Genomic DNA, 57,671 nt, shown 5'->3' on the forward strand with positions numbered 1-57,671 from the left:
CCTCCTTAGCTCAGTTGGTTAGAGCATCTGACTGTTAATCAGAGGGTCCTTGGTTCGAGCCCAAGAGGGGGAGCAAACTTTTTTTAGCAAACATATTTACCTTTAAGGTGATTCCTCCTTAGCTCAGTTGGTTAGAGCATCTGACTGTTAATCAGAGGGTCCTTGGTTCGAGCCCAAGAGGGGGAGCAAAAGGAAAAGCCATTCTTCGGAATGGCTTTTTTATTTCTATACTTTGCAAACTCTAAATAGTTTCCCATTTATTCAAATCCGTTTTTTAAAGCAAAAACAGCTAATCCTACGCGAGTTTTTAATTCTAATTTTTCAAATAAAGAATCTCGGTAACTTTCGACAGTTCGTGGGCTGCAAAACATTTTTTCTGCTATTTCCTTATAATTCATTTCGGTAATGGTGTATTTTAAAAATTCTTTTTCTCTAGCGGTAAGCTTGATGGTATCGTGTTCTTCATTTTTGTTATTTAGGCTGGCAAAAACAATTCTGGAAGCCCAATCCTGATAATAAAAGCCTTCTTTTGCGACTTGTTTTAGTGCTTTTTCCAGCTCGTACGGACTTGTGTTTTTGAGTAAATAACCATTAATGCCAATTTGAATCATTTTAATAACGCTTTGGTTATCATTTTGCATACTCAATATCATGATTAGAATATCTGGATATAATTTTTTCAGCCATTTTGCAGTTTCAAAACCATCCATAATGGGCATACTTATATCAAGTAAAACGATATCCGGGATTGGTTTTTTTAATTGAAACTTATCTTGTAGGTCTTTCCCATTTTCGCATTCATATAAAACCTGGAATTCTTCAAAATTTTCTATAATTCCTTTTAATGCCTGTGCAATTAATACATGATCGTCTACTATTACAATTGTCTTTTTCATCGTTTTATAAAGAGAAAGTTATAAAAAGTTGTGTTCCTGTTTTTTGTGTACTTTTTAAATCAAAATTTCCACCCAGCATTTCGGTTCTTTTTTTCATATTCGAAATCCCAATTCCATTCGCATTTATTTTTGAAATATCAAAACCAATTCCGTCATCTGTAAGACTTAACATTATTTTGTTTTCAAGCTCTTTTAATTCGATAGTCATCAATTTGCATTGTGAATGTTTAATGCTGTTTTGAATAAACTCTTGTGTGATCCTTACTAAAATCGTTTTTAATTGATAAGGTAAAACCATCTTTTTATTTGCACAATTGAAATCGATTTTAAAAACTTTAAGTTCATTAATTTTTAAATATTCAGCATTTAGTAGTTTATATATTGAATTGGTTTCGATACTATTATCGGTTAATGATTTTGATAATTCTCTTAATTCTTCAAGTGATTGGTTAATGATGCTGTTAATATTTTCAATATTGTCTTTTATGTTTTTTGATTTGCTTTCAAAGGCCAGTTGTTGCATGTACAAACTTGCCAGCGTTAATTTTTGACCAATGTTATCATGGATTTCTCTGCCGATATGTTGCATAGTTTGTTCCTGAATCTCAACCTGAGCTGTGAGCAATTCTTTTTGATGTGCTGATTTTTGGTGCAAAATCATAACAGAGTGTTCCCTCTTTTTTAATTTATATTCACGAATAAAAATGACAATTCCTGCAATAAATAAAATAAAAAAAAGATTAAAAAGTATGATTGTAATTATAACTTCACTTTTCCCCATATAAAAGAAGCAATAAAGAGCAAGTACATTAAACAATTAGAAATCAGAAAGTAAAGATAGTATATGTTCCAAATAAATGGTTCTTTTATTATCAAATTATAAAGCCCAAAGAAGGGTAACGTGCCTACATAAAACATCATTACCCCAATGTTTATATAAAACATTTTATTTTTTTTATATTCTAAAATGTCGTCGTTTTGTATTTGTTTTTTAAATTCTAAGAAAACCAATATCATTAATAAAAATGTCCCAATAGTATAGTTAAAGGAATATACTACTCTTAATTTTTCAAAGTACAATTCAATAGGAATGAATGAAAGAATATAAATACATAAAAAACTTAAAAAAATCCCTCCGTTTTTTAAAGACTTTAAAGCATACAGCCAGTAGAAAAAGATAAATTGTATAGGAATTATGACGTACGCATAAAAGTATTGCTTGTCAATATATAAAATATGAACAATAGCCGAAATGAAAAAATCGCTTATGGCAATAATGCATAAATAAACGGCAAACCACTTCCAGTGAGTTTTTTTTACCCTTCTGAAAAATAACAATGCTATAGCAGCTGATATAAGTTCAAGATAAAGTAAAACGTTTGTTAATATTGGAAAACTCTTGTACATTGCTAAAATGCTTCGGATATTGGGTCGGCAGGAGGAATTAAGTTTCCGTGATTTCTGGCCATAGCATCGCTTCTCGATGCAGCTGATAATGCCATTGGTTGATATTCTTGTGATTGATAAGGAGCAATCTCATTTTTCTGATTACTAGTCCTTCTTTCTATTGTAGAAACATAACCGTTAAATGTAGTTTCATCCAGAGGGTTAAAATCTACATCTCCATTTAAATCTTTGTTGAATATTGTAGGAATCATAACCAAAGTATGTCTGGTTGCAAATTGCTTTTTTAGAGGATCTGTAGCCATAAATGCAATGTCTTCATTATATGGTTTTGTAAACTCAGATAGTTCAGGATATGCAGCGTAATATATTCTTAAGCCTAACTTATTATTTTTTTTAGGGCTATTCCTTGCTACGTTTCGTTCTATATGATATATAAATTTTTTTATAGTATCTAGGTCAAACCAAATAGAATGGGCATCAGGGTCATTAATGTCTCTGTTTTTATTTATTGCAGAATATTGATTGTTTCTATATTGGCTAATCATGCCTCTGATCAAATGTGTCGTTATTGTACTGGGTTTTTCATTGTGAAAATCATTGCATATAGAGGTTTGTTTGACTACTGGTTCCTTAGGTTTATACCAATTAAAGAATATAGAAAATATAAGCGCTACGGATAATACAGTAATGATTAATCTTTGTTTTGAGTGCGTTGTCATAATGAAATAGTTTTAGTTTATAAAGTAAGAAATTATTTAGCAAATAAAGCTAATCAAAATTATTTTAAGTTCAGTTTTTTCACTATTCCTGCATCCGTTAAATAACGGTATTGTTTTTAGTTAAATCTACAGAGTAATATTAGTTTATCGCCCATGTATTGATTCTGAGATAGTTTGGAGATTTGTAATGTTAGTTTAATGCATTATATAACAAATTTCAACAGGGTAACCGAAAACTGTATAGAGTAGGTAATTTAAAAATATAATAAAATGGAAAATCAATTAAAAAAAAACCGTCCATCTTTCAAAGCGGTTGTAGATGCTTTTAATGAAAACAAAGTAATTAGTAGTGAAATCACCTTAAAAGATCTGGCATCAGTTTCTGAAAAACTAACCAGCTCATTAGGTGTTGATGATTTGGCTTCCTGGACTTTTATTAGTCCGGATTATGTATATACGGGTGGTGCTGAAATGATTCAGCCTGAAGTAATCATTAGAAACGGTAAAGTTTAATTTACTATTTATCTATCAAAATAGCCTAATTATCAAATAAGTAATTAGGCTATTTTTAATTTATATCTATTATGAATATTTTACAAAACATTAGTAACGGAATAAAATCAAATCTGGAAATCTTTTCATTTGAAGATGGAATTACAGAAGATAGATATAAAAAATTTGCAGAATTAAGCATTTTTTTTAGCTATTGCTCTTCTGACCATTTTGGAGAAGATAATAATGATATTATTAAAAATTTTCTTTTAGAAAAAATTAAAAAAATCCCAGCAGATGATATTTTTAAAAATCCATATATGGTTTTCCATATCGCAATGCCATATGTGTTCTTGAGGAAATTCGAAAAAATCGATCTATTTGAGTCATCATTAAAAATAATGTTTAAAAATAATATGTTTTCTTTTGAAGTACCGCCACATAGACAAATGGAATGGAGCTTTATTAAAAATAAAATGGGATTACAAAATAAATTTAAATTATGTAATCCTTCAATTTTAACCCAAAATATTTATGTAAGTTCTGTAAACAGAGAAATAGCTTATGCTATCAGTCATAGTTTATTTTATATAACTGATTTTGGTGTTTGTCCTCCTCCTGATAATTTATTAAACATAGAAAAATTAAAGTTTCAATTAGAATGTATGATTGTTAAATTCTATAAGGAAAATGATTTAGATGTAGTGTTGGAATTAAGTGTTAATTACTTTTCATTGATAACTCTAACGGAGCTTAATTTTAAAATTCTTAATATTGTTGATGATTGTATTACTAAAAATTCATTTTTAGAAAATAAATATTTTGAAAAAGTTTTTATTAAAAAATACCATAGTTTATTCGTTATTGGAATACTTTTTTCCCAACTAAATAATCATTTAAACAACTCCAGTTTATCAATTGATGTGAGAAAAAAACTGGAAGAAACTCTTGCTTCTACTGTTTTTTCAGGTAATAAAATTCAAAAAGAAAAGGTTAAAAAATTAGATTTAGGTAACTCAAAAGAATTTTTAGCTTGGGAGGCTCTCTTGCAACTAAAGAATAAGGAAATGAATAAAGAGGTATATACAGAGTATGTTGATTGTTTTGGAGTTAATTATTTTTTAGAATTAGAAATAATCTCAAACTTGAAATTATTAAAAAACAGAAATGAAAATAGTTTGCTTTGGGATAGGGAACTTGAATATTTTAAATTAGATAAAAAATCAAAGAAACTTTTAATAAAAGAGTATCAAAACAAAATTGAATTGGAAATAAAGTTTCATGAAAATATGTGTAAGGATGAGTTTATTGAGAATCCAATTACAATAAAAACAAATAGTTATGCAGAGATTATGGTAGGAAATTAATATGCCAATTATAGTCTTGAAGAAATGCTAATTGGTGCGCTTTTTACCCAAAATGATAATTGTCGAACCGCTAAAGTGAATGAAGTGGCTGAGGTTTTGACTAGGAATAGCAAGATTTCGGAAGGTTTTTAAAAAAGAAAAAGCTGTCATTTTTGACAGCTTTTTCGTTAATGTACCCGGAGCCGGAGTCGAACCGGCACGGTTTCCCACAGGTGTTTGAGACCAGCGCGTCTACCAATTCCGCCATCCGGGCTTAGCAGACGAAAAAACAACTAATAAATTAGTTATTTTAACGCAATAGAATAAGTAATTATGAAGTCATAATTGTGCTTATTCCTTTAACACGGTGCAAATGTAAAAAATAAAATTAAAAGTGCTACTAAAAATACTTAAATTTTTCCTTTCAGTGTCCAATAAATTTTCTAAATTTGCACCTCGTTAAAACGAAGCGCACACAACTAACTACACCCGAGGCATTTATATATGTTTTGCTTTACCTAAAATGATAAAGCTTAATTATACTGAGCGCAGCGGAGCAAAAACAACAATTATAATGTCGCACCTAGAACCAGAAGCTAAAATTTTTGCTTGTTCACAAAGTGTTTATCTTGCAGAGAAAATTGCAAAAGAGTACGGAATACCGTTAGGAAAAGTAACGATGTCAACGTATAGCGATGGAGAATTTCAGCCATCTTACGAGGAGTCGATAAGAGGTTTACGAGTATTTATCGTATGTTCAACTTTTCCAAGTGCAGATAATCTGATGGAATTGTTGTTAATGATCGATGCTGCAAAACGTGCATCGGCAAGACATATTACAGCTGTAATGCCTTACTTTGGTTGGGCAAGACAGGACAGAAAAGACAAACCAAGAGTTCCAATTGGAGCTAAGTTAGTTGCTAATTTACTAACAGCTGCAGGAGCAACAAGAATCATGACAATGGATCTGCATGCAGATCAAATTCAAGGATTCTTTGAAAAACCAGTAGATCATTTATTTGCCTCTACCATCTTTTTACCTTATGTAGAAAGTTTAAAATTAGAAAATCTAACCATTGCATCTCCTGATATGGGAGGTTCAAAGAGAGCATATGCTTACTCTAAGTTTTTAGAATCAGATGTAGTAATCTGTTACAAACAAAGAAAAGCAGCCAACGTTATCGACACGATGGAGCTTATTGGTGAAGTAAAAGGTCGTAACGTGGTTTTAGTTGATGACATGATCGATACGGGAGGTACTTTAGCAAAAGCGGCCGACCTTATGATCGAAAAAGGAGCACTAAGTGTAAGAGCAATTTGTACGCATGCTATATTATCTGGCGGTGCGTATGAGAAAATAGAAAACTCAAAATTAACTGAGTTAATCGTAACAGATTCAATTCCGTTAAAGAAAGAATCTAAGAAGATAAAAGTGGTAAGCTGTGCGCCTTTATTCGCAGAGGTTATGCAGATGGTTCACCACAATAATTCCATTAGTGGAAAATTTATAATGTAATTTGGCAATGGGTTTTAGGCAGTAAGCTTTAAGCATTTCCTAAATACATAAAATAAAAAGCTTAAAGCCTAGTGTCTAAAGCTTACAGCAAATAGAATATTATTAATAACTATATTTTTTTACAATGAAATCGATTACAATTAAAGGATCAGAAAGAGAAAGCGTGGGCAAAGTGTCAACTAAAGCCTTACGTAATGCTGGAGCGGTTCCTTGCGTGTTATACGGAGGAAATCAGGCAGTACACTTTTCAGCAGACGCTGCAGCGTTCAAAAACTTGGTTTACACTCCAAATGCACACACAGTTGTGATTGAGCTTGGAAAAGGAAAATCATTCAATGCAATTTTGCAGGACATTCAGGTGCATCCGGTATCTGATAAAATTTTACACATTGACTTCTTTCAATTATTTGATGACAAAGAAATCACTATGGAAGTTCCTGTAAAAATTACAGGTACATCTAAAGGTGTTCTTGCAGGTGGTGTTTTACGTTTAAACACTCGTAAATTAAAAGTAAAAGCTTTACCTAAAAATCTTCCTGATTTTGTTGAAGCTGACATTACTCCACTTGAAATGGGTAACAAGTTGTACGTTACTAAAGTTGGTACACCTGACTATAAAGTAATGCACCCAGACAATACGGTTGTTGCTCAGGTAAGAATCTCTCGTGCTGCTATGAAAGCTGCTCAAGAAGCTGCAAAAGCTGCAAAAGCTCCTGCAAAAGGAAAGAAAAAATAATATTTTTCAAATTCATACAAAGCATCAATCGAAAGGTTGGTGCTTTTTTTATGCCTTTTATTTTTTTTGGAGCAGAATATTGAAGCTTTTCAAGACCAGACGTTCCTGCCATCCGCTAAATCTTTTCTCTCAGGGCTAACCAGGCGTTTAGTTTTTCATAAGTTCTGACACTATATTTTAAGATAAAAGAAGAATGAAAATCTGCTTAATCAGCGAGAAACTTTCATAGTGAACGTTTTGTAAAACGCAGTATCCTCTGCGATTAAAACAAATTATCTAATTGCTGCATTTTCTAATTACCAAATTAGCTTTACTTTTGCATCATGATAATGTGGATTACAAAACTGTTTTCATCAACACAAAAAGAAGAGAACACAGACAATATGAAACCGGAGGTTCACGAACACCCAAAAAACAATATAAAAAGAGTGAGTAAAAAATATTTAATCGTAGGGCTTGGTAATATTGGAGCCGAATACGTAAACACAAGACATAACATCGGATTTAAGGCCTTGGATTTTTTAGCAAAAAAAGAAGGTCTTTCTTTCGAAACTGTAAAGCTGGGGACGTTGGCAGAATATAAATTTAAAGGAAGGACATTTTTTCTGCTGAAGCCAAACACGTATATGAATTTAAGCGGTAAAGCAGTAAAATACTGGATGGATAAAGAAAATATTCCTCTAGAAAATATTCTGGTTATTACAGATGATTTAAACTTGTCCTTCGGAACCATCCGAATCAAACCAAAAGGGAGTGATGGAGGACATAATGGGTTGAAGAATATTAATTTAGTTTTAAACACACAACAATATACACGTTTTAGATTCGGCATCAGTGATCAGTTCAAAAAAGGACAACAAATTGACTACGTTTTAGGAGAATGGGATGAAGAAGAAAAGGTGAAATTACCGGAGCGTTTAGAAGCGGCATCTGAAATTATCAAATCTTTCGGAACGGCAGGATTAGAAAATACAATGACTGCTTTTAACGGAAAATAAAGATTTACAGCTATTTAAGGATTAAAAAATCAAATTATCAATTAATTTAATCAAATTATAACGAAATAGTATTTTCTATTCCAAAGTTAAATGTTTAAATTTGAATAAATTATTATAAACCATAAAATCATAATATCATGGCTTTTGAATTACCACAATTACCTTATGCATATGATGCATTAGAACCACATATTGATGCACGTACAATGGAAATCCATCATACTAAACATCATAATGCCTACACAACAAATCTTAATGCAGCCATTGCAGGAACAGACTTAGAAGGAAAAACTATCGAAAATATCTTAATTAATTTAGATAAAAAAAACGCTGCAGTTCGTAATAATGGTGGCGGTTTTTATAATCATAATTTATTCTGGACTGTAATGTCTCCAAACGGCGGTGGATTACCAACAGGTGATTTATTGACAGCTATTGAAGCTTCTTTTGGAACTTTCGAAGAGTTTAAAGCTAAGTTTGCAAAAGCTGGAGCAACTCAGTTTGGTTCAGGATGGGCTTGGTTATGTGTTCTTCCGGGAGGAAAATTAGATGTTTGTGGAACGCCAAATCAGGATAACCCATTAATGCCGGAAGTTGGTTGTGGCGGAACTCCAATTTTAGGAATGGACGTTTGGGAGCATGCTTATTATTTGAACTACCAAAACAGAAGACCGGATTATATTGAAGCTTTTTTCAGTGTAATTAACTGGACAGAAGTGGCAAGAAGATTTGCTTTAGATAAATAGTCTGGATAAAATAGAATAAACAATATAGAGAATAGACGGATGACTTAAAGTTGTTCGTCTATTTTTTTTTGTCTTTAGTCTATTTCTGTATATATTCTTTGCTCTAAAAATAAAATAAAAAAGGCAGAATTACTTCTGCCTTTTTTGCCCCAAATTTACCATATACTTAACCTACTTAATTTATGGTAAATCAAATGTATGATAGTCTATTATTTATTTCAAATATTCCTGATTAACGGCAATAATATCCGATTAAGTGATTGGTTTAGAAAATCTTGAGTTTATTCCAATAAAAAAGGTGAAATTTCTTTCACCTTTTTTGCCCCAAATCTACCATAAACTTAACCTACTAATGTTATGGTTCTTCAAAGATATACTAGCATTGCATTCTCCCCAAAAATATAGGATGAAATGCAGTAAAATCCGATGAAATGCACTTTTTAACTTTTTTTTTAGTATGCTCTTGCGTTTTTTCCTTCATAAAAGTTTATAAACGCTCTATTTACGACACGATTTCCGCCTGGTGTTGGATAGTCTCCGGTGAAATACCAATCACCGATATTTTTCGGACAGGCAATATGTAAATCTTCTACTTTTTGGAAGATAATTTTTACTTCAGCATTAATTTCTGGTGAGCTTAACATCTCGGCAATTCTGTCTGAAATTTCTTCAGGAGTAAATGGATCATAAATTGCTGTTACATAATTTACAACATCGGTATCAAGATAATTTTCCTGTGCTTTACATTTAGTATATACTTCGTCTACAATATGATATAAATTTCTCTCTTTCAATAAATCCAAAGCAGCTCTAAAAGCAACTAAACCTTCTAGCCTTGCCATATCAATTCCGTAACAATCTGGATAACGAATTTGTGGTGCCGAAGAAACAATTACGATACGTTTTGGTTTCAAACGATCCATCATTTTTATAATACTCATTTTTAGAGTAGTACCACGAACAATACTATCGTCAATAATAACCAAATTATCAGTTGGTTTTATTACTCCGTAAGTAACATCATACACGTGAGCGACTAAATCGTCACGACTGCTGTCTTCTGTAATGAAAGTTCTTAGTTTGGCATCTTTTATAGCAACTTTCTCCGTACGGATTTTTACCGCCAGTAATTCCTGAAGCGTTTCGGCTGTAAGAGTATTTCTGTTTTCTAGGATATAATTGTTCTTTCTCTGATTTAAGAAATCCTGAGCCGCTTCAACTAAACCATAAAAAGAAGTTTCAGCTGTATTAGGGATATAAGAGAAAACAGTATTGTCAGTATCACTGTCAATTGATTCAAGAACAGCAGGCAAAATTAATTTTCCTAAGTTTTTACGTTCCTGATAAATTTCAGCATCACTTCCTCTTGAGAAATAGATTCTTTCAAAAGAACAGGCTTTTTTTACAGTTGGTTCAAGAATTTGTTGCATCGAAACTTTTCCGCTTTTCTTGATAATTAAGGCATTTCCTGGTTCGATTTCCTGAACACTTTCAAAAGGAACATTAAATACAGTTTGGATAACAGGTCTTTCTGAAGCCACAACTACAAATTCGTCATCCTGATAGAAATACGCTGGGCGAATACCAGCCGGATCTCTAAATACAAATGCATCTCCATGTCCTAGTAAACCTGCCATTGCGTAACCTCCATCTAAATTTTTTGCTGAACGGGTCAGTATTTTTGCAAGATCTAAACGTTCTGCAATTACCGGAGATGCTTCTCTTTTTGAGTAGCCTTCTGCCTTACAGTCCTGATACAATTGCATCACTTCCTTGTCCAAAAAGTGACCAATTTTTTCCATTACAGTAACGGTATCAGCCATTTCTTTAGGATGTTGTCCTAATTCAACTAAGTTTTCGAAAAGTTCTTTAACATTCGTCATATTAAAGTTACCTGCCAAAATTAAATTACGGTGCATCCAGTTACTCTGGCGTAAAAAAGGATGTACGCTTTCGATACTGTTTTTTCCGAAAGTTCCGTAACGTACGTGCCCTAAAAATAATTCTCCTATATAAGGAATATTTGCTTTTAGTTCTTTTATGTTGTCAGCCAATTCAGGATTTGCTTTTAGTTCTTCACTAATGCGCTCATTGATTTGCTTAAAAACATCCTGAATAGGCTGCGAGTGGTTTGAACGAACTCTGCTGATATAACGTTCACCAGGTTCTACATCTAATTTAATACTGGCAAAACCGGCACCATCCTGACCGCGGTTATGCTGTTTTTCCATCATCAGATACATTTTTTGTATCCCGTAAAAAGCAGTTCCGTATTTTTCTTTGTAATATTCAAGCGGTTTAAGAAGTCTAACTAAGGCTATACCACATTCGTGTTTTAAAGCGTCGCTCATTGTTTTTGTATTTGTGTTGTTGTAAGTTGTGTGTATTAACGTAATAAAAAAGCCCCGTTGATATCGAGGCTTTTGCGCATTATATTTCTATGTCAAACTGAGTTAACGACTTAAATTGCTGTAATCGAATCGCTACTTCTGCTTTGCTTACTGTTTCCATCCTTTCGGTTCCAAATTTCTCTACACAAAATGAAGCTAAATTCGAACCGTAAATAATTGCATTTTTCATGTTGCCAAACGAAATGTTTTCGCTTTGCGCAATGAATCCTGAAAAACCACCTGCAAAAGTATCTCCTGCTCCTGTTGGATCAAAAACTTCTTCTAGTGGTAATGCCGGAGCAAAGAATACTTCTCTGTTGTGGAATAAAAGTGCGCCGTGTTCTCCTTTTTTGATTACCACATATTTTGGTCCCATATCCTGGATTTTAGCTGCTGCTTTTACTAATGAATATTCTCCTGAAAGCTGTCTTGCTTCTTCATCATTTATTGTAATCACGTCTACACGTTTAATTACGTCTAATAATTCTGGTAAAGCACAATCCATCCAAAAGTTCATAGTGTCTAAAACTACTAATTTTGGTTTTTTTTCCATTTGATCCAAAACACTACTTTGTACTAAAGGATGTAAGTTTCCTAACATCACAACATCAGCATTTTTATAGTTTTGAGGAACTTTTGGTTGAAAATCAGCCAAAACGTTTAGTTCGGTTGCAAGAGTGTCTCTGGAATTTAAATCGTTGTGGTATAAACCGCTCCAGAAAAAGGTTTTTCCTCCTTTTACAATTTCGATACCAGAGATATCAATATTTTTTGAAGTTAAAAGATCTAAATGTTTTTGTGGAAAATCGTCGCCAACTACAGAAACAATGGCCGATTGTAAGTTAAAAAATGACGCTGATAAACCAATGTACGTTGCAGCACCACCTAATATTTTATCTGTTTTTCCGAAAGGAGTTTCGATAGCGTCGAAAGCAACCGTTCCAACAATCAATAATTTATTCATTTTATGAATTTCGAATTAAGGTGCAAAGATACTTCATAAGTTACAATATTGCAACGGTTTGTAATCTCAAAATTTTCATAAAAAAGCAATAATGATTTCGGAGTTAAAACTATTGTAAATGAGAGTATTATATTTGAATCTTTTAAAGGATTAAAATATGTTTTCTGGATTTAAAAAGCAAGATTTATTTCAGGAAAAAGCTTTGAATATTTTCGACTGAATAATTCAATAAAAGAGAATTTACAACTCATACTTCTTATCAAAATAATTCTTCAATAATCCAATCTGAATCAAAATCATAAAAGGAACTATTAAAATCGCGTACAATATATTTTTTGAAAAGTGAATTCCTAAAAATAAGGCAGAAACTTTATCAGAATATATGTTGACGATTTCTAAATTAGAAATATCATTATTTGAATAAACACAATATGCGGTCAATGCAAGTAAGCAAATACCAATAAAAAGCCATGTTGACTTTGAGATTAAGGGTTTGTAAGCTTTAATTTTGCTTTTTTCGGCAATTAAAACCTGAGACATTATTTTTGAAGTGAAGTCAATTGATGGTGATTGCAATGAATCATCAGCCATCATTTTATCAATCAGATTTTCTATTTCTTTATCATTTTCTTTCATAACATTCTATTATTTCTGGTTCTAATTGCTTTTTCAAAATTACGGCTAATTTTTGCCGGCTTCTAAATAATTTTACCTTGACATTATTAGCATTAATATTCATGATTTTCCCAATTTCTTCTAAACTCTGATCTTCAAAATAAAATAAAGTTAACAGGAAATTCTCTTCTTTTGGTAATAAATTCAAACAATTCTGAATCGTCTGTTTCCGTTCTATGTCTTCTAATGCGCTCAAAGCATTGTCCATCGTTTTGATTAAATGTGCCGAAAATTCATCTATTGAAATATTATTGTCTTTGTTTTTGTTTTTCTTCAAACAATCTAAACACGTATTATAAGCGACTCTGTAAATCCAGGTTGAAAATTTAGAATCACCTTTAAATTTATTTAAAGAGTTATAAGCTTTAATAAAAGTGTCCTGAGCAACTTCTTCAGCTTCTTCCCGGTTTTTGACCATTTTGAGCGCCAAAGTAAAAATCATATTCTTATAACGATCCACCAGCACGGCAAACGCATTTGTCTCGCCCTGCAGAATTTTATCGATATAATGTTGATCATTTAATGTACTCATATTATATAGGACGACGATTTGTTTATTTAGGTTACAGGAATTTCGAAATAAATTGCAAGTTCCAATTTCGTTCGAGAATTTTATTGATGTTGATTTTTGTAAAATTTTTAAACTTTAAGAAAAGTATTTCTTCGTAAAAGTATTTTTAGTTTCAAAATTAACTGATAATCAGTATTTTTTGGAATTTTGAGTTTGAAATTGAAAATTTTCACCAAAAGATGTAACCTGAATTCGAAAAGTGTCGTCCTATGAAGTATCAATCAATTAAAAACAAAATATTATGTTAGCAGGAATTTTAATACCACTTAGTTTTTTCTTAATGATCTTCGGGATTGTTTATCTTATTTATTCAACGAGAAACAGAGAGCGTTTGGCACTTATAGAAAAAGGAGTCGATGCCAGTATTTTTTTGAAGGGCAAGGAAAAAAGCATACCAATTTGGAAAATCTTAATTGTTAATCTGGCTTTTTTATTAATAGGCTCAGGAATAGGGATTTTTCTAGCCTTATTGATTACAACCTATACCGCTCTGGAAAATGGTGCAGTTTATCCTTCAATCATTTTTATAATGGCCGGAATTGGCTTATTGACCGGATTTAGAATGGCTAAAGATTTAGAAAAAGAATAAAGATTTTAAGTTAGTACCTTTAATCTTTAATAACGTATCGAGAACAATTGTTTTGGATACGTTATTTTTATTCCATTTTTGAGCCAACAGTTTCGTAATATTCATCAACCGAAAGTTTAGGCTGCATTGAGGCCATAACCGCCAATTGATCGCAGCGTTCATTTTGGGGATGATTGTTGTGACCCTTAATCCATTTAAAATCGACTTGATGTTTGCGGTAAATTAGTAAAAATCGTTTCCATAAATCAGGGTTTTTTCGTCCGGCAAATTTCTTTTTTTCCCAGCCTAAAATCCATTTTTTCTCAACAGAATCGACAACATATTTAGAATCTGAAATAACCAAGACCTTCATATTTGGGTTTTTTAATTTCTCCAAACCAACAATTACGGCCAAAAGTTCCATTCTGTTGTTAGTCGTTAAGCGAAAACCTTCGTAGAACTCTTTTTTATGCGGCGTTCCAACCAATTCCATAACCACACCATAACCACCGTTTCCTGGATTTCCTTTTGCTGCACCGTCTGTATATATGTGTACTTCGTGTTGGGTCATTATTTATTTTTGTTTGCCATATAAGTGATATAAGTTCATTTCAATATTTATGTCATTTCTTTGTCAAATACTTAATGTTCGACTTATATATTCTTATATGTATATGACTTATATGATTTAATTTTTTTTGGAATTTGGCATTTACTTTTTGGAATTTGAATCTTCGAGTACTGCCTGAATAATTTCCGGAAAATATTTTTGTTCCAGCTCATGAATCTTTTCGGCTACGGTTTCCGGGGTATCTTCTTGTGTTAAAGCTACGTTCTTTTGAAAAATGATACCACCTTCATCATAATGTTCATTTACATAATGAATTGAAATTCCAGTCTCTTTTTCCTTATTGTTAACTATAGCTCTGTGTATGTGCATTCCGTACATACCTTTTCCCCCATAATTGGGCAAAAGCGCAGGATGTATGTTGATGATTTTATTTGGATATAGTTCAATTATGTTTTCCGGGAATTTCAATAAAAATCCAGCCAGAACAATGAGATCCGGGTTGATTTCTTGTATTTTTTGTACTATATTTCGTTCTAATAGTTCGTTTTTTGAGAAGATTTCGACAGGAATTTGATGATTTTTTGCTCTTTCAATCACTTTGGCATTTGGATTATTTGTAAAGACAGCAACAACCTTTGCAACTTTGGTTTGTTTAAAGTGTTTGATAATGTTTTCTGCATTACTTCCTGAACCTGAGGCAAAAACAACAATTTTTTTCATAATCAAATTTATTTTGAGAATGCAAAAAACGGAATAAAAAATCAAAATAAATAGTATTAAAAGACCTTTCTTGAAATTAATTTTATAAATTAGTAACACATTTATTAACTAAATAGTTGTTTTAAAATAAAGTTTTTTATTTTTGCCAACAAATTAAATTCTAAAATTAAAGATTATGTCAGACATTGCATCAAGAGTAAAAGCGATTATCGTAGACAAATTAGGTGTTGACGAAAACGAAGTTGTAACAGAAGCAAGCTTCACTAATGATTTAGGAGCTGACTCATTAGACACTGTTGAGCTTATTATGGAATTCGAAAAAGAATTTGATATTCAAATTCCAGACGATCAAGCAGAAAACATTGCTACTGTTGGTCAAGCTATTTCTTACATCGAGGAAGCTAAAAAATAATAAATACACACCCGATTTTATATTGCATAGGTCGGGTGTTATTATTTTTTTTAAATTTAAATTTCGATTGACTTTCAATCAAAAAATATATTTATATTGTAATGCCCATGGCTCTTAAGTAAACAATACAGTTAAGAAAGCATGGGTTTTATTTGTTTAAAAGATACAAAAACATATTTATGACATTAAAGCGAGTTGTTGTAACAGGATTAGGCGCTCTTACCCCTATCGGGAATAACATCCAGGAGTATTGGGACGCGCTTATTAATGGAGTTAGCGGTGCAGCCCCAATAACGTATTACGATACAGAGAAGCATAAAACTAAGTTTGCCTGTGAAGTAAAAAACTTCAATATTGAGGATTACATGGACCGTAAGGAATCTCGTAGATTAGATAAATTTGCTCAATATGCAGTTGCTGCGAGTGATGAAGCTATTAAAGATGCGGGACTAACAGATGATAATATCGACAAACAAAGAGTTGGAGTTATCTGGGGAGCAGGAATTGGAGGATTGGAGACTTTTCAGGATGAAGTAATGTACTATGCAAAAGGTGATGGAACTCCAAAATTTAATCCTTTCTTTATTCCTAAAATGATTGCCGATATAGCACCAGCACACATTTCTATGCGTAATGGCTATATGGGTCCTAATTATACAACTGTTTCAGCTTGTGCTTCTTCTGCAAACGCCTTAATAGATGCTTTCAACTACATTCGTTTAGGAATGTGTGATGTTATTATATCTGGTGGTTCTGAAGCTGCTGTTACTATTGCTGGTATGGGTGGTTTTAGCTCAATGCATGCCTTATCAACAAGAAACGAAAGTCCGGAAACTGCTTCCAGACCTTTTGATGCTACCAGAGATGGTTTTGTTTTAGGAGAAGGAGCAGGAGCATTGGTTCTTGAAGAATATGAACATGCAAAAGCAAGAGGAGCAAAAATTTATTGTGAAGTTGGAGGTGGCGGAATGTCATCTGATGCTTACCATTTAACAGCACCACACCCGGAAGGAATTGGTGTTATTGCCGTAATGAAAAACACATTAAGAGATGCCGGAATGAATCCTGAGGATGTTGATCATATCAATACTCATGGAACTTCTACTCCTTTAGGAGATGTAGCTGAATTAAAAGCAATTAGTGCTGTATTTGGTGATCATGCAAAAAACATTAATATCAACTCAACAAAATCAATGACTGGACATTTACTTGGTGCAGCTGGTGCTATTGAAGCAATTGCTTCTATTCTGGCTATGCATCACAGTATTGTTCCTCCAACGATTAATCATACCGTTGTTGATGAAAAGATTGATCCGTCATTGAATCTAACTTTGAACAAACCTCAAAAAAGAGAAGTAAATGTTGCTATGAGTAACACTTTTGGTTTTGGTGGACACAATGCTTGTGTATTGTTTAAAAAATTAGTTGACTAGTTTTGTCTATGAATATTATCAAAAAAATATTTTCAAAATCCCGTTCTCAAGAAGACGGGATTTTTTTTGGCACTATTCAGAAAATTCTTGGTTTTCAGCCAATTAACATAGAATTTTACAAGAAAGCATTTACACATCGCTCTTCTAATAAATTGGATGAATCAGGAAATCCAATTAATTATGAGAGGCTTGAGTTTTTAGGAGACGCTATGTTAAGTTCTGTTATTGCTGCGCATTTATTTAATGAAGCCCCAAACGGAGATGAGGGCTATTTAACTAAAATGCGTTCTAAAATCGTGAGTAGGGAACACCTTAACGAGCTGGGCAAAGATTTAAATTTAGTTCGTTTCGTTGAGAGTAAAGTGCCTGTTCAGCATTTTGGTGAAAATATACATGGAAATATTTTCGAAGCACTTATTGGTGCTATTTATTTAGATCGCGGATATTCATTTTGTGAAAAATTTATTCAAAAAAGAGTCATTATACCTTATGTTGATATTGCACGACTTGAAGGAAAAGTAATTAGTTACAAAAGTTTGGTTATTGAATGGTGTCAGAAAGAAAAGAAAATTTTTCATTATGATATTTTTGAAGATAACGGAATTGATGGGCAAAGGCTGTTTGGCGTTAAATTGAGTATCGACGATAAAATAATTGCAAGAGCAAGAGCAACTTCAAAAAAGAAGGCAGAAGAGAAGGCATCGCAACGTGCTTATTTTGCATTTCAAGAAAAAATGGATAAGAAATAACACGAAAAGTACTGTAATATTCTTAATGCTATAACGTTTTCGTTTATAAATTAATAAAAACATACTGTTCCTAACTATTGATGCTACGATAGAAATAGTATATTTACGGCTTGATATTTCATGATATGGCAATTCATAGATTGGATTTAGAAGAATTTGACGAAATTGATTATTATTTAATGGCAATCCATACTTCTTTAGAAGATTATAGATTGGCTTATTTTATCAATAAAAAACTTCCGATAAACTTAAGTAAGAGCAAAAACGAGATACATGCTCAGACTAAGGAAGGCGAGGCAAATTTTTCCAGATTCTATTATTATGATACTGACAAAGCCCTTGCATGGAATTTGATTCAGAATAAAAATGAAATCATTTCAGTGAGTACGAATGATTTTCAGAATTTGTTTTCCAATGAAAATAGTGAGGTTTCAACAACAATTCATTTACTTCCTGAATTCAAAAAAGTAGATTTTTTCCTGAAAATAGATAATAGCGGTGAGGCTATAAACTTTTCAGAAATACAGCAAAAGCTAAATACAATTGAGAGTATCGCAGCTATTTATGCTGTAGATATCAATAAAATAAAATCAAAAAACAATTTAATTTTTTAAAAAAATGCTTACAAACAAAAAAACCAAAATTGTAGCCACACTTGGGCCTGCATGTGGAACGAAAGAGATCATTAAAGATATGATCGATGCAGGTGTAAATGTATTTAGAGTTAATTTTTCGCATGCAGATTATGAAGGTGTAAAGGAGAAAATAAATATTATTAGAGGACTAAATGAAGAATTTGGTTATACTACAGCAATTCTTGGAGATTTACAGGGGCCAAAACTTAGAGTTGGTGTAATGGAAGAAGGCACTGTAGTTAGTGATGGCGATTTAATCACTTTTACAACTGCTGAAGATATTTTAGGAACTGCTCAAAAAGTATTTATGAAATATCAAAATTTTCCAAATGATGTTAATCCTGGTGAGCGTATTTTGCTAGATGACGGAAAGCTTATTTTTGAAATTATTTCTACAGATAAAAAAACAGAAGTTGTTGCTAAGGTAATTCAAGGGGGAGAATTAAAATCTAAAAAAGGAGTTAATCTTCCAAATACTAAAATTTCATTACCGGCTTTAACAGAAAAAGATATTGCAGATGCTATTTTTGCTATTGAGCAAAAAGTAGACTGGATCGCACTTTCGTTTGTAAAAACACCTCGTGATTTACAAGATTTACAAGAATTAATCGCTAAACATTCGGATGTTAAAATTCCAATCGTTGCTAAAATTGAAATGCCGGAAGCTCTTGAGAACATGGATAAAATTGTAGCATATTGTGATGCTTTAATGGTGGCTCGTGGAGATTTAGGTGTAGAACTTCCTGCTCATGAAGTACCATTAGTTCAAAAAGATTTAATTCGCAGAGCTAAAACGGCAAGAATTCCGGTTATTGTGGCAACACAAATGATGGAAACAATGATTACAAGCTTAACACCAACACGTGCTGAGGTAAATGACGTTGCAAACTCTGTAATGGATGGTGCAGATGCTGTAATGTTATCCGGAGAAACTGCTACAGGAAACTATCCTGTACAGGTAATTCAAAAAATGACTCAAATTTGTGAAGCTGTTGAGGATTCTCCACTAATTCATGTGCCTCAAAATACCCCACAAATTAAGACAAACCGTTTTATTACTAAAACAATTTGTCAGCAAGCTGCTTTGATGGCTAATACAATTCAGGCAAAAGCAATTTGTACATTGACAAATAGTGGTTATACTGCTTTTCAAATTTCGGCCTGGAGGCCATCTGCTCACATTTTGGTTTTTACTTCAAACAAAAGAATCCTTACGCAGTTAAATTTATTATGGGGAGTTAAATCCTATTTTTATGATAAAGATGTAAGTACAGATGATACTGTTACCGATGTTAACGAAATAGTAAGAGAAAAAGGTTATGCTGTAAAAGGAGATTATTTGATTAACCTTGCAGCTATGCCAATTAAAGAGAAAGGTATGGTAAATACCATGAGGGTTTCTCAGTTGGAATAATTTTTTCTAAAATAATATTTTTAAATAAAAGCCACCAAAATTTGAATTTTGGTGGCTTTTCTGTATAAAAACTTTTTTTTAATTTATCTTTTATAGACATAAACATTTGATTGTTAGTGTATTAAAATAATTCAGTAAAAATTTAACGAAACACATACTAACAAATCGTGTATAATTTGATTGTTTTGTAACAAAATATAAATTGTAACTACTAATTTATTAAATGATTAAATATAAATTATGAATAGATTTTCAATCAAATCAGTATTTATTGCTTCTGCTTTTTTTGTGGGAGTGGCCGGCTGTTTCGCACAAGACATTTTAGTAAATTCACTAAAACTTAATGCAAGTGATAAAAGTAAAGAAAACTTTAAATTTACTGAAGTAATTAATTTAGGAACTACTTCAGTAAAACTGCAAGGTTCTTCGGGAACTTGCTGGAGTTATTCTACAAATTCTTTTTTAGAATCTGAAATGATTCGTTTGGGAAAACAGCCAGTTGAATTATCTCAAATTTTTTCTGCACGAAATGTTTATGTTGAAAAAGGAAAAAATTATGTAAGGATGCATGGTGCTGTTACTTTAGGTGATGGAGGAGCTTTGCATGATGTAATTAATATGTATAAAAAATACGGTACTGTTCCAAGAGAAGTCTATACAGGTTTGAATTACGGTACGGATAAAAACAAATTTGCCGAAATGGCCGCGATTATTGAAGGGGTTTTGACCGCTGTTGTTAAAAATCCAAATGGAGAGTTAACCCCAAGTTGGGAAAAAGCGTATGCTGCAGTTATTGATTCATACTTAGGAAAAGTTCCTGATAATTTTACTTATAAAGGAAAAAATTATACGCCACAAAGTTTTGCAAAAGAGGTAGTGGGAATTAATCCCGATGATTATGTTGAGATGTCATCTTTTACAAGTACTCCATATTATCAAAAAACAGTATTAGCTGTACCGGATAACTGGTCATTTGATCAGGTTTATAATGTAAAAGTAAATGATATGACTGATGTTATTGATAATGCTTTAAAGAAAGGTTACACTGTGGCATGGGCGACTGACGTCAGTGAAAAAAGCTTTAGTTGGAAAAACGGTGTTGCATATGTCCCTGCTAAAAAATATGATGAAATGACGGTTGAAGAAAAAGCAGATATGTTTAACGGACCGAAACCTGAGCCGGAAATTACTGCAGAAATGCGTCAGGCTGCTTTTGATAATTACCAAACTACAGACGATCATGGAATGCATATTATTGGTTTGGCAAAAGATCAAACCGGGAAGGAATATTATATCGTAAAAAATTCATGGGGCGAAACTAATGACTACAAAGGTTTTTTGTTTGTGACTAAAAATTTTGTAAAATATAAAACTACGGCCTTACTGGTGAACAAAGGAGGAATTCCAAGTGAGATTGCAAAAAAACTTGGCGTTTAATTTTTAGGAAAATTAATAATGATCCCGATAAGACTGGTAAACGTTATGTTTATGGTTTTGCCGGGATTTTTGCCGGATTTTATAATATAAATTAGATTCATAAGTTTATTATTTTAAGCAGATCATTTTCTATATTTTTGTAATTCAGGATTAAATAATTAAAAATGAGAACATTTGTTATAGGCGACGTTCACGGGGGGTTACTTGCCCTTGAACAAGTGATGAAAAAAGCTGACGTTACTGAAAAAGATACCTTAATATTTCTTGGAGATTATGTTGATGGCTGGAGTCAGTCACCGCAAGTAATTGATTATTTGATTAATCTTCAGAGTAAACAAAACTGCATTTGTATCAGGGGAAATCATGATGAGCTATTGTTAGAATGGCTTAAGAATGCAACAAACAATGAACTCTGGTATCAGCATGGAGGAGAAGCTACAGTTTTGGCTTATGAAAAATTAAATAAAGTAGAAAAGCAGGTGCACATCAAGTTTTTAGAATCACTTGAGGATTATCATCTGGATGAACAAAACCGGTTGTTTGTTCATGCAGGTTTTACAAACTTAAATGGTGTTGGTTATGAATACTTTCCTAAATTATTTTATTGGGACAGAACTTTGTGGGAAACAGCACTTTCATTAGATCCTAACATAAAACGAGAGGATTTGTATTACCCAAAAAGGTTTACCTTATACAAGGAAATTTTTATTGGTCATACTCCTGTTAGTCGCATCGGAAAAACAGTTCCGGTAAATAAAGCGTGTGTTTGGAATATTGACACAGGAGCGGCTTTTAAAGGTCCCTTGACCATAATGGATGTTGATACAAAACAATTTTGGCAAAGTGAACCTTTAAATGTATTGTATTCTAATGAAAAAGGAAGAAACTAAGATGTAAAGCCCTATTTTTGCATTTAAAAATATTTTAAGGTTTATGAAAAAAATTATTACACTATTATTTCTAGCTTTATTTGGTGTAGCACAAGCGCAGGAAGCTTTTAAAGGAAAGGGCGATGTAAAGGTGAATGTTGGTGCCAATTTACAAGATGGAGGATCAGGAATTCAGGGTTCTGTTGATTTTGGTCTGGCAGAAAATTTTTCTTACGGTTTTGTTGCTTCTTATATGTTAGGAGTAAATGAATTTTCAGGTTTTTATAACGGAGGAACAACCGAATATGCTAATGAAAAACCGGATTTTAAAGACCGTTTTGATGCAAAATTCAGAATAAACGCTAACATCGGAAATGTTATTAATGTTGATGAAAAATTAGATATTTATCCTGGCTTGAGCTTAGGATTGAAAAATTTTGGAGGTCATTTAGGCGGACGGTACTTCTTTACTGAAGGATTTGGTGTTTTTACCGAAATTGGATTTCCAATTGCAAAATACAGTGATGATAATGAATTATTTGATCACTTAAACAATCAGGTCACTTTTAGTCTTGGAGCATCATTTAATTTATAAAAAATAAAATTTCAAAAAAAGCGGCAATTCGAATTTTCGAATTGCCGCTTTTTTGTTTATAAAACAATAGATGAATTTATTAAAAAATGTTTTTAGGAATAAGAATATTCTGTCTTTTGGGTTTATTTGTTTTTCAAGCCAAATTATAATTTTGGAAGTGAATTTTTATGGGAAAAAGTAATGAATATAAGCGTTGCTTTATATTTTTATATATAACGTTATAGTTGGTATATTTATATTTAAATACGCTTATTTTTTTTATATGTGTATTTTTTATCTAAATTTTTTCATGATTAATAAAATTTATTTACTTTCGTGTAATCGATTACATCTTTATGGTTGTTTTTTTCGATTACTATTAAACTAACTATATTACTTAAACCACAATTATGAAAAGAATTTTACTTTACATGGCCTTGCTGCTCGTTTCGGTGCATGCTGTTGCGCAAACTATTACAAAATCTTCCGGATGGCTTGAATCTGCTTTTGTAGAATGGTCTCCTGTAGCAGGAGCTGAAAGTTACAATGTTTATTATACTGGCAGCGGACAAATAAATAAAAAAATTGACGAACAGCTGATCCGTAGTTATGGTACTTATTATCGTGCTGATGTTCCTGGTCTTGCAGCGGGATCATATGTGCTTACTATCAAGTCTGTAACTGCTGGTGTTGAAGGAGCTGGTACTACAACAAAGGCTTTGACTGTTTTATCGCAGGATCGTAATGGGTTTGCTTTCGAGGGTGGCCGTATTCCTGGAGGGTATAAAGCAGATGGTACCCCTAAAACAGGGGCGGTAATTCTTTACATTACCAAGAATACAAAAAATACAATTTCTTATGATATCATTACGAGTACCAAAGGAACTAAGACAAACTACATTGGTTTTCAAAACATTCTTTATGGTATTAAAAAAGGTCTGGATACACGTCCGTTTATATTTCGTTTAATTGGAAATATTACGGATATGACAGTAATGGAAGGTGGAGATATAACTATCGAAAACAACAATAATGCGGATAGCTATCTTACGATTGAGGGTGTAGGAGATGATGCAGTTGTGAACGGCATGGGAGTTCGTCTTAAATCTGCCTCTAATATTGAAGTGAGTAATCTTGGATTTATGAATTGTAATAGTACCGCTGGTGATAATGTGGGTATGCAGCAGGAAAATGATCACATTTGGGTTCATAACTGTGATTTATTTTACGGAAATGCAGGAAGCGATGCTGATCAAATAAAAGGAGACGGAGCTTTAGATAATAAAGGTTCAACGTACTGCACATTTTCATACAATCATTTTTGGGATAATGGGAAAGCAAGTCTTTTAGGGCTGAGTGAAGGCAAAACAACAGGATTATATGTTACCTATCATCACAACTGGTTTGATCACTCAGATTCCCGTCATCCACGTGTGCGTTTTTATTCGGCCCACATATACAATAATTATTATGATGGCAATGCAAAATACGGAGCAGGATCAACTTTAGGTTCATCATTATTTGTAGAGGGGAATTATTTTCGAAATTCCAAAAGTCCAATGCTCACCTCTATGCAGGGAACAGATATATGGAGTAGTGCTAAACAGGCAAATGATGCGGCTAATCAGGGAACTTTTTCTGGTGAAGCAGGAGGAACGATTAAAGCCTTTAATAATACTTTTGATGCGGATATTGCTACTAACACTATGCGTTTTGTGGCTTACGGCGATACAAATCCATTGTATAATATTGCTGGAAAAATTAGTTCGACAACAGATTTTGATGCTTATCTTGCCTCCACAAGAGATGAGGCAGTCCCTGCAACTGTTATTTCTAAATCTGGCGGAAACACCTATAATAATTTTGATATAGATCCGTCATTATATGTAAAAAACCTCATAATAGATTCACCTGCTGATGCAAAAGCAAAAGTAATGCAATATGCAGGCCGTGTTACCGGAGGCGATTTAAAGTGGACTTTTGATAATTTGGTAGATGATAAGTCTTATCTTGTTATTGCAGATTTAAAAAAAGCACTTACAGATTATACATCTTCAATGGTTGCTGTGCAAGGAGAAAGTGAGCCTCCAGGAAATCAGATATTAGCAGCTACAACCAGTAATAACAATCAATCTGTAACTATGGGTACTGCTATTAGCAATATTGTGTTTACATGGGGTGGTGATGCGACTGATGCTTCTGTAACAGGATTGCCAAATGGGGTTATCTCGACTAAAAATGCTACAACAAAAACATTAACTCTTTCTGGTATACCTACGGAAACAATGGAGTATACGGTTACTACTTCAGGAAATGTAGGAACATCCGCTTCAGATTCCGGAACTATTACAGTATTGCCTCCAAGTAGTCAGGTGCTTGTTTCAACCACAAATAATAATCAGACTATAACTGTTGGTTCGCCAATTGATCCTATTGTGTTTACATGGAGCGGTGATGCTACAGATGCAGAGGTTTCAAGTCTGGCGGTTGGGATTAATTCAATAAAAGATCAAGTAGCAAAAACAATCACAATATCAGGAACTCCTGCTGGAATAGGAACAATTTCTTATACAGTTACAACTTCAGGTACAGCTGGGACTCCGGTTGCATTATCTGGAGTAATTAAGGTAAATGCTGTAGCTTCAGGAAATGAAATACATAATTTTACTACCTCTGGCTTATCAAGTTCTTTTTATACTATTACAGGAAATCTTTCTACTTCTAAAGGAACAGTTATTTATGATGGTTTGACAATGACTCAAAGTTTAAAAATTGAATCTAGTGCCGGACTTGTAAATTTTGTAACAACACAAGAGGCTACTTTAACTTTGGTTTTTGTTGAATCTGCTGCAAGAATTAAAGTGGATGGTGTTTCTAAGACTGCTAATGGTGGAATTATAACACTTACTATTCCTGCAGGAAACCATAGCCTAAGCAGAGATACGGGTACTACAAGTTTGTATTACATTAAAACGGCTTACGCAACATTGGGATTAGGGGAAAATAATTTATCTGCAAAACTGACCTTATATCCAAATCCGGTTTCGAATCAATTGTATATTTCTTCAGAAGATCACAAGATTGAAAACGTTATGATTTATAATTTATTTGGAGCAGTTGTTAAAAATATTTCGAGTGGAGCTGAATCTATTGACATGAGTAATCTTACTACAGGAAATTATTTAGTAAAAGTGACTACAGAACAGGGTTCATTTACTAAAAAGATTATTAAAAAATAACTTTTTAATATACTAACTATTTTAAAAACAAAAGGCTTCCTTATTTTGGAAGCCTTTTGTGTATTTAATTATTTATAAATCAAATTTAATACCCTGAGCCAATGGAAGGCTTGTTGTATAATTGATAGTATTGGTTTGACGCCTCATATATATTTTCCAGGCATCAGAACCTGATTCTCTTCCGCCTCCAGTTTCTTTTTCTCCTCCAAAAGCACCTCCGATTTCAGCCCCGGAAGTTCCAATATTGACATTTGCAATCCCACAATCAGAACCTGTAACAGATAAAAATCTTTCGGCTTCACGTAAATTATTTGTCATAATGGCTGATGATAATCCCTGAGCGACACCATTTTGCTGCTCAATCGCATTTTCTACATCTCCTGAATATTTCATCAGATACAAAACAGGTGCAAAGGTTTCGTGTTGAACAATTTCGAATGAATTTTCTGCTTCGGCAATGGCTGGTTTCACGTAACAGCCACTTTCATAGCCTTCGCCCGAAAGTACGCCTCCTTCCACTAAAATGGTTCCGCCTTCTGCAACCACTCTGTTCAATGCTTTTGCATACATTTCGACTGCATGAATATCAATTAATGGTCCAACATGATTTTTTTCGTCAAGCGGATTTCCAATTCGTAATTGTTTATAAGCAGCGATCAATGCCTCTTTTACTTTATCGTAAATACTTTCATGAATGATCAATCGTCGGGTTGAAGTACAGCGTTGTCCGGCCGTACCAACAGCTCCAAATACGGCTCCGATTACGGTCATTTTTATATCGGCATCAGGAGTCACAATAATAGCGTTGTTTCCTCCTAATTCTAATAATGATTTTCCTAAACGACCTGCAACGGCCTGAGCCACTATTTTTCCCATTCGGGTTGAACCGGTTGCAGAGATTAACGGAATTCGGGAATCAGCTGTCATTAATTCACCAATAGTATAATCGCCATTGATTAAGCATGAAATTCCTTCCGGCAAATTATTTTCTTTTATAACCTGGGCAATTATATTTTGACAGGCAATTCCGCAAAGAGGTGTTTTTTCAGAAGGTTTCCAAACGCAAACATCTCCGGAGATCCACGCCAAAGCGGTATTCCAGGACCAAACAGCTACCGGAAAATTGAAGGCAGAAATGATTCCGACAACTCCTAATGAATGGTATTGTTCATACATACGATGTCCGGTTCTTTCAGAATGCATTGTTAATCCGTGTAATTGGCGGGATAAACCAACAGCAAAATCACAGATATCAATCATTTCCTGAACTTCTCCATACCCTTCTTGTAGTGATTTTCCCATTTCAAAAGAAACTAGTTTTCCAAGAGCTTCTTTATTTTGTCGTAATTTTTCCCCAAACTGACGAACAATTTCCCCACGCTGTGGTGCAGGTATTAAGCGGAATTTTTTAAAAGCTTCCGTTGCTGATTGGATTACCTTTTCATAATCTTCAGCTGTTGACATTTTTACCGAAGCAATTAATTTTCCGTCAACAGGAGAATAGCTATCTAAAATTTCTCCGGATGAAAAACTTTCTAAACCAGTTGAGGTACCTTCATTTATAAATTTGATGCCCAATTTTTCCAGAGCTTCATTTATTCCAAATTGTGATGCTATTGTTGTCATTTTAACTTTATTGATTAAAAATGTTATATTTTTATGTAAAGATATTGCTTCAGAACGAATTTCATTATAAGAAATCAAAGTAAATTTAAGGCTATTTTACAGGTTTTCATAGACACTCATCAATTTATCCGTCATAATTACTGAAATTTGCAGCAGCAAAAAATATAAATATGTCAATTTTAAAGAAGTTTGTTGTTTGTTTGTTTTTGATTTCAATAAATGCGTTTGCACAAAAACTGTTGAATCCATCTTTTCAGATTGTGCCTTTAGGAGTTAAGGGCGGAATCGACGAAAAAAATCTTTCAGCTTATTTATTGGCGCCTTCAAATACAAAAGATTATATCTGTCTGGATGCCGGAACGATCAATTCAGGAATTGAAAAAGCTATTGAAAATAAAGTCTTTAAGGTTTCAACAAGTGAAGTATTGCGAAAGTATATTAAAGGATATTTGATTTCGCATGCCCATTTAGACCATGTTTCCGGGTTGATAATTAACTCTCCGGCCGATTCTTCAAAAACGGTTTATGCTACAAAAAGATGTATGGAAATGATGGAGAATCATTATTTTAATGATCAGACGTGGGCTAATTTTGGTGATGAGGGTCCGGGTTTTCATATTAAACGATATCATTTTCAAACTTTAAATTTAGGCGAAGAAACTCCAATAACCAATACAGCTATGACTGTAAAATCTTTTCTTTTAAGTCATGTCAATCCATATGAAAGTACTGCCTTCTTAATTAAAAATAATAATAATTATGTTTTGTATCTTGGTGATACAGGTTCTGATGCAGTAGAAAAAAGCAATAATTTAAAAGACTTGTGGGCAGCAATTGCACCATTGATTGAAAGCAAACAATTAAAAGGGATTTTTATAGAAGTTTCTTTCCCGAATGAACAGCCGGATCAATTTTTATTTGGACATCTTACTCCAAATTATTTGATGGATGAACTTCATGCATTAGAAAAATTATCCGGAAAAAATTCTTTGAATGGATTTAAAATAGTAGTTACACATTTGAAACCACCTGTTAAAAACATTGAATTAATTAAAGAGCAATTAAAAAATCAAAATGATTTAGGTTTGAAATTTATTTATCCGGAACAGGGAAAACGACTTGAATTATAATTTACTGAAATTAGTTTTAAATCAAAGAACATCATAAAAAAACCGGCAAAAACTAAAAGCTTGCCGGTTTTCTATTTCACATATAATTTTATAAATCGAACCCTAAATTCACGCCTAATTTCATGGCAATGATTTTAGTGATACGTTGTTTTAATTCCGGTATCTTGATGCTTTCGATTACAGCATTCGAGAACGCATACATCAATAACGCTTTAGCTTCTTTTTTAGGAATACCACGAGATTGCATGTAAAACATTGCTGTTTCGTCTAATTGTCCTATTGTACAGCCGTGAGAACATTTTACGTCATCAGCAAAAATTTCCAATTGTGGTTTTGCATTAATAGTAGCTTTGTCGCTTAATAAAATATTATTGCTTTTCTGAAAAGCATTCGTTTTTTGAGCTTCTCTGTCTACCAGGATTTTTCCGTTGAAAACTCCAGTCGAACGATCAGAGAATATTCCTTTATAATCCTGAAAACTTTCGCAGTTTGGTTGTGCGTGATTTACCAAAGTATAATGATCAACGTGTTGTTTGTCATTTAGAATTGAGATTCCGTTTAACGTACTTGTCAGTCTTTCACCAAAGTGATAAAAGTTTAAGTTGTTTCGAGTTATATTTCCTCCAAAAGAGAACGTGTGTACATAAGCATGACTTTCCTGTTGTTGTGAAACATATGTATTATCAACTAAGTTCGCTTCGCTGCTATCATTCTGAATTTTATAGTAATCTACAATCGCACGTTTTTGGGCGAAAATTTCTGTAACCGAATTGGTTAAAACCGGATTTTCATTCAAACTTTGGTGACGTTCGATAATCTGAACATGCGAATTTTCACCTACAATAATCAAGTTTCTCGGCTGAACCATTAAAGCAACTTCGTTTCCTGTTGAGAAATACATGATTTCAATAGGTTTATCTGCAACTTTCTTTTTTGGAATATTGATAAAAGCACCTTCACTTGCAAAAGCAGTATTCAACGAAGTCAAACTTTCATCTTTACTTGCAATTTGATTAAAGTAGGTATCAATAACCATTTTGTATTTTGGTTTGGTCAATGCCGATGACATAAGGCAAACATCGATTCCGTCATGCGTTGTAGAAGACAAATGCGAACTGAAAATGCCATCGATAAACACTAATTTATAAGTGTCTACTTCGTGTAAAAAGTATTTTTTTACCTGATTAAATTCAATTGCATTTTCTTTTTTAGGAAATACTGTAAAGTCATTTTTTAAGATGGCGTTTAGCGATGTATATTTCCAGGCTTCCTCTTTTTTGGTTGGGAAACCTTTATTTTCGAAATTTTTTAAGGCATTTGTGCGTATGTCATGTAAATCTGAATGTACATCAACACGCTCTTCAAAAGCCATAAAAGACGACACTAATTTTTCTTTTAAATCCATTGTTCTTTTTTAGTCTTAAAGTCGAATGTCTTAAAGTCTTAAAGTCTGAAACTTGATGGTATCCTACTTTTGATCTTTAAACTTTACGACTAGATTCCAAATATTTTATGAAACCGCTTAATAATTTCGATATTTTGGTTATCGATTCTAAAAGCATTTCAAATTCTTTTTTAATAATATATTCTAAATCAAATGCTAAATACAATTGAGATAGAACTTCTCCTGCTGATGCTTTGGCTACATATAAAAAGTAAACAAACTCCTTATCTGTATTCTTTCAAAGCCTTCTGCTATATTTGAAGACACAGAAAGTGATGCTGGTCTTATTTGTCTAACGAAATCAAGTCTTTTTTGAAATTAGAATTTTCAATAACAAGATATATTTCTTGTTGAAGATTCTAGATTTTTACCAGAAATTTATTTCTTCGAAAGAATTAAATTTACCCATATTTTTCTTTTCACTTTATGACTTTAGACTTTAAGACGACCTTAGTTCTCCGCTTTAATCCAGTCGTATCCTTTTTCTTCCAGTTCGTAAGCCAATTCTTTTCCGCCTGATTTTACGATTCTTCCGTTGTAAAGAACGTGAACGAAATCCGGAACGATATAATCTAACAAACGTTGGTAGTGCGTGATCACAATAATGGCGTTTTTGTCGCTTTTTAATTTGTTAACTCCGTTAGCCACAATTCTTAAAGCATCGATATCAAGACCAGAATCGGTTTCGTCAAGGATGGCTAATTTTGGTTCTAACATTGCCATTTGGAAGATTTCGTTTCTTTTTTTCTCTCCTCCGGAAAAACCTTCGTTTAAAGATCTGGATAAAAATTTACGGTCGATTTCTAATAATTCAGATTTCTCACGAATTACTTTCAGCATTTCGTTTGCAGGCATTTCTTCCTGTCCGTTTGCTTTACGAGTTTCGTTGATAGCCGTTTTCATGAAGTTTGTTACACTCACTCCGGGAATTTCTACAGGATATTGAAATGAAAGAAAAATACCTTTGTGAGCTCTTTCTTCAGGAGCGAGATCAGCAAGATCTTCTCCGTCAAGAACAACTTCCCCATCAGTAACTTCGTAGTTTTCGTTTCCGGCAATAACAGCCGAAAGTGTACTTTTTCCAGAACCGTTTGGCCCCATGATAGCGTGTACTTCACCAGCTTTAACTTCTATATTAATTCCTTTCAGGATTTCTTTATCACCGATTGCGGCGTGAAGGTTTTTTATTGATAACATTGTTTTTTTTATTTTTATATAAATGTCAATTCTATTTTTGTTGTTTGGTTGAGGATGTTAGCATTAAAATGCGCGTGTCCTAAATATTCCATGCCTAAATAATCGGCTGTTTTTTTGAACGGAATGTAAAAACTCTCTTCAATTTCATTGTCATGTGAATTGGATATCACACCAATTTTCTTTCCTCTAAGTTTTCTTCCGGTTTCTTTTTCAATTCGGATTAAATCCGAAAAACGATCAAAGAAAACCTTCATTATTCCACTCATATTATACCAATATATGGGCGTTGCAAAAATTAAAGTGTCGTAGTCTTCCAATATTCTTCTAATTAAAGGAAGAAAATCGTCTTCTCTGTTTTTGCTTTCGTAATCATAATGAGAAATATTATAATCACTTAAGTCAATTACATCAATTGCCGATTCTTTTGAAATTTCATCGACAATTTTTGTTGTGTTTCCGTTTTTTCTGGCTGAACCTAAAATGATGACTTTCTTATTTTCCATCTTTTAATTATCCAACAGATCCTTCTAAAGAAATCTCTAATAATTTTTGAGCTTCAACAGCAAACTCCATTGGTAATTTGTTCAATACATCTTTACTGAAACCGTTTACAATCAAGGCAATCGCTTTTTCAGTTGGAATACCTCTCTGGTTGCAATAGAAAACCTGGTCTTCTCCAATTTTACTTGTAGTTGCTTCGTGCTCTATTTTTGCTGATGGATTTTTACTTTCGATATAAGGAAAAGTATGCGCTCCGCAATTATTACCCATTAATAAGGAATCACATTGCGAAAAGTTTCTTGCATTTTCAGCTCTTGGGCTAATCTGAACTAATCCACGGTAGCTATTTTGTGATTTACCAGCCGAAATACCTTTAGAAATAATAGTCGATTTAGTGTTTTTTCCTAAATGGATCATTTTAGTTCCTGTATCTGCTTGTTGGTAATTATTGGTAACGGCAATTGAATAAAATTCTCCTACCGAATTATCTCCTTTTAATACACAAGAAGGATATTTCCAGGTTACAGCAGAACCAGTTTCTACTTGTGTCCAGGATATTTTAGCGTTTGTTTCGCATAAACCTCTTTTGGTTACGAAGTTGTAAACGCCACCTTTTCCTTCTTTGTTTCCTGGAAACCAGTTTTGAACAGTGGAATATTTAATTTCAGCATCATCCAAAGCAATTAATTCAACAACAGCAGCGTGCAATTGATTTTCATCACGACTAGGAGCTGTACAGCCTTCAAGGTAGGATACGTAACTTCCTTCATCTGCAATAACAAGCGTTCTTTCGAATTGTCCTGTTCCTGCCTGATTGATTCTAAAATAAGTCGAAAGTTCCATTGGACAGCGAACACCTTTTGGAATATAACAAAAACTTCCATCAGAGAAAACAGCCGAGTTTAATGCAGCGTAGAAATTATCTTTTTGAGGAACAACGGTTCCTAAATATTTACGAACTAATTCAGGATGTTCTTTTATAGCTTCAGAAATTGGACAGAAAATAATTCCTTTTTCTCCAAGTGTTTTCTTGAAAGTAGTAGCCACAGAAACAGAATCGACAACAATATCCATAGCGACATTGTTCATCATTTTTTGTTCATCTACAGAAATTCCTAACTTTTTGTACATTTCTAAAAGTTCCGGATCAACATCATCCAAGGTTTTATTTGGATCGACTTGTTTTGGAGCTGAATAATAAGAAATGGCCTGAAAATCCGGTTTTTCATAACGAACATTCGCCCATTCCGGCTCGATCATTTCTTTCCACGCACGAAAGGCTTCGATGCGCCATTCGGTCATCCATTCTGGCTCTCCTTTTTTAAGAGAAATGGCTCTTACGATATCTTCGTTTAAGCCAATAGGGAATGTCTCCGATTCGATATCAGTGTAAAATCCGTATTCGTATTCTTTAGTTTCGAGTTCGATTTTTAAATCGTCTTCTGTGTATTTGCTCATTATTTTAATATTGTCTAAAGTTTGAAAGTCCAAAGTTTGAAAGTCAACAGAAGTTGATTTCTCGGCTTTTGACTAAAGAGAGAATGATTCTCCGCAACCACAAGTTCTGCTTGCATTCGGATTGTTGAATACAAATCCTTTTCCATTTAATCCTCCAGAAAATTCAAGAATTGTTCCGGCTAAATAAAGGAATGATTTCTTTTCAACGGCAATTGTTATGTCGTTGTCTACAAATATTTTATCGTCTTCGCCCTTTGTTTTGTCAAATTTTAAATCATATGACAAACCAGAGCATCCGCCACTTTTTACACCTACACGTACGTAGTCATGTGCGGCATCAAAACCATCGTCATTCATCAAATCGATGATTTTCTTTTTGGCTGTATCAGAAACTTTTATCATTGTTTATTGTATTTGTTTTTTTTTCATTTTTAATCCACATTTAATAAACAGTAACAAAATTAGTACTTTTTTAAAGTGCTGGATTTCAATGATGAAATGAAATTATCTGCAAAGATACGACTTAAAAACCTTTTTCCATAACGGTTCACATTATTATAACAAATGTTAAAATAGATAATAGTTATTTTGGGAATTATAGGTACTATTTAGGTTATAGTATTTACACCAATTTATGAAATCAAAAAAATGTTCATTACTTTCAGTAATGTGGTTTTGAGTTTTTAATGGAATATTTTTAGCATAACGAAATTGTATTTTCTAGCTTTGTTTTCATACTAGAAATTTATACTCATGGAACTTTACCCAATAGAATCAGGAAATTTTAAGTTAGACGGAGGTGCGATGTTTGGAGTGGTGCCCAAAACAATCTGGAATAAAACCAATCCTGCAGATGCCAATAATTTAATTGATATTGCGGCTCGTTGTCTGCTTATTGAAGATGGTAACCGATTGATTCTGATTGATACGGGAATGGGAAATAAGCAATCAGAAAAGTTTTTTGGTTATTATTCACTTTGGGGAACGCATTCGCTGGATGGTTCTCTCGCGAAATATGGTTTTCACAGGGATGATATTACCGATGTTTTTATGACACACCTTCATTTTGATCATTGTGGTGGAAGTGTGCAATGGAATGCAGATAAAACTGGGTACGAACCAGCGTTTAAAAATGCTAAATTCTGGACAAATGATAACCATTGGGAATGGGCGATAAAGCCAAACGCCCGTGAAAAAGCTTCTTTTTTATCAGAAAATATTTTACCAATGCAGGAAAGTGGTCAGTTGAATTTTATAAAAAGACCCGGAAGTGATTTTTTACCACAGTCGGAACTAGGTTTCGGAATTTTCTTTGCCGACGGTCATACCGAAAAACAAATGATTCCGCATATTCAGTATAAGAATAAAACCATAGTTTTTTGTGCGGATTTGTTACCGACTGCCGGTCATATTCCGTTACCTTATATTATGGGTTATGACACAAGACCTCTATTAACATTAGATGAAAAAGAGAAATTTTTAAATGCAGCAGCGACTAATAATTATTATTTATTTCTGGAACATGATGCGCATAACCAGATTATAACGGTTGAGAATACCGAAAAAGGTGTTCGATTGAAAGACGTTTTTACTTGTGATGAGATTTTTTAATCCAAATCCCAGCCAAAACCGGTTTGAAATACATAATCATTTTTAGAAGTACTTGATGGAGGTTTGCTGTCAAAGTTGTATAAAAGGGATAGTTTGATATAAAAATTTAGAGGCAAATCATATTTTGTATCCAGGTTAAAGTCGGTGCGAATCCTTTTGCTTTCTGTTAAACTCGGAAAAACATTTAATTTGGATTTAATATCAAAATCTCCGGCATCGTAAATATTTAATTCAGTTCCCAAAAAGGCTTCCAAACTTTTATTGGCAGAAGTTTCAGTTGTATATTTTTCGTGATTAAAAGAAAGTCCTGCTGCTACACCCCAATATTTTGTATTATCATGAATAAGATACTTTCCTACACCCCCTTTTGACAAGATACGCAAATCAATATCCTGTTCTGTATTTGATAATGTAGTAATAGACATTTGAGCAAAATAATCTTTTTTTAAGAGTTTCGTGAAACTCAGATCAGTATCAATCCTGCGAATGGATTCAATGTCATCCTGAACGGATTGCATCTGCTTATAAGTAGCTGTAGAAAACCAGGTTCGGGCCGTATAACCCAGGCTAACATTTATACTTAGCTGCTGGAGGTTTTGAGCTTTTGTCAATTTTATGCCTACATCAAAAGAAGCATCCAAACGATCCCAAAAACCATCATTAACTGACTTGATGTAAACAATATCTTCGAGATTCACTTCTTTCCTTTCCTGATTACTCCAATTTATAACATAAGTTTTTTTCGTTTTATAGTCAGTGAACAAGCCACCATTTAGCAAATCGCCATTACTTAAATTAATCATGTGCGATTTATTAGAAATAATAGAGATAATATCTTTCCATTTAATCTTGAAATCCTCTTTACTATAATCTGTTTCAATCTGCAAAGCGCCATTTTTCATGAGTTTGATTTTTCCTACCATTAAATCTTTGTTTTTTAAAACAAGAGTGTCTGATTGGGCATATGATTTTACCAAAAATAAAAGAAAAATCAGAAAAGTAATTTTTTTCATTTTTTATGTATTTAATTAAAAATCAGATTGTAACATAAATTTAATAATAATAATTAAGGTTTGAAAGAATTTTACTTTTTCAGATTTACTTAGAATTTTAAAGCATAAAATTCATAACACATTGTTAACGGTTAGTATTTTGTAACAAAATGTCATAATTTAGTCCCATCTTTAACTTTACATTATATATAGATACATGAGTCATATTAAACCTCTCAATTTATCTGCTTTCGCATTACTTGTTTTAGCAGGTTGCGGTGCTACGATGCAGGCACAAGTTTCAACTCAAAAAGAGTTTATTACGGCTCCATTAGCAGTTGTTAAAAAAGCACCCCTTACGGATACTGAACTAAAAAGATGGAGTCATCTTGATCTGATAAAAGACTCTATTCCGGGAATGAGTGTAGACAAGGCTTACGCCGAATTACTTCAGGGAAAAACAGGTGTCAAAGTAATCGTCGGAATTGTAGATTCAGGAGTGGATATCGAACACGAAGATTTACAGGGAATGATCTGGACAAATCCAAAGGAAATTCCGGGTAACGGAATCGATGATGATAAAAATGGCTATGTTGATGACATTCATGGATGGAATTTTCTGGGAGATGTTGTAAAAGAAAATCTTGAAATGACCCGTATTGTCAAAAAAGGAGATGACGGTTCTGAACAATATAAAAGTGCTTTGGCTCAGTATACTGAAAAATATGAGAAAGCTTTAAAAGATAAAGAGCAGGTTGATTTTTTATTGGATGTTCACAACACAATTAAGAAAGAGTTAAATAAAACAACCTACAAAGTCGAGGATTTAGCAACTATTACTTCAACAGACCCAAAAGTGGCCAGAAGCAAAATGGTAATGACTCAGATTTTTACCAATGCAGGTCCAACCTTTGATCCTGAAGCAGAATTAAAAGATTATAGTGAGCATGTTTCTGATGAATTAAACTATAATTTAAACAAAGATTTTGACGGAAGAAAAGTGTTAGGTGACAATGCGGAAGATATAAAAAGTACTAAATACGGAAACAATATTGTATTTGGACCAGATAAAGAAGAGGCATTACATGGAACTCACGTTGCCGGAATTATTGCTCAGGTTCGCGGTAATAATTTAGGTGGAGACGGAGTTGCCAACAACGTTGAAATTTTGACTGTTAGAGCAGTGCCTGATGGAGACGAATATGATAAAGACATTGCTTTGGCAATTCGTTATGCTGTAGACAATGGTGCAAAAGTCATCAACGGAAGTTTCGGAAAAAGCTTTTCTCCTCATAAAGATTGGGTTTACGATGCAATCAAATATGCGTCTAAAAAAGATGTTTTAATTGTTCATGCTGCAGGTAATGATGGCTATAATATTGATGAAACAGAGAACATCAATTATCCAAATGATGCTAAAGATAATATTAAAGAATTTGCAGATAATCTGATAACAATTGGAGCAATCAATAAATTATATGGGCAAAATGTAATTGCTGGATTTTCTAACTTCGGAAAAATAAATGTGGATATTTTTGCTCCGGGTGAAGAAATTTATGCAACGGTTCCAAATAATAAATACAAATATTTACAAGGAACTTCAATGGCATCACCAAATGCTGCGGGAGTTGCAACTTTAATTCGTTCTTATTATCCGAAATTAAAAGCAAAACAGGTAAAACAAATTTTAATGGATTCTGGAGTTGCTCTTCCGGACACAGTGGCTTTAGGTGAAAATAATGATGTTAAACCAGCATCTGAGTCATCAAAAACGGCTAAAATGGTTAATGCCTATAATGCTTTATTAATGGCTGAAAAAATGTCTAAAAAATAAGCCTAAATTTTTAAATAATTCAATAACAAGTTTACAAGAGCCTCTTTTGTAAACTTGCTTATTTTAATACCACACATAATTCAAATGAAAAAAATTATTCTACTTTCTTTTTTGAGTTTTGGTTTAAGCTCAGCTTTTTCACAAAATGCCCCATATTGGCAGCAGCATGCCGATTATAAAATGGAAGTATCGATGGATGTAAAAAACTATCAATATAAAGGAAAACAAGAACTGGTATATAGCAATAACTCTTCCGATACGTTAAAAAAAGTATATTATCATCTGTTTTTTAATGCTTTTCAGCCGGGAAGTGAAATGGATGCACGTTTGCATTCGATAAAAGATCCTGATGGAAGAATGGTCAATAAAGTAAAGGGTGCTGATGGCAAAGATGTAAAGCAAAGCCGAATTGAATTGTTGAAGCCAAACGAAATAGGCTTTTTAAAAATCACAAATTTCAAACAAGACGGAACAGTTGCTCAAACAAGAGTTTCTGGGACAATTCTAGAAGTGACTTTGGCGAAACCAATTTTACCCAATTCTAAATCGACTTTTACGTTAGATTTTGACGGACAGGTACCGGTTCAGGTACGTCGTTCCGGAAGAAACAATTCTGAAGGAGTAGAACTGTCCATGTCACAATGGTATCCAAAATTAGCCGAATTTGATTTTGAAGGCTGGCATGCAGATCCTTACATTGCAAGAGAATTTCACGGAGTTTGGGGAAATTTTGATGTAAAAATCACCATTGATAAAGACTACACAATTGGTGGGTCAGGCTATTTACAGGATAAAAATACAATCGGTCACGGTTATGAAGATACTGGTGTAACGGTTGTTTACCCTAAAAAGGCTAAAACTCTTACCTGGCATTTTATTGCGCCAAATGTTCATGATTTTACCTGGGCAGCCGATAAAGAATATACACATGATATAGTAAAAGGACCGAACGATGTTGATCTGCATTTCTTCTACAAAAACAATCCAAAAACTACTGAAAATTGGAAACAATTAGAGCCTTTAATGGTAAAAGTGATGGATTACTACAATCATAAAGTAGGGGCATATCCATATAAACAATATTCATTTATTCAGGGTGGAGATGGCGGAATGGAATACGCAATGTGTACGTTGATGTTAGGAAACGGAACTCTTGAAGGGATTTTAGGAACAGCAACTCATGAATTAGGACACTCGTGGTTTCAGCATATTTTAGCTTCAAACGAATCAAAACATCCATGGATGGATGAAGGCTTTACAACTTATATTGAAGACAGCGCTTTGAATGAATTAAAAGGAGACAAAAAAGAAGTGAATCCATTTAAAGGAAATTATGCCGCTTATTACAGTTTAGTAAATTCTGGAAAAGAGCAGCCACAAACAACACACGGCGATCGTTATGATGAAAATCGTCCTTATAGTATTTCTTCTTATGTAAAAGGAAGTATTTTTCTTTCTCAATTAGAATATGTAATCGGAAAAGAAAATTTAGAGGCAACCTTAAAAAGATATTTTAATGATTTTAAATTCAAGCATCCAACTCCAAATGATATTAAAAGATCAGCTGAAAGAGTTTCTGGTGCAGAATTAGACTGGTATTTGACAGATTGGACACAAACTGTAAATACAATTGATTATGGTATCAGAGAGGTTGTTGATAATGATGGAAAAACAAATATAACGTTAGAAAGAATCGGTAGAATGCCAATGCCAATCGATTTAAAAGTTGAATATACTGATGGAACTTCTGAAACTTTCTACATTCCATTAAGAATGATGAATTTCATCAAACCAAATCCAAATCCAAACGTAAAAAGAACTGTTTTGGAAGATTGGGCCTGGGCACAATCAAACTATAGTTTTACAATTGATAAAAATAAAACAGCGATCAAAAAAATCACTATAGATCCAAGTGGATTAATGGCTGATGTAAAAGCTGCGAATAATGTTTTTGAAGTGAAATAAATTTCACATTGAAGTAATAAAAAAAGGTCTCGTTTAAATTTTAAGCGAGACCTTTTTCTTTTTTGTCTATTTGATAGTTACCCCAAATGTTCCAACATGTCTTTGGTCATCGATTCCAAATCAAAAGTATGTTTCCAGCCCCAATCTTTTCTGGCTTCGGCATCATCAATACTTGCAGGCCAGCTATCCGCAATTTTCTGACGGAAATCAGGATTGTAAGTGATTTCAAATTCAGGAATATGTTTTTGAATTTCGGCAGCAATTTCTGTTGGCGTAAAGCTCATAGCCGCTAAATTGTATGAAGAATGTATTTTTATTTTTTCTTCAGGAGCCTGCATAATAGAGATAGTTGCATCAATAGCGTCATCCATATACATCATTGGCATTTTGGTCTCCGAAGATAAAAAACATTCGTATTTTTTATCAGCAATTGCTTTATAAAAAATATCAACAGCATAATCTGTAGTTCCGCCGCCCGGAGGTGTGGACCAGCTTATTAAACCAGGATAACGGATGCTACGTACATCAACACCGTAGATATTATGGTAGTATTCGCACCATCTTTCTCCCGCTTGTTTACTAATTCCGTAAACGGTAGAAGGTTCCATAATCGTATATTGAGGCGTGTTTTCTTTTGGTGTAGTAGGGCCAAAAACCGCAATACTAGAAGGCCAGAAGATCTTTTTTATTTTTTTGGCTTTTGCCAGATTCAAAACATGAAATAAGGAGTTCATATTTAAATCCCAGGCAAAGGCAGGATTCTTTTCAGCTGTGGCTGATAAAAGTGCCGCCATTAAATAGATGTCTGTAATGTGATGAACTTCTACAAGATGCTCAATTTGGTTAAAATCTAAAGCATTGATTACTTCAAACGGACCAGAATTGACTACATCTGTATTTAATTTTCGAATATCAGAAGCAATCACATTTTCTGTTCCGTACAGCTTACGCAGTTTCTGAGTCAGTTCTGTCCCTATTTGACCACAAGCACCAATGATTAATATTTTTGGATTCATTTGAATAGATTTAGAGGACAAATATAATTTATTCGTAAATAATTGTATTTTTTATAATGTTAAATTATGAATTCAATAACATATAATATTATTTTTTGTCTTTTTCATTTTGAAAAAGCTTTTTTAAATTGGAGTAAAATGGTTGTAAATCAAAATTCATAATTGTAAATTTACTTGTAACTTTGTGGCTTAATGTTTTATCAAATGAAATCGCCGTTTTACAAAAGTTTACGCAGACAAACACCAGTAAATAAAAGACGATAACATATATAAACGTTAAAAAATAAATTTTACATATATGAAATATAAAGTATCTCTTTTTCTACTTTTAATTTTTATGCTGAATTCATGTCAGGATCAAAATGAAAAACGTCTTGCTGAAAATAAAAAAGAAGCAAAAAAGAAAGAAATCATTTTTAATAATATAAAAAAAAGCTGGTCTTTTATTGATGAACCGATCAATGAAGTTTCAGAAAAAAATATAAACGATTGGAAAGAATGGCGTGAGTTTTTAAAAGAACTTGGAGGAAAACCAAGAAAGACTATTGGAGCATTCCAAAAAAAATCTTCGGTCATTGCTAAAAAAGCGATGGCATTAAACAATAATATTCCCTCCCAATTTGATCAGCCACAGATCAAAAGCCGAATTTCTATTTTGATTACGAAAGTAAAAATGATGGATTTGTTTATTCACCTTGATAGAATTCCGGATGAAAAGGTTGTTTTTTTAATTGGAGAAATTAACAAAGAATTGGTTTCATTAGAAAGACAAATGGATAAAATTGTAGAAAAAAGCAAAATTCCAAAAGAAGAAGGGGAATCCGATTTTCTACGAATGTTAGATACAGCACGAGCAATCCCGAATTCAATGCCGCCAATAGATCAAAATTCGCCTAAAGTTGAGTAAAAACGCCTTATATACCACCTACGACAATTTGCCAAAAACGCAGCAGATTGCAACCAATTTACTGGAAGGAAATCAAGTAAAAATGCATCTGAACGGTTTGTTGGGATCAGCAGTTTCATTTGTGATCCGAGCTGTTTTCAAAAAAACCGAACTTCCTTTTTTAGTTATTTTAGACAATAAAGAAGAAGCTGCTTATTATCTCAACGATTTAGAACAAATGATTGGTGAGCAGGATGTATTGTTTTATCCGGCATCATTTCGTCGTCCATACCTAGTTGATGAAACAGACAACGCCAATGTTTTGCTTCGCGCTGAGGTTTTAAACCGAATCAATTCCCGTAAAAAACCAGCAGTAATTGTTACTTATCCCGAAGCACTTTTTGAGAAAGTCTTGACACGTCAGCAATTAGATAAAAATACTTTGAAAGTGGCGCTGAACGACAAAATTTCAATTGATTTTATCAACGAAGTTTTGTTCGAATATGAATTTAAAAGAGTCGATTTTATTACAGAACCAGGCGAATTCTCCGTTCGTGGGGGAATCGTCGATGTGTTTTCTTTTTCGAACGATCATCCATACCGAATAGAATTCTTCGGAAATGAAGTGGACAGCATCAGAAGTTTTGATGTGGAAACGCAATTATCCGTAGAAACCCATAAAAAAATTACCATTATCCCGAATGTCGAAAACAAGATATTTCAGGAAAACCGGGAAAGTTTTTTAGATTATATTTCAGAGAAAACGGTTCTTTTTATTCAAAATACCGATGGACTTTTCAGTCAGTTAGACAAACAATTCACAAGGGCAGAAGAAGCTTTTGAAAAACTTTCGGGTGAAATAAAACACGCTACTCCGGAACAATTATTTTTAAATCAGAGTTCGTTTATCAAACGAGCCTTAAATTTTTCTATAGTAGAGTTGGCTTCAAAGCCGATTTTCAAAACTACAAAGGAAATTGAATTTCACTTTCAGCCACAGCCTTCTTTCAACAAACAATTTGATTTGCTGTTAAATAATCTGAGCGAAAATCATTTTAACGGTTATAAAAATTATTTGTTCTGTTCGAATGAAACGCAGGCAAAACGTTTTCATGATATTTTTGAGTCGTTGGATGAAGCTAATTCTGAAAATATCCGCAAACAATATCATACCGTGGTTTTGCCTTTATATCAAGGTTTTATTGATGAAGAAAATCAAATAACGGCTTATACAGATCACCAGATTTTTGAGCGTTACCATAAATTCAACATCAAAAACGGCTATTCGAAAAAGCAAAATATTACGTTGAAAGAATTGACGTCACTTTCTGTTGGCGATTATGTAACCCACATTGATCACGGAATTGGCAAGTTTGGTGGATTGCAGAAAATTCAGGTGGAAGGTAAAACGCAGGAAGCCATAAAACTGGTTTATGCCGATAATGATATTGTGTATGTGAGTATTCACTCGTTACATAAAATCTCAAAATACAACGGAAAAGACGGAACGCCTCCAAAAATCTATAAATTAGGATCGAACGCCTGGAAGATTTTAAAACAAAAAACCAAAGCACGTGTCAAACATATCGCGTTCAACTTAATTCAGTTGTACGCAAAACGCCGATTGGAAAAAGGTTTTCAATTTGCGCCGGACAGTTATTTACAAAACGAATTAGAAAGTTCGTTTATTTACGAAGATACACCGGATCAAACCAAATCCACACAAGAAGTAAAAGCTGACATGGAAAGCGATCGCCCAATGGATCGTTTGGTTTGTGGTGACGTTGGTTTTGGAAAAACGGAGGTTGCGATTCGTGCCGCTTTTAAAGCGGTTGACAATAGTAAACAAGTTGCAATTTTAGTTCCGACAACTATTTTGGCGTACCAACATTACAGAACTTTTACCGAAAGATTAAAAGATATGCCGGTTTCAATTGGTTACTTAAATCGATTTAGAACCGCAAAACAAAAAGCACAAACCTTAAAAGATTTAGCCGAAGGAAAACTCGATATTGTCATCGGAACACATCAGTTGGTCAACAAAAATGTAGTTTTTAAAGATCTTGGTTTGTTGATTGTCGATGAAGAACAAAAGTTTGGTGTAAACGTTAAAGACAAATTAAAAACGATTGCAGCAAATGTGGATACGCTGACTTTAACGGCAACACCAATTCCGAGAACATTACAATTTTCATTGATGGCGGCGCGAGATTTGTCTGTAATTACAACACCTCCGCCCAATCGTTATCCTATAGAAACCAATGTTGTTGGATTTAATGAAGAAGTAATTCGTGATGCAATTTCGTATGAAATTCAGCGTAACGGACAGGTTTTCTTCATCAATAATAGAATCGAAAATATAAAAGAAGTGGCAGGAATGATTCAGCGTCTGGTGCCAAATGCCAGAGTTGGAATTGGTCACGGACAAATGGAAGGCGCCAAACTTGAGGAATTGATGTTAGGTTTCATGAACGGAGATTTTGATGTTTTGGTAGCAACCACCATTATCGAAAGTGGATTAGATGTACCCAACGCTAATACCATTTTCATCAATAATGCCAATAATTTCGGATTGTCAGATCTGCATCAAATGCGTGGTCGTGTTGGTCGTAGCAATAAAAAAGCATTCTGTTATTTTATCTGTCCGCCATATTCCTCAATGACCGAAGATGCGAGAAAACGCATTCAGGCTTTGGAACAATTCAGTGAACTCGGAAGCGGTTTCAATATTGCAATGAAAGATCTTGAAATTCGTGGTGCGGGTGATTTATTAGGTGGCGAACAAAGTGGTTTCATAAACGAAATTGGTTTTGATACCTACCAAAAAATTATGAACGAAGCAATTGAAGAATTAAAAGAAAACGAGTTCAAAGATTTATATCCCGAAGAGAACGATATTGAAACAAAGGAATACGTAAAAGATTTACAAATTGATACTGATTTTGAGCTCTTGTTTTCTGATGAATACATTAATAATGTTACCGAACGTTTGAGTTTATACAACGAATTGGGTTCTGTGAAAAATGAAGAAGAACTGGTTATTTTCCAAAATAAATTAACTGACCGTTTTGGGCCAATGCCACCAAGAGCCAATGCCCTAATGAATAGTATTCGTATCAAATGGATTGCGACCAACATCGGCATTGAGAAATTGGTTATGAAAAAAGGCAAAATGATTGGCTATTTTGTATCCGATCAGCAATCCGATTATTACCAATCTTCGAAGTTTAGAAAAGTGTTGCAATTTGTACAAAAACAAAGTAGCCTTTGCACCATGAAAGAAAAACAAACACCAAATGGTTTGCGACTTTTATTGACGTTTGACAATGTAAAATCGACCAAAAGAGCGTTAGAATTGATGGAATTATTAGGAGAGTAAATGTTTTAGAAGTATAAAATTAATAATTCAAATTACTTTTTTAATATAGTAATAAATATATAGGGCTTTGTTTTACTAAAAACTAAGTCCTTTTTTTATACCGTTATATTTTTTTAGATTTAAATTTGTATCATGTCTGAGACTCCAATTTATCGAAAAATAATCCATATCGATATGGATGCTTTTTATGCTTCGGTAGAGCAAATGGATAATCCTGCTTTGCGAGGAAAACCTATTGCTGTGGGCGGTTCAGAGAATAGAGGAGTCGTTTCGGCGGCCAGTTATGAAGCCCGTAAATTTGGTGTTAGAAGCGCAATTAGTGGTGTTTTAGCCAAGAAATATTGTCCTGAAATTATTTTTGTCCGGCCTCGTTTTGACCGATATAAAGAAATCTCAACTAAGATTCATAAAATTTTTCATGAGTATACAGATATGGTGGAACCGCTTTCACTTGACGAAGCCTATCTTGATGTAACACAAAATAAAAAGGGAAATCCAAGTGCCTCTTTATTAGCTCAGGAAATCAGATTACGAATTTTAAATGAAGTGGGAATCACAGCTTCTGCAGGAATTTCTATAAATAAATTCGTAGCCAAGATTGCCAGTGATTACAACAAACCCAATGGTCAGAAAACGGTAAACCCTGATGAGGTAATCCCTTTTTTGGAAGATTTACCGATCAGGAAATTTTACGGAGTCGGTAAAGTTACTACCGAAAAAATGTATCAGCTCGGCATTTTTACAGGATTAGATTTGAAAAGCAAATCACTGGATTTTCTGGAAAAACACTTTGGGAAATCAGGAAAATTTTATTTTCATGTTGTTAGAGGAATTCATAACAGTGAAGTAAAACCTTCCCGAAACACTAAATCTGTTGCGTCAGAACATACTTTTGATGTAAATCTTACTTCGGAAATATTTATGCTGGAACAGCTGGAAAAAATTGCTGCTTCGTTGGAGAAAAGATTAAAAAAATACAATATTTCAGGTAAAACGGTTACATTAAAAATTAAATACAGCGATTTTACGCAACAAACCAGAAGTAAAACATTGCCTTATTTTATTGCCGATAAAAGTTTGATTTTGGAAACTGTTGAAGAATTACTGTATCAGGAAAGAATGAAAGATTCTGTTCGATTATTGGGGATTTCTTTAAGTAATCTCAATACTGAACAAAAAAAGGCCGTAGTTGTTCAGTTGAAATTTGCTTTTTAATAACTTAAACAAGAGTTAAATATTGGCATTTTAATTTTGTTTATCAATTTATGATTAACTTTAAACAAAATAGTTTTTTATGGATTTTTTAGATTATATGCCTTTCGATGAATCTGAAGCAAATATAAGTTGTAATTCAGTTCCAATACATTGTTGGGATTTTCATTATGAATCTATAAATGAATTAAAATTTTTTTCATCAGATTTAAAAAAAATAAAACATATATCAACACAATTTAATTGGAATGATGTCGCTCTGGCTATTAGCGAACGTTTAATAAATGAAGTTGTTGTAATCACAAATGGGGAGCAAAAAATAATTTTTGCCTCTAAAGGAATTTATAAAATGACGGGATACACTGAAAAAGAAGTCGTTGGTAAATTTCCAAAAATTTTTCAGGGTACTGGAACTTCAGAGTTAGTCTTAAAAGAAATTAGAGTAGCGATCGAAAAACAAATACCTTTTGAAAAAACACTTTTGAATTATAAAAAAAATGGAGAAACTTATGAATGTGTGATTAATGGTTTCCCGGTTTTTAATAGGAAAGGAGAGTTATCACATTTTATAGCTTTTGAAAGAGCAGCATAATAAAAGCCTTTTTGAATTTCAAAAAGGCTTTTATTTACTATTATGATGAAGTAAAAAAATTAATCTTTACTTGCTAATTTTGATAATAATCTCAGAAATTCAATGTATAACCAAACTAAAGTTACCATTAATCCCATTGCACCGTACCATTCCATAAATTTTGGCATTCTTTCCTGAACACCTCTTTCAATTTGGTCAAAATCCAAAAACAAGTTTAAGGCAGCAACAATAATTACAAATACACTAATTCCGATACTCATCATTCCATTTCCATAATGTACAGGAGTGAAATTAAATATCAAAGACGCTAACCAGGAAAATAAATAATAAGTTGCAATTGCCAACGTAGCAGCAATAACTACTGATCTGAATTGTTCATTTACTTTTACGATTTTAAATTTATATAATCCTAAACAAACTAAAAAAGTAACTAATGTCGCACCGACAGCGTTTAGAACAATACCGGGAAATTTAGCTTCAAAAATGGCAGAAATTCCCCCTATAAATAATCCTTCAAAAAAAGCATAACCAGGGGCTAAATAAGGAGAAGCTTGTGGTTTAAATGCCGAAATTATAACTAAAATAAGCGCTATAATGGCACCGCCAATTGCTGGTAACATTGCATTCATTTCGTTAAATGCCATCCACCATGTGAGCATCGCTCCGGCACATAATAATAAAAACAAAATAGCTGTTTTATTGATAGTTCCGGATATGGTCATTTCCTGATTGTAATCAATAATTTTTGCTTCGTGTACTTGTTCAGAAGCTCTGGAAACAGCATTTGATGAAAAACGCTTGTTACTTAAAAATGGATTTTTTGAATTGAAGTTCATAGTTGTAATACATTTAATTGTACCCAAATATAAGTAGTTTTTTCGAGTGTACTGTTTTCAATAAAATTTTTAACATGATTTTTTCTGTTGAAAAAAATGCTTTCAAATAAAAAATCCATCAAAAGAAACCCTTGATGGACTGTATTTATAAAGGTTTATTTTTAATTCAATAAATCTAAAACTAAAGATGGAAATAAACCTAAAACAATATTTAGTGTAATAGAAATAATGGCAACAGCATAAATAAGAAAAGGTTTTCCGGTACGTTCCTGATTTGGTTCTTTTGAATACATAGCTAATATCAGTTTGAAATAATAGCCAACACTAATAATAGAATTGATAACCGCTACAATTACTAAAGCAATATAACCGGCCTGTATCGTCTGATTAAATAAAAATAATTTCGCAAAAAAACCTGAAAAAATAGGAATTCCGGCCATAGACAATAGAGAACCTGTTAATATTGCAGCTAATAAAGGATTTGTTTTTCCTAAACCATGAAAGTTTACAATATCTTCATCATTCTGATTATTTTTACACACGTAAAGTATAACGCTGAAAGCTGCAATTCCTGCTAGTGCATAAGCTGCAGTATAGTATAGTAAAACACCTGCTGAGGTTGCTACAGTTAAGAAAGTCATTAACATAAAACCTGCATGTGAAATTCCTGAAAAAGCGAGCATACGTTTTACGTTTACCTGACGCAAAGCCATAACGTTTCCAACGGTCATTGAAGCAATTGATATAATTACAATTATATTATCGAAAGTATATAAGTGATTCTGATTTCCTAAAGATGGTATAAAATTTAAAACTGAAATTAATTTAAAGAGAGTTGCCATTGCTATCACTTTTGCCAAGGTACTCATTAATGCAGTCGTTAAGGCAGGAGATCCTTCATAAACATCAGGAGCCCAAAAGTGGAAAGGAACTGCTGCAATCTTAAATAACATTCCAATTGTTACTAAAATCATTCCGATTGGAAACCAGACTGGTAATTCTGCAGACAGAGAATATTCGCTGATTTCAACTACATCAAAACTTCCCATTGCTCCGTAGATCAAACAAATACCAAATAGGATAATCCCTGACGCGAAAGATCCCATTAAAAAGTATTTCATTCCGGCTTCGTTACTTTTCAAATTCAAACGATCACTTGCTGCAAGTACATATAGGGCAATTGAAAGAATTTCGATTCCTAAGAAGAACATCGCTAAGTTTCCAAAAGAAACCATGGCAACTCCTCCGGCTAATAAAAATACTTTTATAGCAACAAAATCTGAAATTTTAGTTGGATGGTTTTCGTAAAAATTATGACTTAAGGCCACAAGGAAAATGGTCAGTATTATAAACAATGATGAGAATGCAGTTGAGAATTTACTCACTGTGATCATATTGTTGTAGTAACTTTCTGTGTATCCAAATTCAGAAAAATTAAGTGCCAAAACCCCCAACAAACCAAGAATGGTAAATGGAACAATGGCTTTTCTTAAATTAAGAATTTCAAATAATAGGCAGAAAATACCCAATCCTGTTATAGCTATTAATGTATTCATTTTTGCTTTTTTGATTTAGAAAATCTAAACTACAGATGTCCTAATTTATTTTTATTTAAAATATTAATTTTTATTGATAACGTTCAAAATTGTTTCTAAACTTGGTGAAATCAAATCTGTAATTGGTTTTGGATAAAATCCGAAGAAAATTAAAACAGCAATAATCACTATTAGTGAGATTCCTTCATTAACAGATACATCTGCAAAAGTTTTCGAATTTGTTTCGCCTAACATTACATTTTGAAACATCTTAAGCATATAATAAGCTCCTAAAATAATTGTTGTTCCGCCTAAAACAGCAAACCAGATATTAATTTGAGAAAGACTATACAAAACAGTAAATTCACCAACGAAGTTAAAAGTACCTGGTAAAGCTACAGAAGCTAAAACCAAAATTAAAAACATAGAAGTGAATTTTGGCGATTGTGTACGGATACCTCCCATTTCTAAAATGTTTCTCGTTTCGAATCTTCTGTAAATAATTTCTGCAGCATAAAATAATCCTACAACTACAAAACCGTGAGCGATCATTTGTAAAACGGCTCCGCGTAAACCATCAACAGTTAAAGTATAAGTTCCTGCAGCAATTAATCCAACGTGAGCAAGAGATGAATAAGCCAATAATTTCTTTAAATCTTTTTGTTTCAAAGCTACGATTGATCCGTAAATTACACCTGCGATACCTAATGCGATGAAAATATTCATGTATTCTTTTGCAGCTAGAGGTGCAATTGGCAATTGCCAACGAATAACACTATATAATCCCATTTTTAGCATAATCCCAGACAAAAGCATAGTTCCAACTGTTGGTGCTTTTTGGTAGACACTAGCCTGCCAGGTATGGAAAGGAATAATTGGAATTTTAATAGCATACGCAAAAAAGAAAGCTAGGAATATCCAAAGCTGCTCAGTAGCTGATAAGTTTAATTTGTATAAATCTTCGATTAGAAAACTACCGTTTGCTTTTTGGGATAGATAAATGAAAGCTACTAACATGAACAATGAACCGGCAAGTGTGTAAATAAAGAACTTAACCACTGCTTTTCTGCGTTCTTCAGCATCTCCATTACCCCAAATAAGGGCAATAAAGTAAATCGGAATTAAAGCTAATTCCCAGAAAATATAATATAAAAGGCCATCAGCTGCCAGGAAAGTTCCTGTCATTGCAAAAGCCATAATTAAAATTAAAGCATAAAAACCTTTTGCATTTTTATATTGATTCCCGAAAGAAGAAAATATAATAATTGGGGTTAAAGCTACAGTCAACAAAAGCATAGCCATTGCCAGACCATCACCATTCAGCGCAAATGAAATTTTAGGCTGCGTAATCCAGGCATTCATTACACTGATATTTTCACCAGCACAAAAATGATTTAACAAGACAACCGAACAGCCAAATGCTGCCAAACTAAAGAACAAAGCTACTTTTGATGCTAGCTTATCACCAGCAAAATAAGTGACAAATGCACCAATTAAAAGAATAATTAATATAAGAGAAACGTTCATAGTTATAAAATTATTGAGCTAAAAATATATAGGAAATAATGGCGCAAAGACCCAAAACAAAAGCAAACAGATATAATCCGATACTTCCGTTTTGTACTTTTTTACCTTGAAAAGCCAGTTCATTAGTCACTTTACCTAATCCGAAGACAACTGCTGATAAACCTGTTTCGATATAGTCCCTAAAGAATTTTGATAAGAAGTTTACCGGAGCTACAAATAGTAAATCATAAGCTTCATCTACATAATATTTGTTGTATAAAACTTTGGCTACGCCAGTTATATTCTCATCAGCTTCAGGAACATTGTCTTGTTTGAAATATTTGATGTAAGCGATTAAGATTCCTAATAATCCACCCACAACAGCAACTCCCATCAGCATATATTCTGTTTTCCCTAAATGATGTTCTTCGCCTGCCACTTTGGTGAATAATGGTGCCAGATATTCATTTAACCAGCTATTTCCAGGAAGACTGATAAGACCTCCAAAAGTAGCTAAAAGTGCTAAAATCATTAAAGGGAAAGTAATCAATCCGTCACTTTCATGTAAATGATGTTTTTGTTCTTCAGTTCCTCTGAAATCTTTAAAGAAAGTAAGAAACATCAATCTGAACATATAAAAAGCTGTCATAATGGAAGCAACAGATCCAATAACATATAATGGAATATTATGGTGGAAAGCCGTTAATAAGATTTCATCTTTAGAGAAGAAACCAGAGAAAAAGGGTACACCAGAAATTGCTAGTGAAGAAATCAACATCGTCCAGAAAGTGACTGGCATTGCTTTGCGCAAACCACCCATTTTACGCATGTCTTGTTCTCCGTGTAATCCGTGAATTACAGATCCTGATCCTAAGAACAAACAAGCTTTAAAGAAAGCGTGAGTTATTACGTGGAAAACGGCAACTTCATAAGCACCAAATCCTAACGCTAAAAACATTAATCCTAATTGAGAAACAGTGGAGTAAGCCAATACTTTTTTAATATCTGTCTGAACCATACCAATTGTTGCCGCTACTAATGAAGTTACAGCTCCAATAATTGCAATTACAGTCTGAACGTCTGGTGCTAAATCAAAAACAAAGTGTAATCTTGTTATCATAAAGATACCGGCAGTAACCATTGTCGCTGCGTGAATCAATGCAGAAACCGGTGTTGGCCCAGCCATCGCATCAGGTAACCAGGTGTATAATGGAATTTGAGCCGATTTACCACAAGCCCCTATAAACAAACATAACGCAGCTAATGAAAGCAATGGTAAATTAAGATTTGTTGCTCCGGAAATTGCAGTTTTTAAAGTTGCATAATCTAAAGTGGAGAACATTGAACCCATGATAAACATTCCAATCAAAAGACCTAAATCTCCAATTCTGTTCATAATGAAGGCTTTTTTCGCAGCATCATTGTAATCCTGATTTTTATGCCAAAATCCAATTAACAAGTACGAACAAAGTCCAACACCTTCCCAGCCAATAAACAAAACTAATAAGTTACTTCCAATTACAAGCGTAATCATGAAGAATACAAACAGATTCAAATACGCAAAGAATTTGTGTATATTCTCATCATCGTGCATATAACTGATAGAGTATAAATGAATCAAAGATCCAATTCCGGTTACAAAAAGCAACCATAAAACAGACAATTGATCTAATAAAAACCCAAGATTAATTTTAAGATTACTGATCTGGATCCAGTCAAATAAAGTGACCTGAATGGCTTTTCCAGTTGAAGTAATTTGATTAAAAAGAATAAGTGTAACCACAAAAGAAACGGCTACAGCTACGGTTCCGAAAATACCCGAAACTGTTTTTCCTAAGCTTTTCCCGAAAAAAACATTAATTAAAAATCCTAAAAAAGGAGATAAAACTAAGACTAAAGCTAAATTGGTATCCATTTCCATTTATCCTTTTAATTTTTTTAAATTATCGATACTAATTGAGCCTAAATTTCTAAAGATAGAAACCAAAATGGCCAATCCTACCGCAACTTCTGCTGCAGCAACTGCCATCGAAAAGAACACAAAAACTTGTCCCTGTGCATCTTGATGATACGTTGAAAAGGCAACAAATAAAAGGTTAACTGCATTCAACATGATTTCGATAGACATGAAAACAATAATAGCATTTCGTCTGTACAATACACCAAAAACACCAATACAAAAAAGTACAACACTTAAAAAGATGTAGTTTTCAATACCTATTTGATTTAATATATTACCCATTATTTATTTAATTTTTCTTTTTTAGACAATAATACTGTTCCAATCATCGCCACTAAAAGCAAAATCGAAGCAAATTCAAACGGAACCATATATTCGTTCAATAATATTTTACCCAATACTTCGATAGACTGAAAATCTTCACCGGTTGAATCATATGCACCAACAATAGGTTTTGAATTAATAAAAATTGCAATCAATACAATAACAATTAAGCAAAAAGAAACAATAGCTCCTAAACGGGTGATTCTAGGTCTGTGTACTTGGTGACGCTCATTTAGATTCATTAACATAATGGTAAAGAGGAACAGAATCATGATAGCTCCAGAGTAGACTATAATATGTACAACAGCCAAAAACTGTGCGTTTAAAAGTAAATAGTGACCTGCAATAGTGAAAAAACAAATTACCAAATAGATGGCGCTGTGAATTGGATTTCTGCTAAAAATGGTTAAAAAAGCGGTTGCAATCGTAATAAACGCCAAGAAACAAAAAATAATTTGTACTGGAGTTGCGTGTGCAAAATCAGGAATATGTATCATTTAGTTAGCATTATTAAGTTGAGTATTTTTGATCGCCACGTCAAGAGGCATCACTAATCTGTCTTTTCCAAAAATAAAATCTTCTCTTTCATAACTGGAAGGAACCAAAACTTTTGAAGTTGTCAAATAAATGGCGTCTTTTGGACAGGCTTCTTCGCAAAGACCACAGAAAATGCATCTTAACATATTGATTTCATAAATCGAAGCGTATTTTTCTTCTCTGTACAAATGTTTCTCATCTGCTTTACGCTCGGCAGCCTTCATTGTAATGGCTTCTGCAGGACATGATAAAGCACATAATCCACAGGCAGTACAGTTTTCGCGACCTTGTTCGTCTCGTTTCAACTGGTGTTGACCACGATAAACCGGACTCATCTCACGCACCTGTTCCGGATAATGAATAGTAGCTTTTTTTCTGAAAAAGTGCTTGATGGTAATCAGTAAGCCTTTTACAATCGCCACAAGATACAATCGTTCCCAAAAAGTCATCTCTTTGTTAGAGACTAGCTTTTTTCTACCCGATAGTGATATAGTTTCTATTGACATTTTAAAGTATAATTTGTGATTCAATTTGATGATAACACCAAAATTTAATCTATTTGTTTTTTATTTAGTAGCTATTTCCTGCTATCCGCTGTATCTTTTATTTTTTAAAGAAAAAAATAAAAGGATGCCGCTGCTATCAGGGCTAGGCTCTCCGTTATTAAAATCCTAAGAAGGCAGCAATTTCGACTCTTAAAATAACAACTCCAGTAATTATAATATTAATAATAGAAAGGGGAATCAAAATTTTCCATCCCAGATTCATTAACTGGTCATATCTAAATCTCGGAATCGTCCAACGTACCCACATATAAAAGAATATGAAAAAACATATTTTTACAAACAACACTGCAATTCCTAATAAGTTAGCCGTATTTATACCAACATTTTCAACCATCCATTGCATTCCCGGATAGTTGTATCCTCCAAAAAACAATACAGATATAATAGTAGCCGAGATAAACATATTCGCATATTCAGCAAATAAATAGAATCCCATTTTCATCGATGAATATTCTGTGTGATATCCACCAATCAATTCAGACTCACATTCCGCCAAGTCAAAAGGCGTTCTGTTGGTTTCTGCGAAAGCACAAATCAGGAAAATCAAAAAAGATAAGGGTTGGTATAATATGTTCCAGTGCCATTCTGATTGTTGTAATGAAATTTCTTTTAAACTCAAAGTTCCAGTCATCATCAACAATGCAATCATCGATAATCCCATCGCAACTTCATAAGAAACCATTTGCGAAGCCGCACGAACAGCACCCATCAAAGAGAACTTATTGTTTGAAGCCCATCCACCAATCATGATTCCGTAAACGCCAACAGAAACAACTCCAAAGAAATACAATAAACCAATATTGATATCTGTAGCCTGTAATAAAATATCCCTTCCAAACAAATGCAATCTGTCTCCCCAGGGAATAACAGCGCTGGTCATCAAAGCCGTACTCATGGCAATGGCCGGACCTACAATAAACAAAAATTTGTTAGGGGTATTAGGAAAAAATTCTTCTTTCGAGAATAATTTTAAACCATCAGCAAGAGGCTGCAATAACCCCCCCCAACCCGCACGGTTTGGACCTACACGATCCTGAAGATAAGCAGCTACTTTACGTTCTGCCCAGGTGGAGTACATCGCCATAATCATCGTTACAGCAAAAACCACTACAATTACAACGCTTTTCTCTATAATAAATGCACCATCTACCATCGTTAAGAATTTTTGTTGTTAGCGTTTAATGGAATTTCAGCCATACTAATTTTTTTACGGTCTTCGTCTCTGCCTAAAAGAATATTCTTTTCTGTGTCGATTTCTACTTTTTCTAATTTTTGAGTGTAATTATTCTGATTGATAACCGAATCTTTTTCAAATTCCCTTGGTCCTTCAATTACCCAGTCATTTACATTTTTGTGGTCAAAACGGCAAGAATTACAAATAAACTCTTCCACTTCATGGTATTCATCTTTGCGACCTGTTACACGTTGAATTTCACCTCCAAACATCCAAACGGTCGTTTTTCCGCAACATCCTGGAGTAGTACATTCTCTGTGTGCATTGTAAGGTTTGTTGAACCAGACTCTTGATTTGAAGCGGAATGTTTTATCAGTCAATGCTCCAACAGGGCAAACGTCAATCATATTTCCTGAGAATTCATTGTCTATAGCTTTTGAGATTCCGGTTGAAATATTAGCATGATCACCACGATCTAATACGCCGTGAACCCTGTTATCTGTCAATTGATCTGCAACCTGTACACATCTTTGACATAAAATACAACGGTTCATATGCAGTTGAATATGTGGACCAATATCTTCTGGTTCGAATGTTCTTTTTTCTTCAATAAAACGTGATTTTGGATTTCCGTGTTCGAAACTTAAATTTTGAAGATCACATTCTCCGGCCTGATCACAAACCGGGCAGTCCAATGGATGATTGATCAATAAAAATTCCGTTACAGATTTACGGGCCTCTGTTACTCTGTCAGAAGACTTACTGTTTACTTCCATTCCGTCCATACAGCCGGTAACGCAAGATGCCATTAATTTGGGCATTGGTCTTGGATCCGCTTCACTTCCTTTGGAAACTTCCACTAAACAACAACGGCATTTTCCGCCGCTGCCTTTTAATTTTGAGTAATAACACATGGCTGGCGGAACTAAATCTCCCCCAATCATACGTGCAGCCTGCAGGATGGTAGTTCCTGGTTCTACGTCGATACTTTGACCGTCTATGGTTACTTTCATCTCTCTTAATGATTTGAATGTCTAAAGTTTAGCTATTCAAAAGATTTGCTGTCCTTTTAATAATCTATATAACTTTGTAATTTCTTTTTTATAATTTATACGATAATCTTACCGCCAACCAAATGTTTTACTTGCGAAAACGGTTCAGCAACAAAATGATCTCTGTGCTTTATTTTTTCAGGGAAACGAACGTGGTATTCAAACTCTTCTCTGAAATGGCGAATTGCTGCAGCAACTGGCCACGAAGCCGCATCGCCAAGCGGGCATATTGTGTTTCCTTCGATTTTACTTTGAATACTCCATAATAATTCGATATCCTCTTCACGACCCTGACCGTTTTCGATTCTCCATAATATTTTTTCCAGCCAGCCTGTTCCTTCACGACAGGGTGTACATTGTCCACAAGATTCATGGTGGTAAAAGCGGGCAAAATTCCAAGTATTTCTTACCACACAAGCAGTGTCGTTATAAACTATAAACCCTCCTGAACCTAACATTGATCCCGTAGCAAAACCACCATCACTTAAAGATTCATAAGACATCAAACGGTCTTCACCATTAGCTGTTTTAAAAATTAATTCAGCTGGTAAAATCGGCACTGAAGATCCTCCTGGTACCAATGCTTTCAAAGGTCTGCTGGAAGACATTCCTCCTAAATATTCATCAGAATTCATGAACTCATCAACAGATAATCCCAATTCAATTTCATAAACTCCCGGATTTTTGATGTGTCCTGAAGCCGAGATTAATTTAGTTCCGGTAGAACGACCGATACCTATTTTAGCATACTCATCACCAGAATTATTTATAATCCATGGCACGGCAGCAATAGTTTCTACGTTATTTACTACAGTTGGATTTGCCCAAAGTCCTGAAACAGCTGGGAAAGGCGGTTTAATACGAGGGTTTCCTCTTTTACCTTCCAGTGATTCAATAAGTGCAGTTTCTTCACCACAAATATAGGCTCCAGCCCCACAGTGAACATATAAATCCAAATCGTAACCTGTACCTAATATATTTTTTCCTAACCAACCAGCAGCTTTAGCTTCGGCAATGGCTCTTTCTAAAATTTTAAAAACCCACATATATTCTCCACGAATGTAGATATACGAAAGGTTTGCGCCTAAAGCAAAACTGGAGGTAATCATTCCTTCAATCAATAGGTGAGGAATAAATTCCATCAAATAACGATCTTTAAAAGTCCCTGGCTCAGATTCGTCAGCGTTGCAAACTAAATGTCTTGGTTTTCCTGATTTTTTATCAATAAAACTCCATTTCATTCCCGCCGGGAAACCAGCTC

51 protein-coding genes, 3 tRNA genes and 1 pseudogene (1 of these 55 running past the window's edge) are annotated in these 57,671 nt (G+C 33.5%); 26 read left to right on the top strand and 29 right to left on the bottom strand.

Going from position 1 to position 57,671, the window contains the following annotated elements:
• Window positions 1-2: 2 nt before the first annotated feature.
• Both ACEN2I_RS13585 and ACEN2I_RS13590 read left to right on the top strand, forming a co-directional pair.
• Window positions 3-73 (top strand) — tRNA-Asn (locus ACEN2I_RS13585).
• 39 nt (window positions 74-112) lie between these two features.
• Window positions 113-186: transfer RNA gene (locus ACEN2I_RS13590), tRNA-Asn, on the top strand.
• A 71-nt stretch (window positions 187-257) separates the two neighbouring features.
• Here ACEN2I_RS13590 and ACEN2I_RS13595 read toward each other — a convergent pair.
• The 3 genes from ACEN2I_RS13595 to ACEN2I_RS13605 form a co-directional block, all read right to left on the bottom strand.
• The gene (locus tag ACEN2I_RS13595) at window positions 258-896 is read right to left on the bottom strand and encodes a response regulator (RefSeq protein WP_441766644.1); all 639 of its coding nucleotides are present in this window, start codon (window positions 894-896) and stop codon (window positions 258-260) included.
• Window positions 897-900: 4 nt separating this feature from the next.
• Window positions 901-1,677 carry a sensor histidine kinase gene (locus tag ACEN2I_RS13600; RefSeq protein WP_441766645.1) on the bottom strand — a complete coding sequence of 259 codons (777 nt, stop codon included), beginning with the start codon at window positions 1,675-1,677 and terminating at the stop codon, window positions 901-903.
• A gap of 628 nt (window positions 1,678-2,305) precedes the next feature.
• Window positions 2,306-3,022, bottom strand: coding sequence for a hypothetical protein (locus ACEN2I_RS13605; protein WP_441766646.1), 717 nt, complete (start codon window positions 3,020-3,022; stop codon window positions 2,306-2,308).
• 270 nt (window positions 3,023-3,292) lie between these two features.
• On the opposite strand from ACEN2I_RS13605, the gene ACEN2I_RS13610 reads away from it, so the two are divergent.
• Both ACEN2I_RS13610 and ACEN2I_RS13615 read left to right on the top strand, forming a co-directional pair.
• Window positions 3,293-3,535 carry a hypothetical protein gene (locus tag ACEN2I_RS13610; protein ID WP_441766647.1) on the top strand — a complete coding sequence of 81 codons (243 nt, stop codon included), beginning with the start codon at window positions 3,293-3,295 and terminating at the stop codon, window positions 3,533-3,535.
• A 71-nt stretch (window positions 3,536-3,606) separates the two neighbouring features.
• Window positions 3,607-4,881, top strand: coding sequence for a DUF6895 family protein (locus ACEN2I_RS13615; RefSeq protein WP_441766648.1), 1,275 nt, complete (start codon window positions 3,607-3,609; stop codon window positions 4,879-4,881).
• Window positions 4,882-5,054: 173 nt separating this feature from the next.
• Here the strand turns inward: ACEN2I_RS13615 and ACEN2I_RS13620 are convergent.
• Window positions 5,055-5,134: transfer RNA gene (locus tag ACEN2I_RS13620), tRNA-Leu, on the bottom strand.
• Between the two features lie 300 nt (window positions 5,135-5,434).
• Here ACEN2I_RS13620 and ACEN2I_RS13625 point away from each other — a divergent pair.
• From ACEN2I_RS13625 to ACEN2I_RS13640, 4 genes are all read left to right on the top strand, one after another.
• The gene (locus ACEN2I_RS13625) at window positions 5,435-6,376 is read left to right on the top strand and encodes a ribose-phosphate pyrophosphokinase (RefSeq protein ID WP_441766746.1); all 942 of its coding nucleotides are present in this window, start codon (window positions 5,435-5,437) and stop codon (window positions 6,374-6,376) included.
• Between the two features lie 124 nt (window positions 6,377-6,500).
• Window positions 6,501-7,112, top strand: coding sequence for a 50S ribosomal protein L25/general stress protein Ctc (locus ACEN2I_RS13630; protein WP_441766649.1), 612 nt, complete (start codon window positions 6,501-6,503; stop codon window positions 7,110-7,112).
• A 323-nt stretch (window positions 7,113-7,435) separates the two neighbouring features.
• The gene (gene pth, locus ACEN2I_RS13635; RefSeq protein WP_441766650.1) at window positions 7,436-8,110 is read left to right on the top strand and encodes an aminoacyl-tRNA hydrolase; all 675 of its coding nucleotides are present in this window, start codon (window positions 7,436-7,438) and stop codon (window positions 8,108-8,110) included.
• A 137-nt stretch (window positions 8,111-8,247) separates the two neighbouring features.
• Window positions 8,248-8,856 (top strand): superoxide dismutase, encoded by a 609-nt coding sequence (locus tag ACEN2I_RS13640; RefSeq protein WP_441766651.1) that lies wholly within the window; start codon window positions 8,248-8,250, stop codon window positions 8,854-8,856.
• Between the two features lie 452 nt (window positions 8,857-9,308).
• Here the strand turns inward: ACEN2I_RS13640 and ACEN2I_RS13645 are convergent, their stop codons facing one another.
• From ACEN2I_RS13645 to ACEN2I_RS13660, 4 genes are all read right to left on the bottom strand, one after another.
• A complete protein-coding gene (locus tag ACEN2I_RS13645) occupies window positions 9,309-11,207 on the bottom strand; it encodes an amidophosphoribosyltransferase (protein WP_441766652.1) in 1,899 nt (632 codons plus the stop codon).
• A 79-nt stretch (window positions 11,208-11,286) separates the two neighbouring features.
• Window positions 11,287-12,210: a PfkB family carbohydrate kinase gene (locus tag ACEN2I_RS13650; protein ID WP_441766653.1), complete on the bottom strand. Its 924-nt coding sequence runs from the start codon at window positions 12,208-12,210 to the stop codon at window positions 11,287-11,289.
• 240 nt (window positions 12,211-12,450) lie between these two features.
• Entirely contained in the window at window positions 12,451-12,846 is a 396-nt protein-coding gene (locus ACEN2I_RS13655; protein ID WP_441766654.1) for a hypothetical protein, read from the bottom strand.
• The gene (locus tag ACEN2I_RS13660; RefSeq protein WP_441766655.1) at window positions 12,833-13,417 is read right to left on the bottom strand and encodes an RNA polymerase sigma factor; all 585 of its coding nucleotides are present in this window, start codon (window positions 13,415-13,417) and stop codon (window positions 12,833-12,835) included. The genes ACEN2I_RS13655 and ACEN2I_RS13660 overlap by 14 nt, the downstream gene beginning before the upstream one ends.
• A gap of 280 nt (window positions 13,418-13,697) precedes the next feature.
• Here ACEN2I_RS13660 and ACEN2I_RS13665 point away from each other — a divergent pair, with 280 nt between their 5' ends.
• Entirely contained in the window at window positions 13,698-14,045 is a 348-nt protein-coding gene (locus ACEN2I_RS13665; protein WP_441766656.1) for a DUF6249 domain-containing protein, read from the top strand.
• 67 nt (window positions 14,046-14,112) lie between these two features.
• On the opposite strand, the gene rnhA is transcribed toward ACEN2I_RS13665, so the two are convergent.
• Both rnhA and purN read right to left on the bottom strand, forming a co-directional pair.
• Complete coding sequence (gene rnhA, locus ACEN2I_RS13670) at window positions 14,113-14,595, bottom strand: ribonuclease HI (RefSeq protein WP_441766657.1); 483 nt, start codon at window positions 14,593-14,595, stop codon at window positions 14,113-14,115.
• A 141-nt stretch (window positions 14,596-14,736) separates the two neighbouring features.
• Window positions 14,737-15,315, bottom strand: a complete 579-nt coding sequence (gene purN / locus ACEN2I_RS13675) for a phosphoribosylglycinamide formyltransferase (protein ID WP_441766658.1) — start codon at window positions 15,313-15,315, stop codon at window positions 14,737-14,739.
• Window positions 15,316-15,490: 175 nt separating this feature from the next.
• Here purN and ACEN2I_RS13680 point away from each other — a divergent pair, with 175 nt between their 5' ends.
• The 9 genes from ACEN2I_RS13680 (at window position 15,491) to ACEN2I_RS13720 (ending at window position 26,077) form a co-directional block, all read left to right on the top strand.
• Window positions 15,491-15,727, top strand: coding sequence for an acyl carrier protein (locus tag ACEN2I_RS13680; protein WP_007137004.1), 237 nt, complete (start codon window positions 15,491-15,493; stop codon window positions 15,725-15,727).
• A 179-nt stretch (window positions 15,728-15,906) separates the two neighbouring features.
• A complete protein-coding gene (gene fabF, locus ACEN2I_RS13685; protein ID WP_441766659.1) occupies window positions 15,907-17,160 on the top strand; it encodes a beta-ketoacyl-ACP synthase II in 1,254 nt (417 codons plus the stop codon).
• A gap of 8 nt (window positions 17,161-17,168) precedes the next feature.
• On the top strand, window positions 17,169-17,909 hold the full coding sequence (gene rnc, locus ACEN2I_RS13690; protein WP_441766660.1) for a ribonuclease III: 741 nt from the start codon (window positions 17,169-17,171) through the stop codon (window positions 17,907-17,909).
• Window positions 17,910-18,034: 125 nt separating this feature from the next.
• Window positions 18,035-18,523: an IPExxxVDY family protein gene (locus ACEN2I_RS13695; protein ID WP_441766661.1), complete on the top strand. Its 489-nt coding sequence runs from the start codon at window positions 18,035-18,037 to the stop codon at window positions 18,521-18,523.
• Between the two features lie 4 nt (window positions 18,524-18,527).
• Window positions 18,528-19,958, top strand: coding sequence for a pyruvate kinase (gene pyk, locus ACEN2I_RS13700; RefSeq protein ID WP_441766662.1), 1,431 nt, complete (start codon window positions 18,528-18,530; stop codon window positions 19,956-19,958).
• Window positions 19,959-20,198: 240 nt separating this feature from the next.
• Window positions 20,199-21,395, top strand: a complete 1,197-nt coding sequence (locus ACEN2I_RS13705) for an aminopeptidase C (protein ID WP_441766663.1) — start codon at window positions 20,199-20,201, stop codon at window positions 21,393-21,395.
• A gap of 164 nt (window positions 21,396-21,559) precedes the next feature.
• Window positions 21,560-22,285, top strand: a complete 726-nt coding sequence (locus ACEN2I_RS13710; RefSeq protein WP_441766664.1) for a metallophosphoesterase family protein — start codon at window positions 21,560-21,562, stop codon at window positions 22,283-22,285.
• 43 nt (window positions 22,286-22,328) lie between these two features.
• Window positions 22,329-22,859 (top strand): DUF6646 family protein, encoded by a 531-nt coding sequence (locus ACEN2I_RS13715; RefSeq protein ID WP_441766665.1) that lies wholly within the window; start codon window positions 22,329-22,331, stop codon window positions 22,857-22,859.
• 389 nt (window positions 22,860-23,248) lie between these two features.
• A complete protein-coding gene (locus tag ACEN2I_RS13720; protein WP_441766666.1) occupies window positions 23,249-26,077 on the top strand; it encodes a pectate lyase family protein in 2,829 nt (942 codons plus the stop codon).
• 72 nt (window positions 26,078-26,149) lie between these two features.
• On the opposite strand, the gene amaB is transcribed toward ACEN2I_RS13720, so the two are convergent.
• Window positions 26,150-27,703: an L-piperidine-6-carboxylate dehydrogenase gene (gene amaB, locus ACEN2I_RS13725; RefSeq protein WP_441766667.1), complete on the bottom strand. Its 1,554-nt coding sequence runs from the start codon at window positions 27,701-27,703 to the stop codon at window positions 26,150-26,152.
• Window positions 27,704-27,873: 170 nt separating this feature from the next.
• On the opposite strand from amaB, the gene ACEN2I_RS13730 reads away from it, so the two are divergent.
• Window positions 27,874-28,833, top strand: a complete 960-nt coding sequence (locus tag ACEN2I_RS13730; protein ID WP_441766668.1) for an MBL fold metallo-hydrolase — start codon at window positions 27,874-27,876, stop codon at window positions 28,831-28,833.
• Window positions 28,834-28,921: 88 nt separating this feature from the next.
• Here the strand turns inward: ACEN2I_RS13730 and sufD are convergent, their stop codons facing one another.
• The 6 genes and pseudogenes from sufD to ACEN2I_RS13760 all read right to left on the bottom strand — a co-directional run bounded on the left by sufD (window position 28,922) and on the right by ACEN2I_RS13760 (window position 33,835).
• Window positions 28,922-30,238 carry a Fe-S cluster assembly protein SufD gene (sufD, locus tag ACEN2I_RS13735; protein WP_441766669.1) on the bottom strand — a complete coding sequence of 439 codons (1,317 nt, stop codon included), beginning with the start codon at window positions 30,236-30,238 and terminating at the stop codon, window positions 28,922-28,924.
• Window positions 30,239-30,314: 76 nt separating this feature from the next.
• Window positions 30,315-30,544, bottom strand: a pseudogene (locus ACEN2I_RS13740) (four helix bundle protein).
• Between the two features lie 183 nt (window positions 30,545-30,727).
• Window positions 30,728-31,474: a Fe-S cluster assembly ATPase SufC gene (gene sufC, locus ACEN2I_RS13745; protein ID WP_441766670.1), complete on the bottom strand. Its 747-nt coding sequence runs from the start codon at window positions 31,472-31,474 to the stop codon at window positions 30,728-30,730.
• A gap of 14 nt (window positions 31,475-31,488) precedes the next feature.
• Window positions 31,489-31,977: a flavodoxin family protein gene (locus tag ACEN2I_RS13750; protein ID WP_441766671.1), complete on the bottom strand. Its 489-nt coding sequence runs from the start codon at window positions 31,975-31,977 to the stop codon at window positions 31,489-31,491.
• Window positions 31,978-31,984: 7 nt separating this feature from the next.
• Window positions 31,985-33,433, bottom strand: a complete 1,449-nt coding sequence (gene sufB, locus ACEN2I_RS13755) for a Fe-S cluster assembly protein SufB (protein WP_441766672.1) — start codon at window positions 33,431-33,433, stop codon at window positions 31,985-31,987.
• A gap of 72 nt (window positions 33,434-33,505) precedes the next feature.
• Entirely contained in the window at window positions 33,506-33,835 is a 330-nt protein-coding gene (locus tag ACEN2I_RS13760; protein ID WP_110305982.1) for a HesB/IscA family protein, read from the bottom strand.
• A 351-nt stretch (window positions 33,836-34,186) separates the two neighbouring features.
• Here ACEN2I_RS13760 and ACEN2I_RS13765 point away from each other — a divergent pair, with 351 nt between their 5' ends.
• On the top strand, window positions 34,187-35,044 hold the full coding sequence (locus ACEN2I_RS13765; RefSeq protein ID WP_441766673.1) for an MBL fold metallo-hydrolase: 858 nt from the start codon (window positions 34,187-34,189) through the stop codon (window positions 35,042-35,044).
• Here the strand turns inward: ACEN2I_RS13765 and ACEN2I_RS13770 are convergent.
• Entirely contained in the window at window positions 35,041-36,057 is a 1,017-nt protein-coding gene (locus tag ACEN2I_RS13770) for a DUF481 domain-containing protein (protein WP_441766674.1), read from the bottom strand. The genes ACEN2I_RS13765 and ACEN2I_RS13770 overlap by 4 nt on opposite strands.
• Window positions 36,058-36,253: 196 nt before the next feature.
• Between ACEN2I_RS13770 and ACEN2I_RS13775 the strand changes: the two genes are divergently transcribed.
• Together ACEN2I_RS13775 and ACEN2I_RS13780 are read left to right on the top strand one after the other, a co-directional pair.
• Window positions 36,254-37,870, top strand: a complete 1,617-nt coding sequence (locus ACEN2I_RS13775) for a S8 family peptidase (RefSeq protein ID WP_441766675.1) — start codon at window positions 36,254-36,256, stop codon at window positions 37,868-37,870.
• An 84-nt stretch (window positions 37,871-37,954) separates the two neighbouring features.
• Complete coding sequence (locus tag ACEN2I_RS13780) at window positions 37,955-39,835, top strand: M1 family metallopeptidase (RefSeq protein ID WP_441766676.1); 1,881 nt, start codon at window positions 37,955-37,957, stop codon at window positions 39,833-39,835.
• 77 nt (window positions 39,836-39,912) lie between these two features.
• Here ACEN2I_RS13780 and ACEN2I_RS13785 read toward each other — a convergent pair whose 3' ends face one another.
• A complete protein-coding gene (locus ACEN2I_RS13785; RefSeq protein WP_441766677.1) occupies window positions 39,913-40,851 on the bottom strand; it encodes an L-threonine 3-dehydrogenase in 939 nt (312 codons plus the stop codon).
• Between the two features lie 298 nt (window positions 40,852-41,149).
• Between ACEN2I_RS13785 and ACEN2I_RS13790 the strand changes: the two genes are divergently transcribed.
• From ACEN2I_RS13790 to ACEN2I_RS13805, 4 genes are all read left to right on the top strand, one after another.
• The gene (locus ACEN2I_RS13790) at window positions 41,150-41,758 is read left to right on the top strand and encodes a hypothetical protein (protein WP_441766678.1); all 609 of its coding nucleotides are present in this window, start codon (window positions 41,150-41,152) and stop codon (window positions 41,756-41,758) included.
• Entirely contained in the window at window positions 41,751-45,116 is a 3,366-nt protein-coding gene (mfd, locus tag ACEN2I_RS13795) for a transcription-repair coupling factor (RefSeq protein ID WP_441766679.1), read from the top strand. Before ACEN2I_RS13790 ends, mfd begins: the two co-directional genes overlap by 8 nt.
• A gap of 132 nt (window positions 45,117-45,248) precedes the next feature.
• Complete coding sequence (gene dinB, locus ACEN2I_RS13800) at window positions 45,249-46,331, top strand: DNA polymerase IV (protein ID WP_441766680.1); 1,083 nt, start codon at window positions 45,249-45,251, stop codon at window positions 46,329-46,331.
• 79 nt (window positions 46,332-46,410) lie between these two features.
• The gene (locus tag ACEN2I_RS13805; RefSeq protein WP_441766681.1) at window positions 46,411-46,920 is read left to right on the top strand and encodes a PAS domain-containing protein; all 510 of its coding nucleotides are present in this window, start codon (window positions 46,411-46,413) and stop codon (window positions 46,918-46,920) included.
• A 59-nt stretch (window positions 46,921-46,979) separates the two neighbouring features.
• Here ACEN2I_RS13805 and ACEN2I_RS13810 read toward each other — a convergent pair whose 3' ends face one another.
• From ACEN2I_RS13810 to nuoF, 10 genes are all read right to left on the bottom strand, one after another.
• Complete coding sequence (locus tag ACEN2I_RS13810) at window positions 46,980-47,756, bottom strand: Bax inhibitor-1/YccA family protein (RefSeq protein ID WP_441766682.1); 777 nt, start codon at window positions 47,754-47,756, stop codon at window positions 46,980-46,982.
• Window positions 47,757-47,917: 161 nt separating this feature from the next.
• Complete coding sequence (locus tag ACEN2I_RS13815; protein ID WP_441766683.1) at window positions 47,918-49,312, bottom strand: NADH-quinone oxidoreductase subunit N; 1,395 nt, start codon at window positions 49,310-49,312, stop codon at window positions 47,918-47,920.
• Between the two features lie 63 nt (window positions 49,313-49,375).
• Window positions 49,376-50,818, bottom strand: coding sequence for a complex I subunit 4 family protein (locus ACEN2I_RS13820; protein WP_441766684.1), 1,443 nt, complete (start codon window positions 50,816-50,818; stop codon window positions 49,376-49,378).
• A gap of 10 nt (window positions 50,819-50,828) precedes the next feature.
• Window positions 50,829-52,712: an NADH-quinone oxidoreductase subunit L gene (gene nuoL / locus ACEN2I_RS13825; RefSeq protein ID WP_441766685.1), complete on the bottom strand. Its 1,884-nt coding sequence runs from the start codon at window positions 52,710-52,712 to the stop codon at window positions 50,829-50,831.
• Window positions 52,713-52,718: 6 nt separating this feature from the next.
• On the bottom strand, window positions 52,719-53,039 hold the full coding sequence (gene nuoK / locus ACEN2I_RS13830) for an NADH-quinone oxidoreductase subunit NuoK (RefSeq protein WP_007809119.1): 321 nt from the start codon (window positions 53,037-53,039) through the stop codon (window positions 52,719-52,721).
• Window positions 53,039-53,578 (bottom strand): NADH-quinone oxidoreductase subunit J family protein, encoded by a 540-nt coding sequence (locus ACEN2I_RS13835; RefSeq protein ID WP_441766686.1) that lies wholly within the window; start codon window positions 53,576-53,578, stop codon window positions 53,039-53,041. The genes nuoK and ACEN2I_RS13835 overlap by 1 nt, the downstream gene beginning before the upstream one ends.
• Window positions 53,579-54,124, bottom strand: coding sequence for a NuoI/complex I 23 kDa subunit family protein (locus ACEN2I_RS13840; protein ID WP_441766687.1), 546 nt, complete (start codon window positions 54,122-54,124; stop codon window positions 53,579-53,581).
• A 157-nt stretch (window positions 54,125-54,281) separates the two neighbouring features.
• The gene (gene nuoH / locus ACEN2I_RS13845) at window positions 54,282-55,337 is read right to left on the bottom strand and encodes an NADH-quinone oxidoreductase subunit NuoH (RefSeq protein ID WP_441766688.1); all 1,056 of its coding nucleotides are present in this window, start codon (window positions 55,335-55,337) and stop codon (window positions 54,282-54,284) included.
• 2 nt (window positions 55,338-55,339) lie between these two features.
• A complete protein-coding gene (locus ACEN2I_RS13850) occupies window positions 55,340-56,371 on the bottom strand; it encodes a 2Fe-2S iron-sulfur cluster-binding protein (RefSeq protein ID WP_441766689.1) in 1,032 nt (343 codons plus the stop codon).
• A 95-nt stretch (window positions 56,372-56,466) separates the two neighbouring features.
• Window positions 56,467-57,671: the 3' portion of an NADH-quinone oxidoreductase subunit NuoF gene (gene nuoF, locus ACEN2I_RS13855; protein ID WP_441766690.1), read on the bottom strand. It continues 166 nt past the right edge of the window; the window shows 1,205 of its 1,371 coding nt (coding positions 167-1,371); its start codon lies off the right edge, out of view; it ends in the stop codon at window positions 56,467-56,469.

Origin of the sequence: Flavobacterium sp. W22_SRS_FK3 (genome assembly GCF_052113665.1) — a bacterium.
Classification (GTDB): Bacteria; Bacteroidota; Bacteroidia; order Flavobacteriales; family Flavobacteriaceae; genus Flavobacterium.

Excerpts from the sequence above, each read along its gene's own strand:
- ACEN2I_RS13720 (WP_441766666.1), top strand. The coding sequence starts at position 23,249 with ATGAAAAGAATTTTACTTTACATGGCCTTGCTGCTCGTTTCGGTGCAT.
- amaB (WP_441766667.1), bottom strand. The coding sequence starts at position 27,703 with ATGACAACAATAGCATCACAATTTGGAATAAATGAAGCTCTGGAAAAA.
- nuoL (WP_441766685.1), bottom strand. The coding sequence starts at position 52,712 with ATGGATACCAATTTAGCTTTAGTCTTAGTTTTATCTCCTTTTTTAGGA.
- sufC (WP_441766670.1), bottom strand. The coding sequence starts at position 31,474 with ATGTTATCAATAAAAAACCTTCACGCCGCAATCGGTGATAAAGAAATC.
- rnhA (WP_441766657.1), bottom strand. The coding sequence starts at position 14,595 with ATGACCCAACACGAAGTACACATATATACAGACGGTGCAGCAAAAGGA.
- ACEN2I_RS13770 (WP_441766674.1), bottom strand. The coding sequence starts at position 36,057 with ATGAAAAAAATTACTTTTCTGATTTTTCTTTTATTTTTGGTAAAATCA.
- ACEN2I_RS13785 (WP_441766677.1), bottom strand. The coding sequence starts at position 40,851 with ATGAATCCAAAAATATTAATCATTGGTGCTTGTGGTCAAATAGGGACA.
- ACEN2I_RS13615 (WP_441766648.1), top strand. The coding sequence starts at position 3,607 with ATGAATATTTTACAAAACATTAGTAACGGAATAAAATCAAATCTGGAA.
- ACEN2I_RS13760 (WP_110305982.1), bottom strand. The coding sequence starts at position 33,835 with ATGATAAAAGTTTCTGATACAGCCAAAAAGAAAATCATCGATTTGATG.
- sufD (WP_441766669.1), bottom strand. The coding sequence starts at position 30,238 with ATGGATTTAAAAGAAAAATTAGTGTCGTCTTTTATGGCTTTTGAAGAG.
- ACEN2I_RS13815 (WP_441766683.1), bottom strand. The coding sequence starts at position 49,312 with ATGAATACATTAATAGCTATAACAGGATTGGGTATTTTCTGCCTATTA.
- nuoH (WP_441766688.1), bottom strand. The coding sequence starts at position 55,337 with ATGGTAGATGGTGCATTTATTATAGAGAAAAGCGTTGTAATTGTAGTG.
- ACEN2I_RS13850 (WP_441766689.1), bottom strand. The coding sequence starts at position 56,371 with ATGAAAGTAACCATAGACGGTCAAAGTATCGACGTAGAACCAGGAACT.
- ACEN2I_RS13630 (WP_441766649.1), top strand. The coding sequence starts at position 6,501 with ATGAAATCGATTACAATTAAAGGATCAGAAAGAGAAAGCGTGGGCAAA.
- ACEN2I_RS13680 (WP_007137004.1), top strand. The coding sequence starts at position 15,491 with ATGTCAGACATTGCATCAAGAGTAAAAGCGATTATCGTAGACAAATTA.
- ACEN2I_RS13610 (WP_441766647.1), top strand. The coding sequence starts at position 3,293 with ATGGAAAATCAATTAAAAAAAAACCGTCCATCTTTCAAAGCGGTTGTA.
- ACEN2I_RS13715 (WP_441766665.1), top strand. The coding sequence starts at position 22,329 with ATGAAAAAAATTATTACACTATTATTTCTAGCTTTATTTGGTGTAGCA.
- purN (WP_441766658.1), bottom strand. The coding sequence starts at position 15,315 with ATGAAAAAAATTGTTGTTTTTGCCTCAGGTTCAGGAAGTAATGCAGAA.
- ACEN2I_RS13835 (WP_441766686.1), bottom strand. The coding sequence starts at position 53,578 with ATGATACATATTCCTGATTTTGCACACGCAACTCCAGTACAAATTATT.
- ACEN2I_RS13645 (WP_441766652.1), bottom strand. The coding sequence starts at position 11,207 with ATGAGCGACGCTTTAAAACACGAATGTGGTATAGCCTTAGTTAGACTT.
- ACEN2I_RS13775 (WP_441766675.1), top strand. The coding sequence starts at position 36,254 with ATGAGTCATATTAAACCTCTCAATTTATCTGCTTTCGCATTACTTGTT.
- ACEN2I_RS13695 (WP_441766661.1), top strand. The coding sequence starts at position 18,035 with ATGGCAATTCATAGATTGGATTTAGAAGAATTTGACGAAATTGATTAT.
- ACEN2I_RS13600 (WP_441766645.1), bottom strand. The coding sequence starts at position 1,677 with ATGGGGAAAAGTGAAGTTATAATTACAATCATACTTTTTAATCTTTTT.
- ACEN2I_RS13660 (WP_441766655.1), bottom strand. The coding sequence starts at position 13,417 with ATGAGTACATTAAATGATCAACATTATATCGATAAAATTCTGCAGGGC.
- ACEN2I_RS13705 (WP_441766663.1), top strand. The coding sequence starts at position 20,199 with ATGAATAGATTTTCAATCAAATCAGTATTTATTGCTTCTGCTTTTTTT.
- ACEN2I_RS13640 (WP_441766651.1), top strand. The coding sequence starts at position 8,248 with ATGGCTTTTGAATTACCACAATTACCTTATGCATATGATGCATTAGAA.
- ACEN2I_RS13780 (WP_441766676.1), top strand. The coding sequence starts at position 37,955 with ATGAAAAAAATTATTCTACTTTCTTTTTTGAGTTTTGGTTTAAGCTCA.
- fabF (WP_441766659.1), top strand. The coding sequence starts at position 15,907 with ATGACATTAAAGCGAGTTGTTGTAACAGGATTAGGCGCTCTTACCCCT.
- nuoK (WP_007809119.1), bottom strand. The coding sequence starts at position 53,039 with ATGGGTAATATATTAAATCAAATAGGTATTGAAAACTACATCTTTTTA.
- ACEN2I_RS13625 (WP_441766746.1), top strand. The coding sequence starts at position 5,435 with ATGTCGCACCTAGAACCAGAAGCTAAAATTTTTGCTTGTTCACAAAGT.
- ACEN2I_RS13765 (WP_441766673.1), top strand. The coding sequence starts at position 34,187 with ATGGAACTTTACCCAATAGAATCAGGAAATTTTAAGTTAGACGGAGGT.
- ACEN2I_RS13810 (WP_441766682.1), bottom strand. The coding sequence starts at position 47,756 with ATGAACTTCAATTCAAAAAATCCATTTTTAAGTAACAAGCGTTTTTCA.
- ACEN2I_RS13820 (WP_441766684.1), bottom strand. The coding sequence starts at position 50,818 with ATGAACGTTTCTCTTATATTAATTATTCTTTTAATTGGTGCATTTGTC.
- ACEN2I_RS13805 (WP_441766681.1), top strand. The coding sequence starts at position 46,411 with ATGGATTTTTTAGATTATATGCCTTTCGATGAATCTGAAGCAAATATA.
- rnc (WP_441766660.1), top strand. The coding sequence starts at position 17,169 with ATGAATATTATCAAAAAAATATTTTCAAAATCCCGTTCTCAAGAAGAC.
- dinB (WP_441766680.1), top strand. The coding sequence starts at position 45,249 with ATGTCTGAGACTCCAATTTATCGAAAAATAATCCATATCGATATGGAT.
- ACEN2I_RS13840 (WP_441766687.1), bottom strand. The coding sequence starts at position 54,124 with ATGTCAATAGAAACTATATCACTATCGGGTAGAAAAAAGCTAGTCTCT.
- ACEN2I_RS13655 (WP_441766654.1), bottom strand. The coding sequence starts at position 12,846 with ATGAAAGAAAATGATAAAGAAATAGAAAATCTGATTGATAAAATGATG.
- ACEN2I_RS13595 (WP_441766644.1), bottom strand. The coding sequence starts at position 896 with ATGAAAAAGACAATTGTAATAGTAGACGATCATGTATTAATTGCACAG.
- ACEN2I_RS13605 (WP_441766646.1), bottom strand. The coding sequence starts at position 3,022 with ATGACAACGCACTCAAAACAAAGATTAATCATTACTGTATTATCCGTA.
- ACEN2I_RS13650 (WP_441766653.1), bottom strand. The coding sequence starts at position 12,210 with ATGAATAAATTATTGATTGTTGGAACGGTTGCTTTCGACGCTATCGAA.
- ACEN2I_RS13750 (WP_441766671.1), bottom strand. The coding sequence starts at position 31,977 with ATGGAAAATAAGAAAGTCATCATTTTAGGTTCAGCCAGAAAAAACGGA.
- ACEN2I_RS13730 (WP_441766668.1), top strand. The coding sequence starts at position 27,874 with ATGTCAATTTTAAAGAAGTTTGTTGTTTGTTTGTTTTTGATTTCAATA.
- ACEN2I_RS13710 (WP_441766664.1), top strand. The coding sequence starts at position 21,560 with ATGAGAACATTTGTTATAGGCGACGTTCACGGGGGGTTACTTGCCCTT.
- ACEN2I_RS13790 (WP_441766678.1), top strand. The coding sequence starts at position 41,150 with ATGAAATATAAAGTATCTCTTTTTCTACTTTTAATTTTTATGCTGAAT.
- sufB (WP_441766672.1), bottom strand. The coding sequence starts at position 33,433 with ATGAGCAAATACACAGAAGACGATTTAAAAATCGAACTCGAAACTAAA.
- pyk (WP_441766662.1), top strand. The coding sequence starts at position 18,528 with ATGCTTACAAACAAAAAAACCAAAATTGTAGCCACACTTGGGCCTGCA.
- pth (WP_441766650.1), top strand. The coding sequence starts at position 7,436 with ATGATAATGTGGATTACAAAACTGTTTTCATCAACACAAAAAGAAGAG.
- ACEN2I_RS13665 (WP_441766656.1), top strand. The coding sequence starts at position 13,698 with ATGTTAGCAGGAATTTTAATACCACTTAGTTTTTTCTTAATGATCTTC.